Genomic DNA, 40516 nt, shown 5'->3' on the forward strand with positions numbered 1-40516 from the left:
ATCCTCCGCCAGCAACGGCGAAAAACGCCAATCCAGATAATCCTCCGGCCCACGCGCATAGTGCTGATAAAACCACTCCAGCGTGTCGTTCTCGAGCAGGTACCCCTCACCAAACAACAGCCGCGAATCATGCACCCGCGAAGCATCGGTCACCGGATAACACAACAACTGCGCCTTCGGCGCGATAGCCACCGTGTGCGGTTGCCGCACGGCCTGAATCGCCAGCACCGTCGCCAACGTGGCGCCCGCACTGTCGCCACCGAACGCAACGCGCGAACCATCCAGGCCGAGGCTCACAGCCTGTTCGGCCAGCCAGGCCAAAGCGTCCTCGCCATCCTCCAGCGCTGTCGGAAAGCGATGCTCCGGCGCCAGTCGATAACCGACCGAGAGCACCGCACACGGCGTGCGCTGGCAAAACTCGCGGCAGACGCCGTCGTGGGAATCCAGACTGCCAACGACAAATCCGCCACCGTGGAAATACACCAGCACCGGCAGCGGCGATTCAATACCTTTGGGCCGATACAAACGCAACGCCAGCGCCGCACCGTCACGGGCCTGTATTTCGATCTCGGTGACTTCAAGATCCTGCGGCGCCGGCCAGCGCAGTTGCGCGGTGGTCTGCTCGAAGGTGGCGCGGGCCTCGCTCGGGGTCAGTTGGTGCATGGCCGGCAGGCCGGCGTCCTGGCTGTCTTGAGCGAGGTCGAGAAAAGCTTCCAGATCAGGGTGTAACGACATCGTTAAAAATCCTTGTATCTGCAATAAGACGGGCGCGCCTGGGCAGCGCCCGCGCAAAAGGCCGGGTGATCAACCCACCCGCGCCATGCAATGTTCGATCAACGCTTCAAGCTCGCGCTGGTAATCGCTCATCAGCGCATCCATGGTGCCGGCGCGGTAACGCTGACTGCTGTAGATGCAGCGCAAGGCCAGTTGCCCGTCATAGACCTGGCCGACAATTTCCAGCCAGTTGCCCAGGTTCGCCTTGAGGCTGTAGTTGTCGCCGGTCTCTTCCAGTGCCGGCACCAGCAACGCCTGTTCATCGAAGCTCTGGTCGAACTGCCCGAGGTAGTTGAAGGTCACCCGTGCCTGCGGCAATGCAGCCAGTCGCGCGGAGACTTCCGGCCCGGCCAAATGACGCAACACGCCGTAGCCGATGCCCTTCTGCGGTACGCCCGCCAGTTGCGCCTGCACATCGATGATCGACTGGCCGATGTCGTCGCCGTCCGGGCGCAAACGCACCGGGAACATGCTGGTGAACCAGCCGAGGCTGCGGCTCAGGTCGATCGATTCGAAGAGGTCTTCGCGACCGTGACCTTCAAGCAGAATCAGCGCCGACGGTTGCTGACTCCAGCGGCACAGGGCGCGGCTGAGCGCCGACAGCAGCAAGTCGTTGATCTGCGTGCCGTACACCGCCGGGGCCTGTTTGAGCAGTTGTTCGGTGTGCTCGCGGGACAGCTTGAGCCGCGCCTGCGCCTGTTGCCGCACGAGGTTCTTGCCGCGCGGGTTGTCGCACGGCAGATCAACGCCGGGCTGATCCAGTTGCTCCAGCCAATAGCTCAATTCCTGCTCGGCAATCACCGGCGCCTGCGCCTGCAATGCCTCGGCAAACGAACGATAACTGCTGGTGCGAATCGGCAGTTGCGGCGCCAGCCCCTGCACGCACGCCTCATAAGCGACTTTCAGATCGTCGAGCAGAATCCGCCACGACACGGTGTCGACCACCAGGTGATGAATCACCACCAGCAACCGCGCCTGGCCATCCGGCAACGCCACATGCATGACCCGCCAGACCGGCCCGTCATCGAGTTTGAGGCTGCGCTGCGCGAGGTTGGCCAAGGCTTCGACCTCTTCGCTGCTTTGCGCTTCGCGGCGCCACAGCACAGCCTCGTCGGACGCGCTGCTGCTATAGCGCTGCAACCAGCGCCCGCCGTCGTTGGAAAAACGCAGGCGCAGCGAATCGTGATGTTGTTCGATCAAGCCCAGTGCCTGTTCCAGTGCATCAAGATCCAGCGGTTGACGTGCGCTGAGCAGCAACGACTGGTTGTAGTGATGCGCCTCGGCCATGCCTTCGGCGAAGAACCACTCCTGGATCGGCAGCAAATTGAACGCGCCCTCTGCGGCAACCTGAGTCAGGTCCGGCAGCGCTTGCCCGGCGCCCTCCTTCGCCACTTGCTGCTCGAGAATGCCGGCGATGGTCTGATAACGCATCAGATCACGCAGCTTCAGCTCCATCTGCAGCGTCGGGTGGTTTCTCACCCGCGAGATCACTTGCAGGCTGAGGATCGAATCGCCACCCAGTTCAAAGAAGTTATCGCTGATACCGACCTGCCCGACCTGCAACACTTGCGCCCAGATCTCGGCCAGCAAGGTTTCCTGCTCGGTACGCGGCGCTACATATTCGTCACTTTTGAACTCCGGCTCCGGCAAGGCCTTGCGATCGAGTTTGCCGTTGGGCGTGACCGGGAACGCGCTGAGGCAGACGATCTGCGCCGGCACCATGTATTCCGGCAGCGAAGCGCGCAGCCCGGCCTTGAGTTCATCGCCGATATCATCACCCGTGGCAGTGACCACGTAGCCGATCAGTTGCTTGCCGGAGGCATTGTCGCGGGCAATCACCAGCGCATCGCTGACCGCCGGCAACTGGCGCAGACTGGCCTCGACTTCGCCTAGCTCGATGCGGAAGCCACGCACCTTGACCTGATGGTCGATACGCCCGACGTAATCGACCACGCCGTCCGGGCGACGACGCACCAGATCGCCGCTGCGGTACAGGCGTTCGCCCGGGGCAAACGGGTTGGGCACGAAGCGCTCGCCGGTCAGATCGGGGCGGCCGTAGTAACCGCGAGCGACGCCGTAACCGCCGATGTACAACTCACCGGCAAAACCCGGCGGCAGCGGATTCAGATCGTCGTCGAGCACGTACAACGAACGCGCACCGACCGCGCGGCCGATCGGCGCATACGCCGCTTCGCAGTGCTGGCTGATGGCGACTTTCCAGAGCATCGGCGTGACCACGGTTTCGGTCGGGCCATAGCCGTTGGTGAAGAACTGCGGACGCAACGCGGCTTTGACCTGTTCGAAGGTCTGCTCCGGCACCGCATCGCCACCGAAGCAGTAGATGCGCACTGGCGGCGGCGCAATGCCGCTGGCGGCCGCGTACTCGGCCAGTTGCTTGAGATAGGCCGGCGGGAAGCAGGCGATGGTCACGGCGTAATCGTGCAGGGCCTGATAGGTCTGCTCCGGCGTCCACAAACAACCGTCGCGGATCACCAGACGACCGCCGCTGTACAGCGTACTCAGCCAGCGTTCGTGAGCGCCGTCGAAAGCGAAGGACATAAAGTGCAATTCGCAACTGCTGGCGTCCATTTCGTACAACTCGGCGATCGCCTGGCAGTGCATGCTCAGCGGGCCTTGAGTAACGGCCACGCCTTTCGGCCGTCCGGTGGAACCGGAGGTGTAAACCAGATAGGCCAGGCTCTGCTCGTGAACATCGCAGACCGGGGCAGCATCGCTGTAGAGACTGCGATCGAGTTGATCGATTTCCAGACGCCGCACGCCGTTAGGCGCCGGCAACGTCGCGCGCAGGCTGGTTTGCGTCAGCAGCAGGGCCATGCGCGAATCTTCGATCATGTAGGCCAGACGCTCCGGCGGGTAATCGATGTCCAGCGGCACGTACGCCGCACCGCTCTTGAGCACGGCGAGGAAACTCACCAGCATTTCCAGCGAGCGCGGCAACGCCACGCCGATCACCACTTCCGGCCCGGCGCCGTGGGCGATCAGGCACTGCGCGAGTCGATTGGCCTGCCGCTCCAGCTCTGCGTAGGTCAGGCTTTCGCCGGCGCATTGCACCGCGATCGCATCGGGTTGCTGTTGCGCATGACGGCTGATCAGCTCCGGCAGCAACTGCGGCGCGTGGCGGTGGGAAGGCTCGGCGCTCCAGGCCTGCGCCGCTTGCCATTGCTCGGCGGACAGACGCTGCAAGTTGCCCAGCCGCTCATACGGCGCGGCCATCATCGCCGCGAGGGTGTTTTCCAGGGTCAGGCGAATGCCTTGCACCGCCTCGGCGCTGAAGTGGCTGCGCAGGTACAGGTACTCGATCGACAACTCGTCGCCGAGCATCACCGCAAGGTCCATCGGCACGTTGGTCACACCGTGGCCGATGGATTTGCCGAAGGTCAGCTCGGTGTCGGTTTCTTCCTGCAAGCGCTCGTCGATCGGGAAGTTCTCGAACACCACGATGCTGTCGAACAGCGCCTGACCACCAAGGTTCGACCAGCGCTGCACATCGGCCAGCGGTGCCTGGGAGTAATCGCGAATGTCGAGGTTGTAGGCCTGCACTTCACCCAGCCAGTCGGCCAGACGCTGATCGGCCTGTGGGGTCTGAATGATCGGCAAGGTGTTGATGAACAGGCCGAGCATGTTGCCGACGTTCGGCAGACTTTCCGGGCGCCCCGATACGGTGGCGCCGAAGGTCACCGTCTGCTGACCGGTGTAGCGTTGCAACAGCAGCAGCCACGCGCCCTGGATCAGTGTGTTGGGGGTGATGCGCAGGTCGCGGCAGAACTCCAGCAGGCGTGCGGTTTGCGCCTTGTCCCAATTTGAATAGAGCGCATCGTGACCAGTAACGTCGGCACTATGACGCGGGTGCATCGCCTGACTCAGCGCGGTCGGTTCGTTGACCACCGCCAGACGCGCCTTCCAGAACAGCTCCTGGGCATCCTGATCCTGCGCCTGCAACCAGGCAATGAAGTCGCGATAGCGGCCATTTTCGCCAGTCACCTCGCCCGTGGAGTAGTACTGCAAGACCTCACCGAACAACCGCGAACTGCTCCAGCCGTCCATCAGGATGTGGTGGCTGGTCCAGATCATCTGGTACTGCTCATCGCCCAGCTGCAGCAGGGTCACCCGCTGCAATCGCGCTTCAGCCAAGTCGAAGCCCAGCGCACGATCAGCGCTGGCGAACTCGGCAATCGCCGCCTCGCTGCAGTCCTGCCCACGCCAATCGAGCACCTGCATCTGCAGCGGCGCCTGGCGATGGACGACCTGCAGCGGTTTGGCCAGGCCGTCCTGCCAATGGAAACTGGTGCGCAGGATCGCCTGACGCACAATGATGAACTCCCAGGCCCGGCGGAAACGCTCAACGTCGAGGCCCTTGATCGGCAGGCTGACCTGTTGCACGTAAAGGCTGCTGCCGTTATCCGACAGGGTGTGGAAGAGCATGCCTTCCTGCATCGGCGACAGCGGATAGACGTCTTCGATCAGCTCCGCCGGCACCGGCAAGGCATCGAGCTGCGCCTGATCCAGTTGCGCCAACGGGTAGTCGGCAGCGCTGGCGGATTGCGCGTCTGCATGCGAAACCACTGCGGCCAGTTTCTGCACGGTCTGCTGCTGAAACAGGTCTTTGGGCGTGAAGCAAATGCCCTGCTGCCGCGCGCGGCTGACCAGTTGAATCGAGATGATCGAATCACCGCCGAGGGCGAAGAAATTGTCGGTCACGCCGACCTGCTCGATCTTCAGAATGTCCTGCCAGACCTCGGCCAGCTGCTGCTCCAGCGGCGTCGACGGCGCGACGTAATCGCGTTGTGCCTGGCTGGCATCCGGTGCCGGCAAAGCCTTGCGATCAAGTTTGCCGTTGGGTGTCAACGGCAATTGTTCGAGGAACAGCCACTGCGCCGGCACCATGTAATCCGGCAGATGCGCCTTTAGCGCGGCTTGCAACTCAGCACTCAGCGCGTCCAGTTGCGCGGGGCTTTGATCGGCCTCGGCCGGTACCACATAAGTCACCAGTTGCTGGCCGCCAACGCCGTCCACCGCCAGCACCACGCCTTCGCGCACACTGGCATGGGCCAGCAGACGCGCCTCGATTTCACCCAGTTCAATACGGAAGCCACGCACCTTGACCTGATGGTCGATGCGGCCGACGTATTCGATACGGCCGTCGTCCATGAAACGCGTCAGGTCGCCGGTGCGGTACATACGCTCGCCGTTGCTCGCCAACGGGTTGGGCACGAAGCGCTCGGCGGTCAGGCCCGGGCGCAACAGATAGCCACGGGTGATGCCTTCACCGGCCAGATACAGCTCCGCTGCGATGCCGACTGGGGCTGCCTGCAATTGCTCATCGAGCAGGTACGCAGTGGTGTTGCGCAATGGCCGGCCGATATTGGCCTGGCCGCCGAGTTCGCGGCGGGTCCAGGTCGAATACGTGGTGTCTTCGGAAGGCCCGTACAGATCGTAAACGTGGGCGACCGAAGTCTCGCGGTACAAGGTGTCGACCAGCGCCTGCTTGAGCGGCTCGCCGGCCAGATTGATGATGCGCACGCCCGGCGGGATCTGGCCGATGCGTTGCAACGCGGCAATCGCCGACGGCACGGTGTTGATCAGGCGCACCTGATCACGCTCGGGCAAGTCCGCCAGCTCCAGGGCATTGCGCGCCATGACCATGGACCCGCCGCGCGCCAGGGTGACGAAAATCTCCCACACCGACAGGTCGAAGCACACCGACGTCGAGGCCAGCACGCCTTGCAGATCGTCCTCGCTGTAGACCTCGGCGGACCAGTCAATCAGCGCCTGTACGTTGCGATGGGCGATGGCCACGCCTTTCGGTTTGCCGGTGGAACCGGAGGTGTAGATCACGTAGGCCAGATTGGCCGAGTCGGCGCGCGCCGGCAGGTTGTCCGGTGCCTGCGCGGCGAACGCCTCGCCGCCGGCCTCGACCAGCACCACTTGCGCTTCGCTGGATGGCAGTTGCGCCAGCAACGCTTGCTGGGTCAGCAGGACTTTCGCCTGGCTGTCGTCGAGCATGTAGGTCACGCGGTCGGCCGGGTAGTCCGGGTCCAGCGGCACGTAGGTGCCGCCGGCCTTGAGCACCGCCATCAGGGCGATCACCAGTTCCGCCGAACGCGGCAGCGCCACGCCGACGCGCACTTCGGCGGTGACACCCAGCGTCACCAGATGCCGGGCCAACTGGTTTGCGCGGCGGTTCAGTTCGCCGTAACTCAGGGCCACGCCGGCATGACTCAACGCCAGTGCCTGCGGATGCGCCGCCACCCGTGCTTCAAAGCTCTGCGAGATCAAGCGCTCGGCCGGATAAGCCGCGTGATTGTCGTTCCACTGCGCCAGCGTCTGACGCTCGGCCAGCGGCAGCAGACCGATCTCGCCGAGTGCCCGTTGCGGCGCCTCGATAAATTGCTCCAGCACCTCACGCAGATGCGCGGCCAGAGCGAGCACGCTGCGCTCGGCAAAGTGCTCGGTGAGGTAGTTGAAATCGAGGTTGAGCACTTCGCTGGCGCCGGCAATCAGGGTCAGGCCGTAGTTGGTCTGTTCACGATGCTCCAGACCGGAAAAACGCAGCCCGCCCGGATTGGCCTCCAACGCTTCGGACACCGGGTAGTTCTCGAACACCAGCAAAGTGTCGAACAACGCTTCGCCACTCAATGCGGCCAGACGCTGAATATCCTGCAACGGCGTCTGTTCGTAGTCGCGCAGCAACAGGTTCTTGTCCTGCACGCTGCGCACCCAGTCACCGACGCTGAGGCTGGCCTGCGGGCTGGCGATCACTGGCAAGGTGTTGATGAACAGCCCCAGTTGCTCCTCAATGCCCGGCAAATCCACCGGCCGCCCGGAAACCGTAGCGCCAAACGCCACCGTGGCCTGGCCGGTGTAGCGCTGCAACACCAGCAGCCACCCGGCCTGCACCAGGCTGTTGAGGGTCACCTGTTGCTGACGGGAGAAGGCGTTCAGACGCTGGGTCAACGCTTCGTCGAAATGCAGCCGATGCATCTGTTTGCCCGGCCCCGGCACGGTGCGTCCGTGGCAGGCCGAGGCCAGTCGGGTCGGCTCGTCGAGTTCGGCCAGTTGCCCGCGCCAGAATTCCTGCGCCCCAGCCTTGTCCTGGCCCTGCAGCCAGACCAGAAAATCGCGATAGCGACCCTGCGCGCTCGGCACCGGCTGGCCGGCGTAATCCTGCAGCACCTCGCCGAACATCCGCGAGTTGCTCCAACCATCCATGAGGATGTGGTGGCAGGTGAAAATCAGTCGATGGCGATCGTCGGCAGTGCGCAACAGGCACAGGCGCAGCAGCGGTGGATTCTGCAGATTGAAGCCGCGCTCGCGGTCGGCCTGCGCCCGCGCCTCAAGCACCGCCGGCAGATCAGCGGCATCGCGCACGTCGATTTCCGGCATTTCCAGGGTCAGTTGGCGGTTGATCACCTGCAACGGTGCATCGAGGCCATCGCGGCCCCAGATGAAACCGGCGCGCAGCACTTCATGGCGATCGACCACCCCTTGCCAGGCTTGCTGGAACCGCGCAACGTCGAGGCCGTCGATGTCCAGCAGCATCTGATAGACGTAGGCGCTGGCGTCGGCGTCGTACAGGCTGTGGAACAGAATGCCCTGCTGCATCGGCGCCAGCGGATAGATGTCCTCGATGCGCTGGGCGGCAATCGGCAGGCTGTCCAGATGCGCCTGGGACAAACCGGCCAGCGGCACGTCGGACGGCGTGAGGCCGCCCGCATGGCTGAGGCAGTGGTCGATCAATTCGTTCAGTGCCACTTCGTAGGCGCGGGCCAGAGCGGCAATGGTCGCCTCTTCGAAAACGTCGCTGCTGTAGGTCCAGGTCAGGCTCAACTGGCCCTGATAAACCCGGCCATCGATGGTCAGCCAATTGGCCATCGGCGCGTTTGCGTCCTGACCGGCGCCCTTGTCTTCGGTGGCCGGCCGCCACAAGGCGTCTTCGTCGAAGTTGTTATCGAACTGGCCGAGGTAGTTGAACGTCACCTGCGGTTGCGCCAGTTCACGCAGCGCCGCTTGTGCGTCGGCGGTGCCGAGATAACGCAGCAAGCCATAGCCGATGCCCTTGTTGGGGATCGCGCGCAGTTGCTCCTTGATGCCTTTGATCGAGCTTTCCAGGCTGGCGTTTGGTGTCAGGCGTACCGGGAACATGCTGGTGAACCAGCCCACGGTGCGGCTCAAGTCGATGTCATCGAACAGGTCTTCGCGGCCATGGCCTTCGAGCTGCACCAACGCGCTGTCGCTGGCGGTCCACTCGCAGAGCACCCGCGCCAGTGCGGTCAGCAGCAGGTCGTTGACTTGAGTGCGGTAGACCGCCGGGGCCTGTTGCAGCAATTGGCGGGTACGTTCGGCGTCCAGCCGCGTGTCGACGCTGCGTTCGAAGCGGTTGTTCAATTGGCCCTGCGGATTATCCAGCGGCAAACCGAGCGGCGCATCGCGCAACTGTTCGCGCCAGTAGCTCAGTTCGCTGCCCAGCGCCGCGCTTCGCGCATGTTCTTGCAGGCGCACGCCCCAGTCCTTGAACGCGCTGGTCTTGGCCGGCAGATGCACGCGCTGTCCGCTGCTGATCTGCTGATAGGCGCTTTGCAGGTCTTCCAGCAGTATCCGCCACGACACGCCGTCGACCACCAGGTGATGAATCACCAGCAACAGACGCTGACTGGCGTCCGGCAAATCGATCAGCGCCGCGCGGATCAGCGGGCCGTTATGCAGGTCGAGGCTGCGTTGCAGGTCCAGGCACAGCGCTGGCAATGCCGCGCTGTCGTCCAGCGTAAAGCTGCGCAACAAGTCTTGTGGCTGATCCGCCGCGCCGTGGCTTTGCTGCCAGCCCTGCTCGGTTTGGCGATAACGCAGACGCAAGGCGTCATGCTGCTTTTGCACCTGCGCCAGGGCCTGTTGCAGCGCCGTGGCTTGCAGGGTTTTCGCCGGGGTCAGCAGGATCGACTGGTTCCAGTGATGCCGCGCCGGGATGTCGCTGTGGAAGAAATACTGCTGGATCGGCGTCAGCGGCGCGTCGCCAAGCACTTCGCCCTGCTCCGTCTGCACCGCGTCGCTCTGCTGCGCGACGGTGGCCAGACGCTGCACGGTCTGATGCTGGAAAATATCCTTGGGCGTAAAACGAATGCCGGCCTGCCGCGCGCGGCTGACCACTTGAATCGAAATGATCGAATCGCCGCCCAGCTCGAAGAAATTATCGTGAAGCCCGACCCGCTCGACCTTGAGCACGTCCTGCCAAATCTCCGCCAGACGCTGTTCCAGTTCGCTGCGCGGCGCCGCGTAGGCTTCTTGCACCTGCGCAACGTCCGGCTGCGGCAGTTGTTTGCGATCGAGCTTGCCGTTGGCGGTCAGCGGCAGTCGGTCGAGGAACGCCCAACTGACCGGGACCATATAATCCGGCAGGGTTTCGCGCAGGTGCAGCTTGATCGAATCACGCAGCGCGCCCTGCTCGTCCGCGTTCAATGTCTCAACCGGCACGACCCAAGTCGCCAGTTGCTGGCCGCTGAGGCCGTCCACCGCCAGCACCACCGCTTCGCGCACCTGTGGATGCTTGAGCAGTTGCGCTTCGATTTCGCCGAGCTCGATGCGGAAACCACGGATCTTCACTTGGTGGTCGATACGACCGATGTACTCGATCACCCCATCGCCGCGCAGGCGTGCGAGGTCGCCGGTACGGTACAGACGCTGGCCGGCCCTGCGGTTGAACGGATCGGGCACGAAGCGCGTGGCGCTCATGCCAGCCTGATTCAGATAACCACGAGCGAGACCGGCGCCAGCGATGTACAACTCACCGATGCAACCTTGCGGCACCAGGTTCAGCGAGCTGTCGAGCAAGTACCACGACAGGTCGACAATCGGCGCGCCGATCGGGCTGCTGTGATTGCTCTGCAGATCCGCCAGCGACAATGGCCGGTAAGTCACGTGCACGGTGGTTTCGGTGATGCCGTACATGTTGATCAGCGTCGGCGCGCGGTCGCCAAAACGCTCGAACCACGGACGCAGATTCTGTACTTCCAGCGCCTCGCCGCCGAACACCACGTAACGCAGGGCGTTGCTGCGGCTCGACTCGCAGGCGACCTGCATCAGCGGTTTGAATGCCGACGGCGTCTGGTTCAACACGGTGACGTTTTCATCGCACAGCAGCGTGTAGAAATCCTCTGGCGAACGGCTGACATCGTGGGGCACCACCACCAGTTTGCCGCCGTACAGCAGCGCGCCAAAAATCTCCCACACCGAAAAGTCAAACGCGTAGGAGTGGAACAGCGTCCAGCTGTCCTGCGCGCCGAAATCGAACCAGTGCGCGGTGGCGCTGAACAGGCGCATCACGTTGCCGTGCGGCAGCAAGGCGCCCTTCGGTTTGCCGGTGGAACCGGAGGTGTAGATGACGTAGGCCAGATTGTCCGGCGTGGTCAAGCATGGCGGGTTGCTTGCGATGCCGTGCTCCGGCGTTTGATCCAGATCGAGGCAGACCAGCCCCGGCGGAATCGGTAATTTCCCGAGCAAATGGCCCTGGGTCAACAGCAAGTGAATGCCGCTGTCGCCGATCATGTAGCTCAAACGGTCATCCGGGTAGCTCGGGTCCAGCGGCACATAGGCGCCGCCGGCCTTCAGCACCGCGAGAATGGCGACGATCATGTCCAGCGAACGCTCCACCGCAACGCCGACGCGCACGTCCGGGCCGACGCCCTGCTCGAGCAGCGTATGCGCCCACTGGTTGGCGCGGTGATTGAGTTCGGCGTAGGTCAGGCGCTGTCCTGCGAAGGTCACGGCCACCGCGTCGGCATGCCGCTCGGCCTGAGACTCGATGGCTTGCTGGATGCACTGGGTCAGCGGTTGTTCAATCAGCGGCGGATTCCATTGCGCCAACAGCTGTTGCTGCTGGCCAGCATCGAGCATTGGCAACTGGCCGATACGCTGGCTCGGCTCGGCGACGATCGCTTGCAACAGCGCGGTCCAGTGCTGCGCCAGGCGCTCGATGGTCGCTGCGTCGAACAGGTCAGTGGCGTACTTGAGCACCGCTTCGATGCCGTGGGCCTGTTCGGTGGTGTTGAGGGTCAGGTCGAATTGCGCGGTCTGGCTCTGCCATTCCAGCGGTTCGATGTTCAGGCCGTTGAGGCGTGTCGCGACGCTCGCGCGGCGCTCGGCCTGGTGATTGAACATGACCTGAAACAGCGGACTGTGGCTGAGGCTGCGGCCCGGTTCCAGCGCTTCGACCAGTTGCTCGAAGGGCAAATCCTGATGCGCCTGCGCCTCCTGCGCCGTCTGTTTGACCTGACGCAGCAGTTCGACAAACGGCTGCTCCGCGTCGATGTCCGCCTTGAGCACCTGGGTGTTGACGAAGAAGCCGATCAGGCGCTCGATTTCCACCCGGCCACGGTTGGCCACCGGCACGCCGACACGGATGTCGCTTTGCCCGCTGTAGCGATGCAGCAAGGCCTGAAACGAAGCCAGCAGCAACACGAACAGGGTGACGTTTTCCTGCCGGGCAAAGGCCTTGAGGGCATTGCTCAGCGCCGGATCAAGAATCAGGTTGTGGCTGGCGCCGGCGAAGCTCTGCTCGACCGCGCGCGGGCGATCCAGCGGCAGTTCCAGCACCGGTTGTTCGCCGCCGAGTTTTTCCTGCCAGTAGGCCAGTTGTCGCTCCTGCTCACCGGCCTCCATCCAGTGGCGCTGCCACAAGGCGTAATCGGCATATTGAATCGGCAGTGCCGGCAGACCGGCGTCGTGACCGAGGTTGAACCCGGCATAGAGCTGCACCAGTTCCTCGATCATCACTTGCAGCGACCAGCCATCGGAAACGATGTGGTGCAGGGTCAGCACCAGCACATGCTCAGCGGGGTTGACCTGTAGCAGCGCGGCACGCAGCAACGGGCCGTGCTGCAGGTCGAAAGTCTTCTGGCTCTGGGTCTGCACGAAAGCCTCGATCGAGTGCTCCGGGTCATGCGCCAGATCAGTGCTCAGGTGATGAATATCGAGGGTAAAAGGTCCTGCGGGCAGGACCACTTGCAAGGGTTGCGCGCTGTCTTGAGAGAACACCGTGCGCAAGGTTTCGTGGCGTTCGATCAGCGCCGCAATGCTGCGTTCCAGTGCCGGCACATCCAGCGGCCCTTGCAAGCGCAGGGCCGTCGGAATGTTGTAGGCCGCGCTGTGCGGTGCCCACTGCCAGAGGAACCACTGGCGCTGCTGAGCGTAGGACAGCAGCAACGGCTCTTCAGCCGTGCGCTTGAAAACCGGGGCAATGTCAAAGAGGTTGACGCCTTTCTGCTTGAGCAGAACCGCCAGAGCCTTTCTTTGCTTAGCCGAAAGTTGTCCTACCGACTCGATTAACTCTTGCACGCGTTTTTCCCTCTCAAGAAATCAGTTTTTCCAGATCATCGAGGGATAGACGTTTGAGGGCCTCCAGTGATTTAGCCAATTCATCCTGAACGGGCGACATTTCGACGCGCAGCGCTTCAATCCGCGCGCAGAAATCCTTGAGCGTGTCGGTTTCGAACAACGCCTTGAGCGGCACCTTGTCGCCCAGACGTTCCTGCACCCGGGTCACCACCAGCGTCGCCAGCAACGAATGGCCGCCGAGCTGGAAGAAGTTGTCCGCCAGCCCTACCCGCTCGACTTCCAGCACCTCCTGCCAGATCGTCGCGACCTCCCAATGCAGATCGCTTTGTGGTGCCTGGTATTGCTCCTGCGTCGGGCTCTCGCCCAACGCCATCAGCGCCTTGCGATCGAGCTTGCCGTTGGGCGTCAGCGGGATCGCGTCGATCAGGTGCAGATGCCCCGGCACCATGTGCGCCGGCAAGCGACTGGCCAAGGCATTGCGCACCCGCTCGGCAAGCGTCGACCGCTCGCTGTCCGGCGCGGCGACGAGGTAGGCATGCAGGTGTTTGCCTGCGGCGCCGTCCTGCGCCAGTACCACCGCCTCACGGATATCGTCGAGTTCCAGCAGGCGTGCTTCGATCTCGCTGAGTTCGATGCGGAAGCCGCGAATCTTCACCTGATGGTCGGCGCGACCGATGTACTCGATGTTGCCATCGTCGCCCTGGCGCACCAGATCGCCGGTGCGGTACAGGCGCTCGCCGTTGCTCGCGTAAGGATTCGGCACAAAGCGTTCGGCGGTCAGCGCGGCACGACGCAGATAGCCGCGCGTCACCCCGGCACCCGCCAGGTACAGCTCGGCCGCCACGCCCTCGGGCAGCACCTGCAACTGACTGTCGAGCAGGTGCGCCACGGTGTTGTCCAGCGGCCGGCCAATGTTCGCCCGCCCCTGCGGCGTGCGCAGGGTGAAGGTTGAATAAGTGGTGTCCTCCGACGGCCCGTAAAGATCGTAGACCTGCTGCACCTGAGTGCTGGCGTAGAGGCTGTCGACCAGACCCTGCTTGAGCGGTTCGCCGGCCAGATTGATGGTGCCGACCGACGACGGAATCTGCCCGGCCCGTTGCAACGCGGCGATCGCCGACGGCACGGTATTGATCAGCGTTACCTCATCGCGCGCCGGCAAATCCGCCAGCGCCAGGGCGTTGTCGGCCAGCACCAGGCAGCCTCCGCAGGCCAGCGTGACGAAGATTTCCCACACCGAGAGATCGAAGCAGATCGAGGTCGAGGCCAGCACGCCGCGCAATTGTTCTTCGCGATAGACCCCAGCCGACCATTGAATCAGCGCCGACAGATTGCCGTGGCTGATTGCTACGCCTTTCGGTTTGCCGGTGGAGCCGGAGGTGTAGATCACGTACGCCAGATTGTCTGCCGCGAGGTTAACCAGCGGCGCAGTGGCCGGGTATTCGCTGGCGACGTTCTCGTCCACCAGCAGCACCTGCGCACTCAAGGTTTCGGGCAGCATCGCCAATGCCGCTGGCTCAGTGAGCAGCACCGCCGCGCGGCTGTCGTCGAGCATGTGCAGCAAGCGTTCCTGCGGGTAATCCGGATCGAGCGGTACGTAGGCGCCACCGGCCTTGAGGATCGCCAGCAAGCCGACCAGCATCTGCGGCGTGCGGCGCATGCACACGCCGACGCGCACTTCCGGCCCGACGCCCATGCCTTGCAGCTTGTGCGCCAGACGATTGGCCCGGGTATCGAGGTCTTGGTAAGCGATGGACTGCTCAGCGAACAGCACCGCGTTCGCCTGTGGCTGTCGCTGCACTTGCGCGGCGATGTGCGCCAGCACTGTGCGTTGATCCGGCGTGGTAACCGGCGCCTTGCCCCACTCGATCGCTTGTTGCTGTTGTGGCTCGGCGAGCAGTTGCAGCGCGCCCAGCGGCTGCGTGGCGTCGGCGAGGAACTGCTCGAGCAGGCCTTGCAACTGCGCACTCAACGCGCGGATCGCTTGAGCGTCGAAACTGGTCTGATCGTAGCTCACGCCCAGACTCAGCTCGCGGCCGGTGACCGCGACTAGCGTCAGCGGATAGTTGGTCTGCTCCTGCCGGCGGATTGCCGAGAACTTCAGGCCCGTCTCAGGGCCCTGCGCCAGTGCTTCAGCCATCGGGTAGTTTTCGAACACCAGAATACTGTCGAACAACGCCCCGGCACCCGTGCCGGCCCAGCGCTGAATGTCATACAGCGGCGTGTGCTCGTGCTCGCGCAAGGCCAGGTTGAGGTCTTGCACCTGTTGCAGCCATTGGCTGACGCCGATTTCCGGCGATGGCGCCGCCACCACCGGCAAGGTGTTGATGAACAGGCCGATCTGCTGCTCGACGCCCGGCAAATCGGTTGGCCGTCCGGCGACCGTCGCGCCGAACGCCACGTGATCCTGGCCTGTATAACGCTGCAACAGCAGCAGCCACGCCGCTTGTACCAGCGTGTTGAGGGTGACTTTCTGCTCGCGGGCGAAGCGGTTGAGATCGGCGGTCAGCGGCTCGCTGAACACATGCTGGTGATCGGCATAGCCGTTCGCCGCGTGCCTGACCGGCATGGCACTGGCCAGTCGCGTCGGCTGTTCAAGGTCCGCCAGCGCTGCGCGCCAGAACTGCTGACTGGCTTGCTGATCACGCTGGCCGAGCCATTCGATGTAATCGCGATAACGCCCCTGCCCTGCGCTCGGCACGATGCCGGCGTAACGTTGCAGCACTTCGCCGAACAACTGCGAAGTGCTCCAGCCGTCCATCAGGATGTGATGGCAGGTGTAGATCAGGTGATGAGTGTGCTCATCGATGCGCACCAACGTCACGCGCAACAGCGGTGCATCGAGCAGATCGAAGCCGTTATGCAGATCTTCAGTGGCGAGATGATCAAGCGCGACATCCAGGCCAGCGCGACCGCGCCAGTCCTGCACCTGCCACGGCATCTGCACGCGGCTGCGCACCACTTGCACCGGCGCGGCGGCATCCTGCGGCCAGACGAACGCCGTACGCAGAATATCGTGGGCTTCGAGGGTCTGCTGCCAGGCCTGGCGGAAGCGCTCGGCGTCGAGCTGTTCGACATCGACGCGCAGCTGATTGGTGTAGGCCGGGCTGTCCGGCTCGTTGCGGCTGTGGAACAGAATGCCTTGCTGCATCGGCGACAGCGGGTACAGATCGACGATGTCACGCGGCGCCATCGGCAATGCCGACAGCTGCGCCTGGGTCAGGTTGGCGAGGTTGAAATCCGAGGGCGTCACGCCACCGGCCGCGCTGTCGCAGCAATGTTCGATCAGGCGTTGCAGTTCGCGGCGATAAGCCTCGGCCAGCGCCTCGATGGTCTCGGCGCGGTACATGCCGCTGCCGAAGGTCCAGGTCAGTTCCAGCTCACCACCGAGAACCTGTCCGTCAACACTCAGCCAATTGCCCAGCGGCGCTTGCCCATCCTGATTGGCGCCGGTGCTGTCAGCGCTTGGCAGGAACAACGCGCCTTGCTCGGCGCTGAACGCGCCGTCGAACTGACCGAGGTAATTGAAGGTCACCCGTGGTTGCGCCAGCGTCTGCAACTCGGCAGCACGCGTGAGGTAACGCAGCACGCCATAACCGATGCCTTTGCCCGGCACCGCGCGCAGTTGCTCCTTGATCGCGCACAGCGACGCAGCGGGATTGGCCTGCGGAGTCAGGCGCACCGGGAACAGGCTGCTGAACCAGCCGACCGTGCGGCTCAGGTCGATGTCGTCGAACAGGTCTTCACGACCATGGCCTTCGAGCTGGATCAACACCGACGGCTGCTCGCTCCAGTCACACAGCACCCGCGCCAAAGCCGTCAGCAACAGATCGTTGATCTGCGTGCGATAAGCCGCCGGGGCGACTTTCAGCAGCTTGTCGGTCAGTGTCTGGCTCAGGCGCGTACTGGCGCGAGCGGCCTGGGCGCGGGTCTGGCTGTCCACGGCGAAATCTTGTGGCAGTGCCGCGTCTTCCGCCGCCAGGGTCTGGCGCCAATAATCGCGTTCGCCGGCAAGCGCTTCACTCTGCGCATAACGATGCAACTGCTCGGCCCAGTTGTGCAGCGAACTGCTCTGGCCTGGCAACACCGGCGCCGTCCCCGCCGCCAATGTCTGGTAAGCCTGCTGCAAGTCCTCCAGCAGAATGCGCCACGACACGCCGTCGACCACCAGGTGATGAATCACCAGCAACAAGCGCTGCTCGGCGTTCGGCAGGTTGACCAGCACCGCGCGCAGCAACTGCCCGCGTTGCAGATCGAGGCTGCGCTGCGCCGCGTCGGCCACGGCCGGCAAGGCATCGAGACTGTCCAGCTCGCGCAGCCAAAGCAGTTCGGCATCGCGCTGAGTCTGCGGCAACGCCTGCCAGCTATCGCCCGACTGCACAAAGCTCAAGGCCAGCGCTTCGTGCTGTTCGACCAGCGCCGCCAGCGCCTTACGCAAATGCACGGCGTCCAGCGCCAGGGTCGGTTGCAGCATCACTGACTGGTTCCAGTGCTGGCGCTGGGCAATCGGCGTCTCGAAGAAGCGCATCTGGATCGGCAGCAACGGCAACGGCCCGCGTGCCACTGGTGCCGCGACGGCAGCCGGTTTGGCTTCGATCAGTTTGGCCACAGCAGCCAGTTGGCCGATGGTCTGTTTTTCGAACAACTGCTTGGGGCTGAGCTTGATGCCCTGGCGCTTGGCCCGGGCGATGATCTGCAAGCTGAGGATCGAGTCGCCGCCCAGTTCAAAGAAGTTATCGCTGCTGCCGACTCTTTCGAGCTTGAGCACGTCGGCCCAGATCGCCGCCAGCTTCTCCTCGATCTCACCGACCGGCGCGACGAACTGCTGGCTGACCACGCCGGGCACTGGCAAGGCACGCTTGTCGAGCTTGCCGTTGGCAGTCAGCGGCAGCTTTTCCAGCAACAGCAACTGTGCCGGCACCATGTAATCCGGCAGCCGCGCCTGCAACTGCTCGCGCAGTTCCTGCGCCTGCACCTTCGCGCCCACTGCCGGCACGCACCAGGCCAGCAGTTGCAGGCGCGCCGGGTCGTCATCCAGTGGCAGCGCGAGCACGGCGGCTTCGCTGACACCGTCGAGGCTGAGCAACACCCGCGCGACTTCCGCAGGCTCGACACGGTAGCCGCGAACTTTGACCTGATCGTCGGCACGACCGATGAATTCCAGCGCCTGCTCGCGATTGCGCCGAACCCGGTCGCCACTGCGGTACACCCACGCGCCGGGGTTCCCAAACGGATCAGGCAGGAAACGCTCAGCGGTGAGCCCCGGCTGATTCAGGTAGCCCAGGGCTACGCTGTCGCCACCGATGTACAACTCACCGGCAACCTGATCGACCACCGGGTTGAGCACATCGTCGAGCACATAGACATGGGCACCGGCCAGCGCTGCGCCGATCGGAACACTGCGCGCCTGGGCGGCGAGTTCTTCGACCTCTTGGGTCAGCACGCCCACGGTGGTTTCGCTCGGGCCATAGTGGTTGATCAGACGACAGCCCGGTTTCAGTTGCTGCACACGCTCGACCAGCGCCGGCGAACAGGCTTCGCCGCCGACGATCAGCGCGTGTTCCGGCAGCACGTCGGCAGGCTTGGCCGCCTGCAACAGCGCGGCGAGATGCCCGGGGACGATTTTCAGCACGCCAACGCGATGGCAGGCCATGTATTCGGCAAAGCGATCCGGGTCGAAGCCGAGTTTTTCCGGCAGCACATGCAGCAGTCGGCCCGAGCACAACGCGCCGAACAGCACGGTGAAGCCAAGGTCAGCGGCGATGGTCGAGACCAGCGCCATGCTCGCCTCGGGCGCTGGCGCGAGACGCTCGAGTATGCCGCGCACGTAACTGCCCAGCGCGCCGTGGCTGACCAGTACGCCCTTCGGTTGCCCGGTGGAACCGGAGGTGTGAATCACGTAGGCCGGCGACTGCGCATACAGCGTCAGTTCAGGCGCGGACGTCGGCAGTGACTGCCATTGCCCCGGTGCAAACTCCAGACCCTGACAGTCCTCACCCGCCAATTTGCTGAGCCGTGCGTCGCCTTCAGCACCGATCATCGCCCGCGCCTGCGCAGCGCCGAGCATCTGTTGCAGGCGCGTGCTCGGCGCCTTGACGTCGAGCGGCATATACACCGCGCCAGCCTTGAGAATCGCCAATACGCAAGTCAGCCAGTCCAGCGAACGTTCCAGCAGCACCGCCACCGGATCGCCGACATTGACGCCCTGCGCTCGCAAATAATGGGCGAGACGATTGGCATCCTGATCCAGCGCCTGGAAAGTGATTGTCTGCTGTAGATCACGAGCGGCCAGCGCTTCTGGTTGCCGGGCCACTTCACGCGCCCAGTGTTGCAACACCGTTAACGCCGGTTCGCGTTGGCTGGCAAGCGCAGCAGGCCGTGGCGTCGCTACCATGTGCAATGGCGCCTGCGGCGAGTTGAGCAACTGGGTAAACAGATCCAGCAACATCGGTACAAAACCGGCGACCGTTTCCGCCCGGTAGAGATCGCTGGCGTAGGTCATCTGGCCGTGGATCAGCGCACCGTCGTCGGTGATGTCCAGGGCCAGATCGAAGTGCGTGCCGTCCTTGGCCAGCGGGTATTCACTGACGGTCAGGCCGGGCAAGGCCATCGAGCGCTGTTTCTGCATGCCGACGTTCTGGTTGAACTTGGCCTGGAACAGCGGGTTGTGGCCCAGGGTGCGTTCGGCGACCAATTCGTCGACCAGTTGCTCGAACGGCAACTCCTGATGTGCCTGTGCGCCGAACGCCGCTTCACGCACCTGCGCGAGCAAATCGGCGAAACTGCCGCGCTCATCGACCTGGCAACGCAGCACCTGGGTGTTGACGAAGAAACCGATCAGTCCCTCGACTTCGGCGCGGCCACGGTTGGCATTCGGCACGCCGACACGAATGTCGCGCTCGCCGGCCAGACGCGAAAGGAACAGCGAGAACCCCGCCAGCACCAGCATGAACAGGCTGATGCCCTGGCTGCGCGCAAAAACGTTGAGCTGTTGCGACAGGTCGGTGCCGAAATCAAAGCTCAGGGTCTGTCCTGCAAAGCTTTGCGTCAGCGGTCGGGCAAAGTCCGGCGCCACTTCCAGCAGCGGATGTTCGTCGCCTAACTGCTGACGCCAGTAGTCGAGCTGGCGCTCGCCCTCGCCGGCCTCCAGCCAGCGCCGCTGCCAGATCGCATAGTCGGCGTACTGCAACGGCAGCGCCGGCAGTTGCGGCTCGCGCTGCAGGCTGAACGCCTGATAGCACTGCACGAATTCCTTGACCATGACGTCCATCGACCAGCCATCGGAGACGATGTGATGCATGCTCACCACCAGCACGAACTCATCGTCGGCCAAAGCAAACAGGCTGGCGCGCAACAGCGGGCCGTGGCGCAGATCGAACGGTTGCGCGGTGACGTCTTGCACGTGTTGCGCGAGCACTTTTTCGCGCTCTTGCACGGCGACGCCGGTCAGATCAAAGCGTTCCAGTGCAATTTTCTGCTGCTCGAGAATCAGCTGATGCGCTTGATCGCCGTCGGTGTGAAACACCGTGCGCAACACTTCATGGCGCGCCAGCAGATGATCGAACGAGCGGCTCATGGCTGACTCATTCAGCGAACCTTTGAGACGCAAGCCAGCGGCCATGTTGTACGCGGCGCTGTGCGGTTCCAGTTGCCAGAGGAACAGCAGGCGTTGCTGGGCGAACGACAGGGGAATCTGCGCGCAGTCGTGGCGGCTGACCGGCAGCGGCAACAGGCTGAAATCCTTGCCCTCCTCGCGCAGCTTGGCGAGAAACAGCCGACGCTGTTCCAGCGGTAGGCCGACGAACCTTTTTGCAATACGTTCCGCCATCGTGCCGCTCATACTTCTTCTCCTTGCAAAGCATTCATGAACTGATCCATGTCGGACCAGTCGTCGTCGCCGCTCGCCTCGGCCAGTTGCCCGAGCACCTCGGCGAGATCCGCCAGCAGCGGTTTTTCGAACAGGCTGCGCAGCGGCAGCACCACGCCCATCTGCTCCTTGACCCGCGCAATCACCTGCGCGGCCAGCAACGAATGGCCGCCCAGTTCAAAAAAGTGATCGTCCAGGCCCACACGCGGCACGTGCAGCACCTCGGCCCAGACTTGCGCCAGACACTGCTCGGCTGGCGATTGCGGGGCGCGGTAATCGCCCTGCAACTGCGCCGGATCCGGCGTCGGCAAGGCCTTGCGGTCGAGCTTGCCACTCGGTGTCAGCGGCAGATTCGCCAGCAACAGCAGATGCCCCGGCACCATGTAATCCGGCAGGCTGGCTTGCAGCGCAGCGCGGGTCTGCTGACGGAAGGCCGTTTGCGTTGCCGCGCTGGCAAGCACCGCAGGTTCTGTCACCACGTAAGCGACCAGTTGCGCACCGCCGGCGAATGGCACCGCCAGCACCACTGCCTCGCGAACGCGCGGACATTGCTGCAGGCGCGATTCGATCTCGCCCAGTTCGATGCGGAAGCCGCGAATCTTCACCTGATGATCGACCCGGCCGACATACTCCAGCGCGCCATCGCCGCGCAGCCGCGCACGGTCGCCAGTGCGATACAGGCGCTGGCCGTCGGCAAACGGGTCGGCAATGAAACGCTCGGCGCTGAGGCTAGGTTGGCGCTGATAACCGCGCGCCAGCCCCGGCCCACCGATGTACAACTCGCCCACCGCGCCTTGCGGCAGCAGGTTCAGATCATCGTCGAGCACGTACAGACGCCGTGCTGCCAGTCCGTGGCCGATCGGCATGCCGCGCCACGACACGTCCTGTGCGGTCAGCGCGGTGCAGTCATGAATCGTCGAGACCACCGTGGCCTCGGTCGGGCCGTAGGTATTGAGCAGGCGCACATGGCCGAGCCCGGCCTGCTTCCACAGACGCAAGCCGTCCACCGCCATGGCTTCACCGCCGACGTGAATCTGCCGCAGCGCGCCGAAACTGGCCGGCGGTTTCGCCGCGTATTCCTGCACCAGCCAATACCAATAAGCCGCCGGCAGGTCGGCCAGAGTGATGCCCTGATCGATGATCACCTGATGCAGCGTCGCGCTGTCCCACAACGGCGCATCGCGCATGACCACGCTGGCGCCATGGCACAGCGGCGGGAAAAACTGCTCGACGAAACCGTCGAAGCTGCTGGTGGCGAATTGCAGAACCCGGTCGCCTTCGCGCAGATCGCTGTAGTCGATGGCGCGGGCGACGAACTCGCTCAGCGCGCCATGACTGACCGCCACGCCTTTCGGCCGCCCGGTGGAACCCGAGGTGTAGATCACGTACGCGAGGTTGTCGCCCTCGACCGTGACCGACAGATTGTCGCTCTGCCCGCTGGCGGGCAACTGCTCCAGACACAGGCACTCGATGCCGTCGAGCGGCGGCAGGCTGGCAAGGCTTTGCTGATCACTGAGCAACAGTTGCAAACCACTGTCAGCGAGCACATGGCGCAAGCGTTCGGCTGGGGTCTGTGGATCCAGCGGCACATAGGCACCACCGGCCTTGAGCACGGCCAGCAGCGCTACCGCCAATTCCAGCGAACGCCCCAGCGCGACACCGACCAGCACGTCCGGGCCGACACCCTGTGCGCGCAACTGATGGGCCAAGCGATTGCTTCGAACGTTTAGTTCGTCGTAGCTGAATACTGGTGCAGGGGCAGTGGCCAACAGCACCGCCGGCGCTTGCGCAGTCCGTGCGACCTGCGCTTCGAACAGGCTTTGCACGCTGGTAAACCGAGGCACTGGCGCAGTCGCTTGAATCAACGCTTGCCGCTCGCCCTCGGCGAGCATCGCCATCTCGCCGACCAACTGCTGCGGGTCGCGGCACACCGACTGGAGAATGTTGCGCCAATGCCCGGCCAGCGCGGCGATGGTTGCGGCATCAAAAATATCCGTGGCGTAAGTGAAGGCGGCAAACAGTTGCTCGCCCTCCTCGCGGGTGTCGAGCATCAGATCGCTGGTGGCTGCATGTTGCCGAGCGCTGCCGGCCAGTTGTTCCTCGCTCAGATAGCCCACGCGCAAGCCTGAAGCGAGTTGCGCCTGGTGCAAATCGGTGACCAGCGGCTGGTGATTGAACATCACTTGAAACAGCGGATTGTGGCTCTGGCTGCGCGCCGGTTGCAGGGCTTCGATCAGGGCGTCGAACGGCAGATCCTGATGGGCCTGAGCACCCAGTGCAGCCTGGCGCAGGCTCTGCAGCAGCTCGGCGAATGGCGTTTGTGCAGTGACCGCGCTGCGCAGGATCTGCGTGTTGACGAAGAAGCCGATCAGGCCCTCGGTTTCACTGCGGGTGCGGTTGGCGATCAGCCCGCCGACACGAATATCGGTCTGGCCGCTGTAGCGATGCAACAGGGTCTTGAACGCCGCCAGCAACACCACGAACAACGTCACGCCCTGACGCTGGGCAAGGTTTTTCAGCTCTTCGCGCAAGGCCGCGTCGATCACCGTTTCCAAGCGTGCGCCCTGATGGCTGGACTGCGCCGGATAGGCCCGATCGGTGGGCAACTCCAGCACTGGATGTTCGTCGCCCAGTTGCGTGCGCCAGTAGTCCAGTTGCCGCTCGCGCTCACCGGCCTCCAGCCAGCTGCGCTGCCACAGTGCGTAGTCGCGGTAATGCACGGTCAACGGCGCCAGCGTCGGTTCACGCCCGGCGACCAGCGCGTCGTAAGTGCGCATGAATTCGTCGATCAGAATGTTCATCGACCAGCCGTCGGCGATGATGTGGTGCAGGGTCAGCAGCAGCACGTGTTCCTGCGCGGCCAGGCGCAACAGCCGCAGACTCAGCAGCGGGCCGTTCTGCAGGTCGAAGGCCTGGGTCGCCTCGGCCATCATGTGCTGCTGCGCCAGCGGCAAGCGCTGGGCTTGGGGCAACTCGCTCAGGTCAGTCACGGGTAGTTTCAGTGGCTTAGGTTCGGCCACACGCTGGAAGGCCCGCTCGCCATTTTGGCCGAAGGTGGTGCGCAAACATTCGTGGCGCGCCGCCAGACGGCTGAAGGCTTGCTCCAATGCTTCGACTTGCAGATCGCCATCCAGACGCACCGCCATCGGCAAGTTATAGGCTGCGCTGGTCGGCTCCAGTTGCCAGAGAAACCACATGCGCTGCTGCGCGTAAGACAGGCCGTCACGCTCGGCGATGCCGTCGCAGGCGGTCATTGGAAGCTGCGCAAAATCGATGCCCTCGCGGGCCATGCCGGCGAGGAACAGACGGCGTTTGTCCTGGGGCAATTCGATAAAGCGGCGGGCTAGTTTCTGTGCGTCTGCGGCATTCATGCGTGGAGTCCTTGCTGATCGGCGGCGTGACCTGGAGACCCGGTCGTATCAACAAGAACGAATGGCCCGCGCGATGATTTAGCGCGCCAGCGGCATTCACGGCCCGACGGTACAAAGGCCAGACAGACAAATGCCGAAGCCGGTACAGGCCCGGATTCGGCATTTGAGTTGAAGAGTGGCGAAGCGCCTAACGCACGTCCTGCGAATGCCCCTCGGCCATCGCCACGATGACTTTGCGCGGCCCTTCGAACGGTGAGCGCGCGTGAGCCGAAAGCATGTTGTCGAGCATCAGCACATCGCCCTCCTGCCAGGGGAAACTGATCGCACAGTCGTCGAGCACCGCACGAATCTGCGCCAGCACTTCGTCTTCGATCGGCGAGCCGTCGCCGTAGTAGACGTTACGTGGCAGGTCTTCTTCGTCAACGATGTCGAGCAGGCTTTCGCGCACGTCCGCTGGCAGGTTGGAGATGTGAAACAGGTGCGCCTGATTGAACCAGACGTGGTCGCCGGTCACCGGGTGCACCGCCACCGCCTGACAGGTCTGCCGCGTGCGCAGCTCACCGTCGTCCTTCCACTCGCAGACAATGCCGTGGGCCTTGCAGTAGGCCTCGACGACTTCGCGGTCTTCGGTGTTGAACACGTCTTCCCAAGCGACATCGAGGCCATTGCCAAAGTTGCGCACGTACATCAGGCCCTTGCTGACGAACCGCTCGCGGATCGCCACGGGGATGCGCCGGTAGACTTCGCGGCTGTCGGCAATCGGCGTCTCGCCTCCGGACCTGGCAGTGATCATGCTGTAGAACCAGATCTTCATCGGCCAGTCGCGGGAATAGGCCTGCTCGTTGTGCAGCGGAATGCTCTGGTGCGCCGGGTATTCGGTGGAGGTGTACACGCCTTGAGTGACGTTGGTGCGCGGCGTCGAGCCGAACTCGTAGTTCAGCAGCGGATGGCCGAAACTCGCGGCGAACTGGCGGAACTGCTCGGCGCCATCGAGGCGAAAACCGCGAAATAGCACACCACCGTCGCGCAGCAGATGCTCGTCGACCAAGGCCTTCAATTCATCGAATACCGCCAACAGATCGGTGTCGGCATCGCCCGCCTCGACCAACAGCGGCAAACGTCCGCGCTGCGGCAGCAACGGCCGCACGGAAAACCCCAGAGCAACAGCCATGACTGGCCTCCTGAAAATGATAGATGAGGCGCGTCTCAGAACGCCGGTTGCGCCGCCTGTGCAAGGCGTCGGTGATGCACTTCCAGATGGGTCTTGATCGTGCGAATGACCCGCGCTTCATGTTCATGAATGAAGAAATGCCCGCCGGTCATCATGTCCACCGAGAAACTGCCCAGGGTCTCTTTGCTCCAGCCGATCAGTTGTTCGGTGGTGGCGCGGTCTTCCTTGCCACCGAGCACGTGCACCGGGCAATTGAGCAGGGGCCGCTCGGCAGGCGTAAAGCGGCCGCACATCATGAAATCGGCGCGCAGCACCGGCAGGGTCAGGCTCATCAGCTCTTTATTGGCGAGGACTTCTTCGCTGGTGCCTTGAAAGGTGCGCAACTGTTCGATGAGTTCTTCATCACTGCGCGGTTCGGCAAAGCCGCGGTCGTAGTCGCTGCGCATGGTCGGTGCGGCGGTGCCGGAGGCGAACAGCGCCAGCGGCTCCGGCACACCCGACTCGCGAAAGGCATGGGCCAGTTCGCAGGCGAGCAACGCACCGAGGCTATGCCCGAACAACGCATACGGGCCTTGCAGCCCCGGCTTGTGCTCGCGCGCCAGTTGCCGCGCCAGTGCGCGCATGTCGGTTTGCAGCGGTTCATCGAACCGCGCGCCACGCCCCGGCAGTTCCACCGGTTGCAATTGCAGCCACGTCGGCAGTTGACGCCGCCAGCGGCTGTAAACCATGGCGCTGGCGCCCGAATAGGGCAGGCACAGCAATGTCAGCTTGGTCACCGCGCTTTCCTTGAAAAATGTGTCTGCAAGAAAGACGGATCACTCGCCGGACAAATTAGTCGCCCGGCCGCTAAATTCCCCCGCCAGCCGCTCGTTGCCTGTTCAGGAAAAAAACAACAATCGCGAGGGAATCACCGTGGACCTGCAGAGCATTCTGGGAAAGTTGTTCGCCAACGCCGGCGCGGTCGGCATCGAGGGGGTTTTCCAGTTCATTTTCAGCGCGCAGCAGGCGTACTGGTACGACATCAAGACCAGCCAGCGCACGGCAGTCGGGCGCCACCCGCGTCCGGACGTGACCATCGAAGTCGCGGAAAAGGATTTTCTCGGGATCATGGCCGGCGTGGTCAACGTCGAGGAACTGTTCGCCAGCGGTCGCTTGAAGATTGGCGGCAACATGGGCCTGGCGACGATGTTGCCGCAGATCATCGACCACGCCCGCCAAGGTGGCGGCACGGTGGAAAAGGTCGACATGAACAAGCGCTACCCGACGCCGCCACGCTTTAGCGAAAAGCTCACTGCCGCGCTGCCTCGCCAGACCAGCGTCGAACGCCGTGTGCGCGCCGAGTTGAGCCGGCACGAATTCGAAACCCGTTATCTGCCCAACGGCATTCCGCTGGTGATCAGCAATGCCCTGCACGACTGGCCGTTGTTCAGCCTGAGCCGTGAGGAATCGCTGGTGCATTTCGCCGAACTGCAAGGCATCACCCGCCATGGCGATTATGTGAAGAAGACCTTTTCCACCGAGCGTGATTTCCGCTCGACCTCGATGGCCGAATTCATCGCCTCGCTGGACAGCCCGGCGGTCAAAGGCGCGGATGGCGAGCCGCCGGCGTACATGGGCAACAACATCCTGCCGGCGCAATTGTTGCAACAGATCCAGTACCCGCCCTACTTCGACACGTCGTTGTTCATTCCGCCACGTATCTGGATCGGCCCCAAGGGCACGCTGACGCCGTTGCACCGCGATGACACCGACAACCTCTTCGCCCAGGTTTGGGGCCAGAAGAAATTCACCCTCGCCGCGCCGCATCACCGCGAAGCGCTGGGCACCTGGTCGACAGCGCCCAAGGGAGGCCTGGATGGCTGCGATTTCAACCCGGACGCGCCGGACTATGAACGTTTCCCGGCAGCGCGGGAGGTGACGTTTTTGCGGGTGACGCTGGAGGCTGGGGATCTGCTATTCCTGCCCGAGGGCTGGTTCCATCAGGTGGAGTCGGTGTCGACGTCGCTATCCGTCAACTTCTGGATCAACTCAGGACGAGGCTGGTAACACTGCAAAATAACTGTGGGAGCGAGCCTGCTCGCGAATGCGTTGTATCAGGTATGAAGATATTTACTGACACACCGCCTTCGCGAGCAGGCTCGCTCCCACAGTGGAATTTCATTTCAAGTGACGGAAACTTTGGAACGCTGAAATCAGCACCACCGCCCCCGCCGCAATCGCCAGCCAGAAGCCGCTACGCGCGCCAAACGCATCCACCAGCGCGCCGGAACCGGCGGCGCCGATCGCCACGCCGATGCTCAGCCCGGTCACCAGCCAGGTCAGGCCTTCAGTCAGTTTGGCCGGCGGCACGATGCGTTCGATCAACGCCATCGCCACAATCAACGTCGGTGAAAAGAACAGCCCGGCGATAAATACCGCGATCGACAAGCCAAGGATGTTGCTCGCCAAAAGCAGCGGCAGCGTGGTCACCGCCGTCGCCACGCCGCCGTAGAGAAACAGGCGCGGCAACGGCAGTTTCGAACGCATGGCACCGAAGGCGATGCCGGCCAGGCATGAGCCGATCGCGTACACCGACAAAACAATACTCGCCGCTGCCGGCTGGCCCTGATGTTGAGCGAAAGCGACGCTGACCACATCGATGACTCCGACGATCACGCCCATCGCCAGCATCAACGCCAGCAGCCATTGCACGTCGGTCGAGCGAATGATCGAGCCCTGATGCTGCGACTCCTGCACGTGCACGGGCGGCTCGGTGCTGCGCTGGGCGACAAACGCCGTCACGCCGATGGCCAGGGCCAGCAGCGCCGCCAGCGGCCCGGCCTCGGGAAACACCGCGACCGACAGGCCCACCGACAGCGGAGGCCCGACGATAAAACACACTTCGTCGAGCACCGACTCCAGCGCATACGCCGTCTGCAATTGCGGCTGGCCACGATAGATCTCGGTCCAGCGCGCCCGCACCATCGCCGACATGCTCGGCATGCACCCGGCCAGCGCGGCGAACACGAACAATGTCCAGTTCGGCGCCTGCAAACGCGTGCACAGCAGCAACATCAATAACCCGCCGCCACCGGTCAGCGCTGCGATCGGCAGCACCCGCCCCTGCCCATAACGGTCCACCAGCCGCGATACCTGCGGCGCGCAAAACGCCGTGGCCAAGGCAAACGTCGCCGCCACCGCCCCCGCCAGCGCATAACCGCCGTTCAACTGCGCAAGCATTGTGATGAGGCCAATGCCGGTCATGGAAATCGGCATGCGCGCCAGCATCCCGGCCAGTACAAACGCACGGGCACCGGGGGCGGAGAACAATTCGCGGTAGGGATTTGCCATCGATTGCAGCCTCATCAGGGGCGGCCAAGTTGCCATAGCCTTGAATGCCGTGGAAGCGTGCAATTGTTAGCGGACTGTGAAGGCCCCTTCGCTCGCACATTCGAAATGCCGTCCCCTGTGGGAGCGAGCCTGCTCGCGAAGGGGCCAGCGCAATCACCGCTTCCAGCAAATGAACTCTCAGCGTCTGCCATCAGTCAGCTACTTAAGTCTCTGGAACCAAGGCGCGAATCGTCATGCAGATTTCCCTCGCTCATCAGGTGGCGCTGGTCACGGGTGCCAGCTCCGGCATCGGCCATGCCGCCGCCAAAGCACTCGCTGCGGCCGGCGCTGCGGTCGTAATCAACTACAACAGCAGCGCCGAACCCGCCGAAGAACTGGCTGCACAGATCAACGCCGAAGGCGGCAAGGCCCTCGCCATCGGCGCGGATGTTTCAAAAGAAGAAGATGTCGAGCGGCTGTTCGCCGAGACCGTCGAAGCCTTCGGCTCGCTGGACATTCTGGTGGCCAATTCCGGCCTGCAAAAAGACGCTGCCGCCGTGGACATGACCCTCGACGACTGGAACACGGTGATCGGCGTCAACCTCACCGGGCAGTTCCTCTGCGCACGGGCGGCGTTGCGGATTTTCCAGCGTCAGGGCGTGCGCGAAGGCGTGTCGCGCGCGGCGGGCAAGATCATTCACATGAGCTCGGTGCACCAGCGCATTCCATGGGCCGGGCATGTCAATTACGCGGCATCGAAGGGCGGCGTCGATCAGTTGATGCAGAGCCTCGCTCAGGAAGTCAGCCACCAGCGCATCCGTATCAACAGCATCGCGCCCGGTGCGATCAGCACGGCCATCAACACAGAAGCCACTGAAGGCGCGGCCGGCGAAAAACTTCTTGAGCTGATTCCCTATGGACGCATTGGCGATGTCGAGGATGTTGCCAACGCAGTGGTTTTCCTCGCTTCCGACCTGTCCGATTACATCGTCGGCACCACCCTGTTCATCGATGGCGGGATGAGCCTCTATCCGGAGTTTCGCGGCAATGGCTGAGCCTGAAGTGGAACAACAAAGTCCCATCGGTGCCCACGGCATCATCGGCGACATGCGCAGCGCCGCACTGGTCAACGACAAGGGCAGCGTGGATTTTTTCTGCTGGCCGGAGTTCGACAGCCCGACGATCTTCTGCTCGCTGCTCGACACCCCTGAAGCAGGGATTTTCCAGCTCGCGCCGGACTTGCCGGATGCACGCCGGGAACAGATTTATCTGCCCGACACCAACGTCTTGCAGACCCGTTGGCTGAGCGAACACGCGGTGGTGGAAATCACCGATCTGCTGCCCATCGGTGACGATGTCGACGCCCTGCCCCTGCTGATGCGCCGGGTGCGCGTAGTCAGCGGCTCAGCAACGTTCAACCTGCGTTGCGCAGTGCGCCACGACTATGGTCGCGCCGACACCCGGGCAGAGATCGACGCAAAGTACGTGACGTTCCACGCCGCTGGCCAGCCGTCGATACGCCTGGCTTCAGATCAGCCACTGCAGATCGACGCGCAAGCGGCCGTCGCGCAATTCACCCTCGAGCACAATGAAACCGCCGCATTCATGCTCGGCGGCAGCGACGACCCACGCTTTGCCGAAGGCGCCGCCGAATTGTGCATGGAGCGCACCCTCAAATACTGGCGTGGCTGGATCGGCCAATCCAACTATCGCGGGCGCTGGCGGGAAATCGTCAATCGCTCCGCCCTCGCCCTGAAACTGCTGACCTCACGCCGGCACGGTGCAATCCTCGCCGCTGCCACTTTCGGCCTGCCGGAAACTCCCGGCGGCGAGCGCAATTGGGATTACCGCTACACGTGGATCCGCGATGCCTCGTTCACCGTTTACGCGTTCATGCGCCTGGGCTTCGTCGATGAGGCCAACCATTACATGCAGTGGCTGCGCGGACGGGTCAGCGATTGCTGCGGCAAACCGATGAAACTCAACATCCTCTATGCCATCGACGGTCAGCAGGAATTGCCGGAAACCGAACTCACGCACCTGTCCGGTCACGGCGGCGCGCAACCGGTGCGCATCGGCAACGGCGCTTATGACCAAATCCAGCTTGACATCTTCGGTGAGCTGATGGACGCCGTGTATCTGGTCAACAAGTACGGCGACGCAATTTCCCACGAAGGCTGGCGGCACGTCGGCGAAGTGGTCGATCAGGTCTGCGAAAACTGGCAGAGCGAAGATGTCGGCATCTGGGAAATGCGCGGTGAGACCCATCATTTCCTGCACTCGCGGCTGATGTGCTGGGTGGCGCTGGACCGTGCCATCCGTCTGGCTTCCAAGCGTTCGCTGCCGGCACCGTTCGCCCGTTGGGACCAGACCCGGCAAGCGATCTACACCGACATCTGGGACAATTTCTGGGATGAGGAACGCGGGCACTTCGTCCAGTACAAGGGCGGCACCGCGCTGGACGGCTCGATGCTGCTGATGCCTTTGGTACGCTTCGTCAGCGCCAAGGATCCGCGCTGGCTGTCGACTCTGGAAGCGATCGAAAAAACCCTGGTGCGCGACGGCATGGTCTATCGCTATCGCAACGAAGACGCCAACATCGATGGCCTCAGCGGCACCGAAGGCGCGTTCGCCGCGTGCTCGTTCTGGTATGTCGAATGCCTGGCCCGCGCCGGCCAGGTGGAAAAAGCCCATCTGGAGTTTGAGCAGTTGCTGCGTTATGCCAATCCGCTTGGGCTGTATGCCGAAGAGTTCGACAGCCATGGGCGGCACCTGGGCAACACACCGCAAGCGCTGACGCATCTGGCGTTGATCAGTGCGGCGAGTTTTCTTGATCGCAAGTTGAGTGGCGAGAAGAGTTCCTGGCAGCCATAGCGTTGAGCGCTTTTTCGCCAGCGCTTGTCAGACCGATCTCTGATCGACAGGTATGTTTCCACAACGGGCCTGCATGCCAGACAACTGGCTCAGGCCCATCCCCGTCGTCGAACCCGTGCGCCGTTTACGTCTGGCGACAGTCTGTGTAAAAACCGCGTCTCAAAAACTACTCACGTCACGTTGAAACACTTCGCGCAACGTACGCTTACACGCCGAAATACCTTGTTGCCAGCCGAAACATCCACCCCTACCATCCAACGCAACGGGCACAGCGGAGCTGTCCAACCACCCCCGAATTCAAGGAAGCGGAATGCCTCACCACGTCCAGCGCAACATCGACTCCCCTCCTCGCACCGGGCTGAGCCGCACCCAGCTCTGGGAAGCCGCCGACAAGGGCTTGATCAAATGCTGGGAAATCGGCCGCCAGCGCGCCGAACGCTTTCCCGAACTGGCCCGGCGCTGCCTGGCCGGCGAATTGCCGGTGCTTGGCTGGAAGGGTGGCGTCAGTCGCAGCCTGAAGAAAAACGAGAAATACGGCTCACTGAAATATCTGGCGCAGTGGCAGGGACTGCGTGGCGAAGATCTGGATATCGATCTGGCGCAGGAGCGTGCGCTGACGTGCTCACGGACGAAGATGAAGGTGACGTTTACGCCGGATCGGACGAAGTATTTCAATCAGGTCGCGGAGCTTGAGGCTTAGCCGTGCGGAAGTCCGGGCGGTAGCAATCCGGGTACAGGGCACAGACGCCGTACTGGGCGTCCAGATCGGCCATGTGCTGGTAGAACTGCTCGATTTCCCAAAACGTTTCATCCGCAACGGTCATCAGGTAGAAGTAACTGAGCTGATGGTCATTGGGCAGCACCAATGGAAACTCTGCCAGCGCGTCCATCCTCGGCGCATTAGCCAGCGCCGCGAGCATTGGCGTCGGTGCCAGGGATAATTGCTCGAAGTACTTCTGCTTGTATGCCGCCAGACCTATGGCTTCACCTTTTGCTCTGGCATCGATAAGTTGCGCAAGGTTTGCACGGCGCTGCTCCCAGTACGCCGCCGGCAGGTCTACATTCATTTGTTGCTTATGGCTGGCCAATGCCTCATCGGCGCTGAGCTGGCGTTGCGGTTCGCCCGGCACGGTGGCGGATCGTGCGTCCAACGCCTTGAAGGACAGCATGATCGTCGACTTGGCAAACATGCGCTCCATCAGTTCACGGCGCTGCGGGGTGTCCGGCAATGCCGGTAGCGGCGATGCGCAACCGGTCAGCATCACGACAAGTGCCAACATAACAAGCAGCGTTTTGAGTGACATGTATCGTCCTTGAAGCCAGTCGACAGAATGAGCTGCGCAGTCTATCCGATGGTCTAGGGTTTGGAAGACGTTTGCACGGAGTTGACAGTCATGATTCAGTCAGTCCTTACGCCTTTTCTGACCATTGCCTACGAACAGCATGGCCCGAACAACGGCGCCCCGGTGATTCTGCTCCACGGCTTCCCCTATTCCCCGCGCGCCTTCGACGAAGTCGCCCCGGCGCTGGCCGCTCGAGGCTACCGCGTCATCGTGCCGTACTTGCGCGGTTACGGGCCGACCCGGTTCAACAGTGCGCAAACCCTGCGCTCCGGCCAGCAAGCTGCGATGGCGCAGGACTTGCTCGATCTGATGGATGCGCTGGGCATCGAACAGGCCACGCTTTGCGGGTATGACTGGGGCGGTCGGGCGGCGTGTATTGTCGCGGCGTTGTTTCCGGCGCGAGTGCGCGGGCTGGTCAGCGGCGACGGCTACCTCGTGCAGGACATCGCCCATGCGAACCAGCCGTTGGACCCCGAAGACGAGCATCGGCTCTGGTATCAGTACTACTTCCACACGCCGCGTGGCGTCGAGGGACTTAAGCAGAATCGCCGGGAGTTGTGTCAGTTGCTTTGGCGGCTGTGGTCGCCGACATGGGCGCGAAAGGATGAACGCTACCCGCTGACCGCTGGCGCTTTTGATAATCCTGATTTCGTCGACGTGGTGATTCATTCCTATCGGCATCGCTTCGGCTACGCCCCGGGCGATCCAGCCCTGGAGTGGATGGAGGAAGCGCTGGCCACACAGCCGGTGATCAGCGTGCCGAGCATTTCGCTGTGCGGCGCCGATGATGGCGTCGGCCCGCCTTCGCTGATTGATGGAGATGCCGAACATTTCAGCGGCTTCTATGAGCGGCGCGTGCTGGCGGGCGTCGGCCACAACATTCCCGAAGAAGCGCCGCAGGAAACCCTCAAGGCGATACTGGATCTGTTGCAACGCTGACCGAAAACCGCTCCCGATAAGCCTGCGGTGTCACGCCAATGGCACGGAGAAAACTTCGCCGCAGCGTCTCTTCGCTGCCAAAGCCGCAATTGGCGGCGATGCGTTTCACCGGCAAACCGGTATCGCTGAGCAGTCGGCGGGCGGTTTCGACGCGGATCAACTCGATCGCCCGCGCCGGGGTCTGGCCGGTGTCGGCGCGGTAGTGGCGGATGAAGCTGCGTTCGCTCATGCCGGCCTGTTCGGCGAGGGTCGGGACGCCGAGGTCGCAGGTCAGGTTTTCGGCGATCCAGGCGTGCAGTTCATCGAAGCGGTTGCCCTGTTGTTGCAGCGACAGCGTCACGCTGAATTGCGACTGCCCGCCCGGGCGTTTCAGGAAGACGACCAGGTGCCGGGCGACGTCGAGGGCGATGTCGCGGCCGAGGTCTTCTTCGACCATGGCCAACGCCAGATCGATACCGGCCGTGACCCCGGCGGAAGTCCACACCGGGCCGTCGTTGATAAAAATCGGATTGGCTTCCACGTGCAGATTCGGATGCTGCGCGGCCAGTTGCTCGCAGCGCGTCCAGTGGGTGACCACGCGGCGACCATCGAGCCAGCCGCTGGCGGCGAGCAGAAAGGCCCCGGTGCACACCGAAGCCACGCGCCGGCAATGAGTGCCGTGCTCACTCACCCAGTCGACCAGTTGTGGGTCTTCGGCGGCGGGATAAATGCCCCAGCCGCCGGCGATGATCAAGGTATCGCTGGGCGTTTGCGGCAACGGTTCGGCGAGCACCGCCAGGCCCGCCGATGACATCACCGCCCCGCCGCCGCTGGCGATCACGCTCGGCGCATACGGCACCGACATGCCGCGCTGGCGGGCCAGATCGTTGGCCGAGGCGAACACCTGCAACGGTCCGGTGACATCAAGGATCTGCATGTTGGCGAACGCGAGAACGTGAATGGCTTTAGGCATTTGGCGTAATTCGTGGGTTGATTGGCGTATGCGCCAGAACCTACCCGCCTACAGTGAAGTCGTCCACTTCTTTCAACGGAGCCACAACGATGACGCTGCAGATCGGTTTTCTGTTATTCCCGCAGGTTCAGCAACTCGACCTGACCGGCCCTTACGACGTGCTCGCCTCGTTGCCCGGCGTGCAGGTGCACCTGATCTGGAAGGACCTGATGCCGGTGACGTCCAGCACCGGCCTGCTGCTGAAACCGACTACTACTTTCGAGGATTGTCCGGATCTGGATGTGATCTGCGTGCCCGGCGGCAGTGGCGTCGGGCCGCTGATGGAAGATCAGCAGACGCTGGATTTCATCAAACGCCAAGCCGCGCAGGCACGTTATGTGACCTCGGTGTGCACCGGCTCGCTGGTGCTTGGCGCGGCGGGGCTGCTGCGGGGCAAGCGCGCGACCACGCACTGGGCTTATCACCAGTTGCTGCCGACGCTGGGGGCGATTGCGGTGAAGGATCGGGTGGTACGCGACGGCAATCTGTTTACCGGTGGCGGAATCACTGCTGGCATCGATTTCGCCTTGGTGCTGGCGGCGGAACTGGTCGATGCCGATACGGCGCAACTGGTGCAGTTGCAACTGGAATATGCCCCGGCACCGCCGTTCAATGCCGGCAGCCCGGACGTGGCACCGAGTGCAGTTGTCGATGAAGCGCGGTTGCGCGCGGCGCCTTCGTTGAAGCTGCGCACCGAGATTACTGAACGCGCAGCGGCCAAACTGGGCCTGCGCTGATATCCAGCCGAATGCAAAACCTGTGGGAGCGAGCCTGCTCGCGAAGGCGGAGTGTCAGTCGCCAGTGACGTCATCTGGAAGACCGCTTTCGCGAGCAGGCTCGCTCCCACATTTGATTTGTGTCTGGCATGACTGCCACACCTTCACTTGTCCCACCTCCCTCGCCCGTGTAGAAAGCCCCTTTCAGAAATCTCGCACAAGGACTTTCGATGAAGGCGCTGCCCTGGCTCTATCTCGCGCTGCTCGGCCTCGGTTACGGACTGGCCCTGAGCTACGGCCAGCTCGGTTGGCTGGCATTGATCTCCGTGGGGCTTTTGCTGTTCGCCACGTTCGCCGTGCGTCAGCAAGAGGTGCCGGTCGCGCGTTGGCTCGGCCATGGCCTGTTCATCGTTTTGGCCGTGGCACTGGCGCTGCACTGGCTGCCGGGCTTCGCCAACGGCCGGGTGATCAATCCGCAGCGTTTCACTGACAACGCCGTGCCGTTCGCGATGTACCTCAATCTCGACAAACCGCTGGTGGGCTTCTGGTTGCTGCTGGTTTGTCCGTGGATCGTCGCGCGGCGATCGTTGCGCCTGACGGTCTATGCCACCGCCCTCGCCCTGACGCTGTGCGCGATTCTCGCCCTCGGCGGCGCATTGTTGCTCGGCGTAATCGCCTGGGCGCCGAAGTGGCCGAATCAGGCCTGGCTGTGGGTGCTGAACAATCTGCTGCTGGTGACGCTGGTCGAGGAAGCGCTGTTTCGCGGCTATATACAGGGCGGGCTGAGCCGTCGCTTCAAGCACCTGCCCTACGGCGACAACCTCGCGCTGCTGTTGGCCTCGCTGCTGTTTGGTCTGGTGCATGCCGGCGCTGGCTGGACCTGGGTGTTGCTGGCGGGACTGGCCGGGGTCGGCTATGGTCTGGCTTACCGTTTCGGCGGACTGGGCGCGGCGATCGCCACCCATTTCGGCCTGAATCTTTTGCACTTCGGTCTGTTCACCTATCCGATGCTGGCCAGTTGATGCAAGCGCGGTTCTGCGACGCCGTACTTAAATCTGAAAAAAAAACTTCAATAAAAACCTGTCGGCGCCGACAACCATTCAAAGCCTTGCGGATTGAAAAACCATGCGTAACAACCAGCCCATTACACAACGCGAGCGGACCTTTCCAGCTCAGCAACGGTTGATTTCCACCACCGATGCCAAGGGCGTGATCACCTACTGCAACGACGACTTTGTCGAGATCAGCGGGTTTTCGCGGGAGGAACTGATCCGGGCGCCGCACAATCTGGTCCGTCACCCTGACGTGCCGTCGGCGGTGTTCTCGCACATGTGGGGCACACTGAAACAAGGCTTGCCATGGATGGGCATCGTCAAGAATCGCTGCAAGTCCGGTGACCACTATTGGGTTAACGCCTATGTAACACCGGTGTTCGACGGCAATCAGGTGATCGGTTACGAGTCGGTGCGCGTCAAGCCCACCGCCGAACAGATCCGCCGCGCCGAAGCGCTCTATCAACGCATCAACCAGGGCAAGTCGGCGATTCCTTCGACGGACAAATGGCTGCCGCTCCTGCAGGACTGGCTGCCGTTCATTCTGGTCAGCCAGCTGAGCTTCATGATTGGCGCGACGCTGAACTCGCAGTGGGGCTTCGCCCTCGCCGCCGGTCTTTCGGTGCCGTTGGGCCTGATGGGCCTGCAATGGCAGCAACGCGGGCTCAAGCGCCTGCTGCGCCTGGCCGAACAGACCACCTCCGACCCGCTGATCGCGCAGATGTACACCGACAGCCGTGGCGCGCAGGCGCGTCTGGAAATGTCGATCCTCAGCCAGGAAGCACGCCTGAAAACCTGCCTGACCCGCCTGCAGGACACCGCCGAGCACTTGACCGATCAGGCCAAGCAGTCCGACGCCCTGGCGCACAACAGCTCGACCGGTCTGGAACGCCAGCGCGTGGAAACCGAACAGGTCGCCACCGCCGTCAACCAGATGGCCGCCACCACCCAGGAAGTCGCCAGCCACGTACAGCGCACCGCTGACGCCACCCAGGAAGCCAACCGCCTGACCGGCCGCGGCCGCGACATCGCCGGGGAAACCCGCGAAGCGATTCAGCGCCTGTCGGTGGTCGTCGGCGAAACCGGCCTGACCGTGACGCAACTGGCCAAGGACAGCGACGAAATCGGCGGCGTGGTCGACGTGATCAAAGGCATCGCCGACCAGACCAACCTGCTCGCCCTCAACGCTGCGATTGAAGCGGCGCGTGCCGGTGAAATGGGCCGTGGTTTTGCGGTCGTGGCTGACGAAGTCCGCCAACTGGCGCAACGCACCAGCGAATCCACCGGGCAGATCCATGCCCTGATCGCCAAGTTGCAACAGACCGCCTCCAGCGCCGTGCAAACCATGGAAGCCGGGCATCGCCAGGCTGAAGAAGGCGTGGCGCGGGTCCTGGAAGCGGATCAGGCACTGGTCGGCATCAGCGAAGCAGTGGCCAACATCACCGACATGACCACCCAGATCGCCGCCGCGACCGAAGAGCAAAGTGCCGTGGCTGAAGAGATCAGCCGTAACATCAGCAATATCTCGGAACTGGCGGATCAGACGTCCGAGCAAGCGCATAACTCGGCGTTGTTGAGTGAAGAGCTGACGAAGACGGCCAACACGCAGTATTCGTTGGTGGCGCGGTTTAACCGCTGATTGCTCTAGCAGGATAAAAAAACCGGACAGCTAAAGCTTCCGGTTTTTTTAATACCTGAAACAAAGAAATAAGCGAAAAGCACATTCTGCGAACTATGTCTAGCTGACAACTCTGACAGTAGACAACATTTTAGAAACTGAATATCTATGAATTACCGTCCGATCAATCGACGGGATCCCCCTACGAGACAGAAGGATTTCATCGTGAACTTCAGAGATTTTTATAACAAAAATAACGTCCCGCAGATAAATAACTTCGAAACAGAGGACAACGAATTTCAGTGGCAGATCGATTCTTTATCAACCGAAGCTCAAAGAACATTATTCTTTAAATCAAGCACGACAACTGATAACTCATGGATATTTTACGGCTCCGTAGGCACCGTTGATTCAGAGGATCTTTTCGGTTTTATGCTCGCAGTGCCGTATATCAACGAGGACATCCTGGAAGGCACTTATACGCTTGCAGCGGGCTTGTACTGTGACCACAGACATTCAATAAAGAAGGGCGAACTTAAAGGCTGGCGAGTTATCGCGGCGGGTGATGCGACACTGAGCATTAAGCTGGATCCTGTAAAAGGGACTGTTGAAGGCGAATTCGAGGCGACATTTGCAAAAACAAAACCCGACGAAACCCCCGAACAAATAAGACCCAAAGGTACTTTCAATTTAAAAAGAGATGATCTGAAAGCCAAACAATATTTTGAGGCATTGGCGGATACTGTTTGGTATACCGCAACGAAATAGCGGGAAGTTGGCCTGTGATTTTGGTGTCGTCTGGGATGCCGCTTTCGCGAGCAAGCTCGCCCCCCCCCATTTGGACCGGGTGCATCAGTAAGAGGCCGGTTGGTCGTCAGGCCAACATCGCGAGCAGGCTCACCCTACATCCGATATGCGGTGACCACAGATATGTGCCCGACGACGATCCCCAGTGGGAGCGAGCCTGCTCGCGAAGAGGCCATTACAGCCAACGAATTTATTGAGGCAACTTCAGCTTATCCAGCAGTCGATTGACCAAAAGTTCATTGAGCATGATCACCTGTTGCAGCGCCAGCAGTGGTTTGCGTTCCGGGCCGCCTATTGAGTTGGCGATGTTACCGGCCATGGCATGGGCGTATGAAAGCGACTCGCAGGCCTCGACCAACAGGGTTTCGTCATCCAGCGTGGGGTCGACAACATAGACCGGGCGATATTTCGGTGAACTTGGCGGGGCTGCCAGGTCTTCAGGTTTGAGGTAGTAATCGAGGGCGCGGTCGGTGGCTTCCTGGATTTTTTGCGGGTCTAGTGCGCGGTCGTGGGAGGGTGGCGGGTTGGGGGTTACTTTGAACATAGATGAAGCTCCTACTTAGAAAATAAGGAGTCATCACTCTCGCTACCAAACGAGGGTGGCGACCATACGCAGGTTGGTAGACCGGTCTAAGCAGGAAACCCGGCGCTCCCGAAGGAGCCCCACGCATGGCCACCATAAATCGAGTCTCTACAGAGACTGCATATGGCGTCATGACGCTTAGAGACGGGCTACCAAACCCGATCACTGCTTTTTGTCAGTGACCGAGAAACGATATAGCCAACCTCATAGCCGCGTAAGCCGGCGGATTCTGGCGTAGGCGTAGGCAATGGCGCAAGGAGTTGTAGCCGGGATGGCGTAACGGGTCGTGTAGTTTCAACGGGGGTACTTGATGATGTTTAAGTGCAGGGATTGCCTCTGACAGTCAGGTGGTTTGAGGTCGTCTGGAAGAGCGCTTTCGCGAGCAGGCTCGCTCCCACATTTGGATCGGGTACATCAGTGGGGGACTGGTCGGCTTGGAGGTCGCCATCGCTGGCAAGCCAGCTCCCACAGGGATTGAGTCCGGCCGGTAGATAGTGGTCGGCTGTCAGGCCGCCTTCGCGAGCAAGCTCGCTCCCACAGAAAAGCAAAACAGCGCAGCTGCCCGCGGCAAAGCCGCACCACTCAACAATGAGCGTTAGCTCGAGTGCTCTCCCACAGGGATTGAGTCCGGCCGGTGGATAATGGTCGGCTGTCAGGCCGCCTTCGCGAGCAGGCTCGCTCCCACAAAAAGCAGAAAAGCAAAACAGCGCAGCTGCCCGCGGCGAAGCCGCACCACTCAACAATGAGCGCAAGCTCGAG

20 protein-coding genes are annotated in these 40516 nt (G+C 62.6%); 9 read left to right on the top strand and 11 right to left on the bottom strand.

Going from position 1 to position 40516, the window contains the following annotated elements:
- From D8U82_RS23510 to D8U82_RS23535, 6 genes are all read right to left on the bottom strand, one after another.
- Positions 1 to 735: alpha/beta hydrolase (locus D8U82_RS23510; RefSeq protein ID WP_130903082.1), on the bottom strand; the 735-nt coding region annotated here is incomplete at its 3' end.
- A 69-nt stretch (positions 736 to 804) separates the two neighbouring features.
- Positions 805 to 13119 (bottom strand): non-ribosomal peptide synthase/polyketide synthase, encoded by a 12315-nt coding sequence (locus D8U82_RS23515; RefSeq protein WP_130903083.1) that lies wholly within the window; start codon positions 13117 to 13119, stop codon positions 805 to 807.
- A gap of 13 nt (positions 13120 to 13132) precedes the next feature.
- Positions 13133 to 20956, bottom strand: coding sequence for a non-ribosomal peptide synthetase (locus tag D8U82_RS23520; RefSeq protein WP_130903084.1), 7824 nt, complete (start codon positions 20954 to 20956; stop codon positions 13133 to 13135).
- The gene (locus D8U82_RS23525; RefSeq protein WP_130903085.1) at positions 20953 to 24354 is read right to left on the bottom strand and encodes a non-ribosomal peptide synthetase; all 3402 of its coding nucleotides are present in this window, start codon (positions 24352 to 24354) and stop codon (positions 20953 to 20955) included. The genes D8U82_RS23520 and D8U82_RS23525 overlap by 4 nt, the downstream gene beginning before the upstream one ends.
- 187 nt (positions 24355 to 24541) lie before the next feature.
- Positions 24542 to 25525, bottom strand: a complete 984-nt coding sequence (locus D8U82_RS23530; protein WP_130903086.1) for a TauD/TfdA family dioxygenase — start codon at positions 25523 to 25525, stop codon at positions 24542 to 24544.
- 35 nt (positions 25526 to 25560) lie between these two features.
- The gene (locus D8U82_RS23535) at positions 25561 to 26301 is read right to left on the bottom strand and encodes an alpha/beta fold hydrolase (RefSeq protein ID WP_130887030.1); all 741 of its coding nucleotides are present in this window, start codon (positions 26299 to 26301) and stop codon (positions 25561 to 25563) included.
- Between the two features lie 136 nt (positions 26302 to 26437).
- On the opposite strand from D8U82_RS23535, the gene D8U82_RS23540 reads away from it, so the two are divergent.
- On the top strand, positions 26438 to 27571 hold the full coding sequence (locus D8U82_RS23540; protein ID WP_130903087.1) for a cupin-like domain-containing protein: 1134 nt from the start codon (positions 26438 to 26440) through the stop codon (positions 27569 to 27571).
- Between the two features lie 111 nt (positions 27572 to 27682).
- Here D8U82_RS23540 and D8U82_RS23545 read toward each other — a convergent pair whose 3' ends face one another.
- Positions 27683 to 28855 carry an MFS transporter gene (locus D8U82_RS23545; RefSeq protein ID WP_130903088.1) on the bottom strand — a complete coding sequence of 391 codons (1173 nt, stop codon included), beginning with the start codon at positions 28853 to 28855 and terminating at the stop codon, positions 27683 to 27685.
- 233 nt (positions 28856 to 29088) lie between these two features.
- On the opposite strand from D8U82_RS23545, the gene D8U82_RS23550 reads away from it, so the two are divergent.
- From D8U82_RS23550 to D8U82_RS23560, 3 genes are all read left to right on the top strand, one after another.
- Positions 29089 to 29889 (top strand): glucose 1-dehydrogenase, encoded by an 801-nt coding sequence (locus tag D8U82_RS23550; protein WP_125918444.1) that lies wholly within the window; start codon positions 29089 to 29091, stop codon positions 29887 to 29889.
- Complete coding sequence (locus D8U82_RS23555; RefSeq protein WP_130903089.1) at positions 29882 to 31708, top strand: glycoside hydrolase family 15 protein; 1827 nt, start codon at positions 29882 to 29884, stop codon at positions 31706 to 31708. Before D8U82_RS23550 ends, D8U82_RS23555 begins: the two co-directional genes overlap by 8 nt.
- 310 nt (positions 31709 to 32018) lie before the next feature.
- Positions 32019 to 32408, top strand: a complete 390-nt coding sequence (locus D8U82_RS23560; RefSeq protein ID WP_130903090.1) for a hypothetical protein — start codon at positions 32019 to 32021, stop codon at positions 32406 to 32408.
- On the opposite strand, the gene D8U82_RS23565 is transcribed toward D8U82_RS23560, so the two are convergent.
- Entirely contained in the window at positions 32380 to 32988 is a 609-nt protein-coding gene (locus tag D8U82_RS23565) for a hypothetical protein (RefSeq protein WP_241664190.1), read from the bottom strand. The genes D8U82_RS23560 and D8U82_RS23565 overlap by 29 nt on opposite strands.
- A 114-nt stretch (positions 32989 to 33102) precedes the next feature.
- On the opposite strand from D8U82_RS23565, the gene D8U82_RS23570 reads away from it, so the two are divergent.
- A complete protein-coding gene (locus D8U82_RS23570) occupies positions 33103 to 33990 on the top strand; it encodes an alpha/beta hydrolase (protein ID WP_130887035.1) in 888 nt (295 codons plus the stop codon).
- Here D8U82_RS23570 and D8U82_RS23575 read toward each other — a convergent pair.
- Positions 33959 to 34942: a GlxA family transcriptional regulator gene (locus D8U82_RS23575; RefSeq protein ID WP_130903091.1), complete on the bottom strand. Its 984-nt coding sequence runs from the start codon at positions 34940 to 34942 to the stop codon at positions 33959 to 33961. The two genes, D8U82_RS23570 and D8U82_RS23575, sit on opposite strands and share 32 nt — an antisense overlap.
- Before the next feature lie 89 nt (positions 34943 to 35031).
- Between D8U82_RS23575 and inhA the strand changes: the two genes are divergently transcribed.
- The 4 genes from inhA to D8U82_RS23600 all read left to right on the top strand — a co-directional run bounded on the left by inhA (position 35032) and on the right by D8U82_RS23600 (position 39135).
- Positions 35032 to 35718 carry an isonitrile hydratase gene (gene inhA / locus D8U82_RS23580; protein ID WP_130903092.1) on the top strand — a complete coding sequence of 229 codons (687 nt, stop codon included), beginning with the start codon at positions 35032 to 35034 and terminating at the stop codon, positions 35716 to 35718.
- Between the two features lie 209 nt (positions 35719 to 35927).
- Positions 35928 to 36719, top strand: coding sequence for a CPBP family intramembrane glutamic endopeptidase (locus D8U82_RS23590; protein ID WP_130903093.1), 792 nt, complete (start codon positions 35928 to 35930; stop codon positions 36717 to 36719).
- Between the two features lie 103 nt (positions 36720 to 36822).
- A complete protein-coding gene (locus tag D8U82_RS23595) occupies positions 36823 to 38388 on the top strand; it encodes a PAS domain-containing methyl-accepting chemotaxis protein (RefSeq protein ID WP_130903094.1) in 1566 nt (521 codons plus the stop codon).
- Positions 38389 to 38592: 204 nt separating this feature from the next.
- Positions 38593 to 39135, top strand: a complete 543-nt coding sequence (locus D8U82_RS23600; RefSeq protein WP_130903095.1) for a hypothetical protein — start codon at positions 38593 to 38595, stop codon at positions 39133 to 39135.
- 229 nt (positions 39136 to 39364) lie between these two features.
- Here the strand turns inward: D8U82_RS23600 and D8U82_RS23605 are convergent, their stop codons facing one another.
- Positions 39365 to 39718, bottom strand: a complete 354-nt coding sequence (locus D8U82_RS23605; protein WP_024012339.1) for a hypothetical protein — start codon at positions 39716 to 39718, stop codon at positions 39365 to 39367.
- Positions 39719 to 40074: 356 nt separating this feature from the next.
- Positions 40075 to 40516 (bottom strand): hypothetical protein (locus tag D8U82_RS28310; RefSeq protein WP_206663338.1); only part of this gene is annotated, 442 nt, incomplete at its 5' end.

The sequence above is a fragment of the Pseudomonas sp. Sample_23 genome (assembly GCF_004307595.1).
In the GTDB taxonomy this organism is placed as follows: domain Bacteria; phylum Pseudomonadota; class Gammaproteobacteria; order Pseudomonadales; family Pseudomonadaceae; genus Aquipseudomonas; species Aquipseudomonas atacamensis.

What these genes read in the sequence shown, in the direction of transcription:
- D8U82_RS23520 (WP_130903084.1), bottom strand. Translation starts at nt 20,956, where the DNA reads ATGAGCGGCACGATGGCGGAACGTATTGCAAAAAGGTTCGTCGGCCTA.
- D8U82_RS23525 (WP_130903085.1), bottom strand. Translation starts at nt 24,354, where the DNA reads ATGAATGCCGCAGACGCACAGAAACTAGCCCGCCGCTTTATCGAATTG.
- D8U82_RS23530 (WP_130903086.1), bottom strand. Translation starts at nt 25,525, where the DNA reads ATGGCTGTTGCTCTGGGGTTTTCCGTGCGGCCGTTGCTGCCGCAGCGC.
- D8U82_RS23545 (WP_130903088.1), bottom strand. Translation starts at nt 28,855, where the DNA reads ATGGCAAATCCCTACCGCGAATTGTTCTCCGCCCCCGGTGCCCGTGCG.
- D8U82_RS23550 (WP_125918444.1), top strand. Translation starts at nt 29,089, where the DNA reads ATGCAGATTTCCCTCGCTCATCAGGTGGCGCTGGTCACGGGTGCCAGC.
- D8U82_RS23555 (WP_130903089.1), top strand. Translation starts at nt 29,882, where the DNA reads ATGGCTGAGCCTGAAGTGGAACAACAAAGTCCCATCGGTGCCCACGGC.
- D8U82_RS23560 (WP_130903090.1), top strand. Translation starts at nt 32,019, where the DNA reads ATGCCTCACCACGTCCAGCGCAACATCGACTCCCCTCCTCGCACCGGG.
- D8U82_RS23565 (WP_241664190.1), bottom strand. Translation starts at nt 32,988, where the DNA reads ATGTTGGCACTTGTCGTGATGCTGACCGGTTGCGCATCGCCGCTACCG.
- D8U82_RS23570 (WP_130887035.1), top strand. Translation starts at nt 33,103, where the DNA reads ATGATTCAGTCAGTCCTTACGCCTTTTCTGACCATTGCCTACGAACAG.
- D8U82_RS23575 (WP_130903091.1), bottom strand. Translation starts at nt 34,942, where the DNA reads ATGCCTAAAGCCATTCACGTTCTCGCGTTCGCCAACATGCAGATCCTT.
- inhA (WP_130903092.1), top strand. Translation starts at nt 35,032, where the DNA reads ATGACGCTGCAGATCGGTTTTCTGTTATTCCCGCAGGTTCAGCAACTC.
- D8U82_RS23590 (WP_130903093.1), top strand. Translation starts at nt 35,928, where the DNA reads ATGAAGGCGCTGCCCTGGCTCTATCTCGCGCTGCTCGGCCTCGGTTAC.
- D8U82_RS23595 (WP_130903094.1), top strand. Translation starts at nt 36,823, where the DNA reads ATGCGTAACAACCAGCCCATTACACAACGCGAGCGGACCTTTCCAGCT.
- D8U82_RS23605 (WP_024012339.1), bottom strand. Translation starts at nt 39,718, where the DNA reads ATGTTCAAAGTAACCCCCAACCCGCCACCCTCCCACGACCGCGCACTA.